Origin of the sequence: Rhodococcus sp. KRD197 (assembly GCF_017168235.1) — a bacterium.
Taxonomy (GTDB): domain Bacteria; phylum Actinomycetota; class Actinomycetes; order Mycobacteriales; family Mycobacteriaceae; genus Rhodococcoides.
The window spans coordinates 155,623-208,652 of record NZ_JABFAO010000010.1 but is presented as its reverse complement, the minus strand read 5'-3'; the positions used below and the strand labels follow the sequence as shown (position 1 = coordinate 208,652).

Genomic DNA, 53,030 nt, shown 5'->3' with positions numbered 1-53,030 from the left:
TCGAGGGCCCCGACGTATCGGTCCTGCTCGAGGACGGACTCCCCAACGGGGAGTACACCGTCGGCTACCGGGTCACCTCCGCGGACGGGCACCCGATCACCGGATCGTACGGTTTCTCCGTCGACGTTGCGGCGACCGCCACCCCTCAGGACGCCGCTGCACAGCAGTCGCAGAGCGGTGCGACCTCGACCTCGCCGACTCCTGCTACCACGGCAACGCAGCCCTACGATCCCAACAATCCGTCCGCCAGCGAAGACCGGCCACCGAAACAGAACACCATGATGCTGCTCTCGATCGTGGGCCTGGCTGTGCTCGGTCTCGGTGCCATCGCCCTGACCCTGGTGATCCGAGGCAAGAACAAGCAATGACAGGGTGCCGATGATCATCGCTGCCGTTGCTCCCCCGGAAGGGCCGCCGACGCTGGCAGCGTTGTTGAGCTGGGATCTTCCTCCCCTACCGATCCTGCCGATCGCCGGTGTCGTCATGGCCGGGCTGTACTGCTGGGGGCTCTACCGGGTCCGCGGTCGAGGTATCGCATGGTCGCGGTGGCGGAGTGCGAGTTTTCTGCTCGGTTGCGCGGCGCTGGTCCTGGTGACCGGACTGCAGATCGAACGCTACGGCTACAGCCTGTTCAGCGTCTTCATGTTCCAGCATCTGACGTTGTCGATGACCATCCCACCGTTGTTGGTGGTGGGTTCGCCCGGACGACTTCTCCTGCGAGCCACCGCGCATCACGGAGCCGGTAGGTGGGTACTGATCGCGGCGCTGACGGGGTTGCGTAGCCGCGCCGGACGCATCGCTCTCCATCCCGGGCTGACGATCCCGTTGTTCCTTTTCAGCTATTACGGGCTGTATCTGTCGTCGATCTTCGATGTTCTCGCCATCACAGTCATCGGGCACGTATCGATGGAGATCTTCTTCTTCGCCAGCGGGCTGCTGTTCATCATCCCTGTGCTCGCCGTCGGCCCCCTCCCCGTTCGGCAGAGCAATCTGGGCCGGTTGTTCGACCTGTTCGTCGAGATGCCGCTGCACGTGTTCTTCGGTGTCATCTTGATGATGTCGAGCACCCCAATGCTGGCGACCTTCGCCTTCCCACCCCCGGAATGGGGCATCGATCCGGTATCCGATCAGAAGCTCGCCGGAGCGTTGGCGTGGTCCTACGGCGAACCGGTCGCCCTACTGGTCGTGCTCATCTTCTGCATTCAATGGAACCGGGACGAAAAAGAGGAATCGGCCGTCGCGGATCGCCAAGCCGAAGAGGACGGATACAGCGAACTGAACGCTTACAACGACTTCCTCAAACAGATCGGCACCGAAACCCGGTCCCGCACCGGACGATGACGCCAGACACTCTTACCGGCCTGAATGGAAAGCACGATGAGCCACGACGCACGACAGGACAGCAGATGCCACTGATCCGCACACCCTCAACTGCTCGAGGACGGCTTGCCCTACATGTGCTGGCTTACAACGTCGTGCGCCTGCTCCTCGTGTGCGTGGCCGCAGGAGTGCTTTTGGCCGTCGACGCGCTGACCAGTCTCGACATCCCCTTCGTGTTGGTTCTTCTCATCGCACTCGCAGCAAGCCTGCCGCTGTCGGCACTGACCCTCAGGAAACTTCGCCGAACCATCAACGAAGACATCGATGCAGTGGATCGGAAGCGCACCACGAGACGAGGACCAGCGACACGACCACCCCGTACCAAGAGACCGTGAAGCCGCGTGCGAACTTTCGACACAAACCCGGTCGTCGTTCGGTGCGATGTTCGCTGACTCATTCACAATGGGAAGTCGCTTCTGCGGGGTGACCCTCTTGGGATCGTCGCGCGCTGAAAACTATTGGTCGCACTCCGGCATTTCTGCATCTACGAACTCGAGAAGTTCTTCGCTTTCGATCTGTACCAGTCGACCTATACCGTGAATTAGACCAGCAGGTCATACGCCCACTCGTACACCCAGCGAGGTAACGCAGGTGCGTCGAACGGTGCGGCGGCGAAATTCGATTCGACGCGAACTACGCAGTCGGGGATCGCGTCGACGGTGCGGGAGCCGAAGGATCGAGCAGCGACGATCCACTGTCCGCGGTGATGCACTCGGATCGCGGTCGACACGGTGCACCGCCCATCAGAGTATCCGGCGGTGAGCTGGTGGAATTCCCACTCGACGTGCTGGTTCTGTCCGAAGAAGTGTGTCAGCGTCTCGGCGAAGGATGGCCCGTAGAGGGTCCCTCGGTCGGTGTCGATGCGGATGAAATTCATGGCTTCGGCCTCTTCGAGTCATAGCGGCAATGCGAGGTGTGCGTGGAAAGTTGCTCAGAACAGGGGAATTTGGCTGCGCGCCGCGAGACTGTCGCGGAACTCTTGGAACTTGCTTAGAAGGTCTGAGGCGACTGCCTCGGTGTAACAGATGGACCGCGCAACTTCGTTCAGTGTGTTGCCGGCGGCCAGGGCTTCATCTATCTCATGCCCGGCAGCGAGGTTTTCAACTTCGTCCGTATCTCGATGTGCGACGTCTGCGGCGGCCAACCGGACAGAAGCGAGGGCAGCTCGACGCCGCTCACGGCCCGGCTCTGTCTCTTCCCGCGCCGTCACAGTGTGCTACCGCTGCGGAAGGCGTTCAGGCGGTTTGTCGCTTCACGTTGCGCCCTTCCGATTTCGACGAGCTGGTCGAAGAGGAATTCTTATCCTCACCCCACCTCCAGGCGTCTTCGACGTCATGTGAGCGTCGGCGTGTCGGCTTTGTTTGCACGTGAGCTGATGGTTGCCTACACCCGTACGGGAGGTGGGTGTCATGGCTCGGACGCAGAAGGTGGTACTGCCGGACGGCGGGGTGACCTGGTCTGTCCTCGACCGCGACCACGCAGTAGTAGGCCCTGTCGAGGAATGGCTGGAGTGGCTTCGGGTCGCGTGCGCGTTCAGCCCCAACACAGTGAAAGCGTACTCACGTGGGCTCGCGTTGTGGTGGCACTACCTCGAGCAGAACGGGGTCGAGTGGCGCGATCCTGGCCTGACCGCGTTGAGCGGATTCATCGGCTGGCTCACCGGCGGGGATCTGCCCACCGCACGCCAACACCGGGTCAAGCCCACGACGTGCGGGCCGCGAACGGTGTCGCTGCGGTTGGCGGCGCTGGCCTCGTTCTACGAATGGTCAGAACGCCAATGCGGCGCAGTCGCACCGCGATTGGGGCGTGCGCGGCGCGAGCCGGAGTTCCAATCGTTCTTGACGCACCTGCAGAGCCGGCGGCGCGATCGACCCGCCGCGCTCGTCCCGCGCCGCCGCTGGCACACCGGTCCGACACCGGTGTTCCTGCCGGTACATGTGCAGCGAATCCTGGACAGCGCAGCAACATTCGATCCAATCAGCCGATCGTGGGCGGGAAATCTGCGCGACCGCCTACTGTTCGAGATACTTGCCGAAACAGGCCTTCGTCTGGGGGAGGCGTTGGGTGTGCGGCACGAGGACTGGATCGTCGGACGCGGCGGCACACCGTATATCGAGGTTGTTCCCCGCGGCGACAATCCCAACGGTGCCAGAGTGAAGAACATGAAGGGCCGGCGCGTGTTCGTCTCCGACCGCCTCGAGCGGATCTACGGTGACTTCCTCTACGAGGTCGGCGATGTAGCCGACCGTCATGGTTTGCCGCTTCGCGACACCGACCCCGTGTTGGTCAATACCGGTGGCGGACAGTTGCTGGCGGCGATGACACCGAGCGGGGTCTACCGGGTCGTCGAGCGGCTGCAGCGCCGCGTAGGCGGCGCCGTCCCCAGCGGTTGGACTCCGCACTGGTTCCGGCATACCCACGCCACGGCGCTACTTCTGAGCGGGGTCCCCGCGCATGTCGTCATGCGGCGACTCGGTCACGCCCAGGTCCAGACCACTCTGGACCTGTACGGATGGGTGACCGAAGAGGCGGAGCTACGCAGCGTGGCCGAGTGGCGGACATTTGCGCAGGGATGGCACCTACCAACCGAGCAGGGATATACGACAAACCTGGAGAATCGATGAAGTCTGCTGCATTGCCGCTGCCCGAACACAAACAGGCCGGGGTCACCGACCACGATCTCTGGGAACTCGTTCCCGAACATGTCCGGCCCGGAACGACTCTCGACATGCTGGCTTGGCCGTGGAACGAGGTGATCTACCACTACCCGAGCCGGACCCACCAACATGTCGCACTCGATGTTCCCGATCCGATCCGCCACGAATTCATCTGGTGGCTGTGGTCACTGCATATCACCGGTGAACGGGTCTCGCCGTCCGCGGTCTCGACGTGGATGCATTCGATCGCCCACATCAGCACCTCGCGGGTCCAGCGAGGCCACCCACCGATCACATCATTCCTCGACCTGGACCTCGACACGTGGATCACCGAGGCCCGGTCGGCCTTCACCGCCCGCCACCAACGCCTTCCGGGCGCACGGTTCAGCCAAAACCATCTGCAAATCATGCGCCGCCTCCGGCGCGCGGTCGGCATCGCCTATCACGAACAGGCGTGGTGGCAGGCCGAGCTGTGGGATCCCCTCCACGACCCCCGAATACCAGCACGCCGACACGAACCGCGCGGTCACGCCACCGTCGACTGGTCGACCGTGGAACCGGACTGGCTTCGTGCCGCAGGCCAATGGTGGCTCGGAACCCTTCTCAACGCCGACCGGATTCGGTGGGGCAGCGTCGGTCGATACCGAACCTCGTTGTGCGCTCATCTCGGACCCTTCCTGATCGAACGCGGAATAGACAGTCCGGTACTGGTCACCGACCCGGCGACGATGCTGCGTCCGTTCGCAAACGACTTCCTCGGCTGGCTACGCACCCGCCGCGCGGCCAACGGGCCCAACAAAGGCCAGCCCTTGTCCAACAAGACCATCTCCCTCACCCAGACCGCAGTGAACTCGATGTACGCGTTCTTCGTCGAACACCGCGACGAAGCGGCATTCGTCCTGGGCGACCCGCGATGGCGTGAGCTCACCGAACGCCACCTCGTGATGTGGCCGCGAGGGGAAACGATCTCGGTTGTGCGCTCCGACGACGCACCCGAATACCTCGACGGCGAAGATCTCAGTAGCGTTGCCGCGCATCTGGATCTGATCGGCCTGTCGGTATCGGAGAGTCGCACCATCGTCGTCGATGGGCAGGACAAGACAGTGTTCGGGCTCGGCGACCCGCAGGTCATGCGCGCCTATCTGCTGCTGATCCTCACCGGCCGCCGAGTCAATGAAATCCTGATGCTCGATCCGGACCCTCTGGGCCCTCTACTGACGACACCCGATCGGCAATCTGATGTGCAGGACTCTGCTCCCGAAACCCGGATGGCGGAGTTCTTCGTGGCGCGGCTGCGCTACCAGCAGACCAAGATCGATGGAGCCCCGAACACGATCCCCGTCGAGCAGGCCGTGGTGAACATCATTCGCGAGCAACAGGACTGGGTTCGCGACACTATCCTGCCGACGTTGACCGATGGCGCGGAACCGAAGTATCTCTTTCTTGCCCGAAAGGGCAACCAACGGGGCCAGCGTCCACTCGGCGGCATCCGTCAACGACTCACTGACCTTGCTGCGTTGATCGAGCTTCGCGACAAACACGGCCGCCCTGTCGATTTCCAGCGCACCCATCGGTTGCGGCATACCAAGGCCACTCAGATGCTCAACGCGGGCACACCACTGCACGTCGTGCAACGCTATCTGGGGCACGTCTCACCGGAGATGACACTGCGGTACGCAAAGACGTTGGCCCGCACCCATGAGGAAGAATTCTTGCGGCTGACGTTGATCGGCACCGACGGGCGTGACCACAACATCGATCAACACGCGCTCCTCGACGTTCTGCAACTCGATCAACGCACCGACCGGATCCTGCCCAACGGCTACTGCCTGCTGCCGCGTCCGAAAACCTGCGAACGGGGCAACGCATGCCTGACCTGCGGCGAATTCGCAACCAACGCCACCTACCTCAGCGAACTCGAAGACCAGCGGGACTCGACACTGGATCTGGTCGAAACCCGACGCGCACAACATTTTCAGCGAACCGGCAAACAGATGACCGACGACAACATGTGGCTCACCGCCCGGCGCAGCGAGGTGTCCGCACTGAACCTCATCATCGCCAACCTCACCTCCCCGGGCGGTGACGAATCGACCACGGTGCAGGGAGCCGGCGTCGGTGGCCGGGACGCGGTCCGCCGAGCATCGCAGCCACGGACACCGGTGGACCTACCACTGGGACCCAGCAGGAAAGGACATCGACCATGACCCTCGACGCCGAACAACGCAGCCAATTGCTCCGCCGCTCTGCCGAGGCCCGCACGACCGCCGCAGTCGAAAGAGCAACGAAAGCTATTGCCGCACTGAGTAAACGTGGTGAAGCGGTGAACTTCCGGAAAGTGTCACGCGAGGGCAACGTCAGCCTCGACTTCCTTTACCGCAACACCGAACTACGCGAGAAGATCATTCGCTTACGGACCCGGGACCAACCGGCACCGAACACCCCGATCGAACCGGATACGCAGAGCACGATCGTCCTCAGCCTCACCCGCCAACTGCGCGAAGCCAAAGCCGAAATCACCCGACTACACACAGCGCTCGCCGCGGCACACGGCGAGAACCTCACGCTGCGCCGAAATGCGCCCACACCTCGATACGAGCCGGCAACGTAGGGGCACGAAACGCCCCCGAAAATCACCTCATACTGGGGGCGGCACAAAACCGATGGTGGTTCAAAGTCGTACGACTGACCTTCAGTCGACGGTTTGCCAGGCCACTATCTGCAGACTGAGCCGAGTCAGGGGTCGCGAGGTCGCACCACTTCAACGACACGTAAGGGCTTCAGAAAGAGCCGGCGGCCACCAGTAGTAGTAGTACCGATGGTCGTCCCCTCCTTTTTGCCTGACGTCAGTGGGTTCTCATTCGGTGTGACGCAGCTTGCGGGATTTGACCTGCGATCCGCCACATGCACAGCATGCAACGACGGATGATTCTTCTCACCGAGTGTGGCGATTTTCGGCCTGGGGGCCGCATCCGGACCTGATGGGCGAGTCCCGTCACAGCAGCAGGAGGACCGCCCCGACGAGCAGTAGGCCCGGACCCCGGAGCAACTGCCGGATCATGTCCACCGGCACCATGCCGAACATCGTCACCACGGCCAGGCCGTCGTAGACACGAGGCGGGGCAGTGCGGGAACGGACGGCAGCCATCAGAGTCGTCAACCCGACGACCAGGCCCGACCACCACGACACCGTTACCCCCACCGCGACCGCCACGGTCAGCGCCGCGAGCGAAGGCACCACGAGGAACGCGCCGGTCACCATCCGGTCCGGCAGAGCGAGAGCGAACCGTATCGCCCTGTCCGACATGACGTCTCGAAGACCGATACTGGCCGCCGACGTCGCCACGTAGCCCACGACAAGACCCAGGACACCAGCCCAGTACGGCGTCAGCACCGCAGAGCCGACGACAACGAGACCTGATCCGACAGCCAGGACCGACGGCATCATTACGTTCCGGCGGTGTCGCACCACATCGGACCACACCAGGGCACCCGCCGGGCGGGTCGACACCCAGCCGCGGCTGCGCGAGCGCACCGCCCCACGACGTCGAAGAGCTCTGGACTCGAGCGCTGACACGAGGAACCCGACGTCGAAAAAGGACACTCCCACCCACCCGGCTGCCAACAGATCCGACCCCGACGTCAGCGATACCCGGCGGATCCTCCCGAGGCGCGACACCGCTGTCGCCCATGCGGCGACGGCCGCGACGGAGAGGACGGCCGCGGACACTACGACGGGAGCAGGCGGTGTGACCGCCGCAGCAGCCGCGAGAAACACGGTTCCGAACTCGACCACAGGCAGCGCGGAGGACCACCTGCGGGACTGCTGACCCAACAGCGCCAGGGCGACCACCAGCGCACCAGCGGCGGCCCCGACGACGGCGAGCGGCCACCAGAGGGTGCCACCTGCGACCAACGCCAGCACGCGGGCGACCACGACCCCAAGTACGACGAATGCGCCACTCCACGCCAGAGCCCGGCCGCGCAGCAGCGCTCCACGATCGAGCGGCGCGGAGATCAGCCAGTGCGTCGTGGCAGCGTCGGTGCCGACCGGGCCGACGATGCGCACACCATGAAGTGCGGCCGCCGCGACGACCAACCCGACGCCGGTCGCCGACGACGCCGACAGCACCGGAGGAGCCACGGTCAATCCCGTCGCGCGTCCGGACAGCACCCACAGCGCGATCGCCGTCATCGAAGCCACGCCCCCACCCCAGATCGACATCCGCTCGACCGTGCTTTCGGTATCGACACGGCGTCGGCGGAGTTCTCGGTGCAGTTCGGCTGAGCTCATCTCGTCGGTGGTCATCGCCACGCGTCCGCATCGACGACGACGTCGGCCACCGTGTCGACGAGCACCGCGTCGTGGGAAACGAACAGCACCGCCACACCTGCGTCCTTCTCGGCGACCAGCGTGCGTATCAACCACTCGCGACCGGCGGCGTCGAGGTGCTGCTCCGGCTCGTCCAAGACGAGAACGCGGCGGGGCCGCACGAAGGCCGACGCCAGCATCAACCGCCGGCGCTGCCCGCTGGAGAGCGTGACCGGCAGCTGATCGGCCGCGGGAGTCAGGGAGAGGCCCTCGAGTGCCGACGTCACGACAGCCTCCGCGTCGCCGACAGCGTGTGCAGTGGCGATCAGCAACAGATGCTCGCGCACCGACAGATGAGGGAACACTCCGCCGTCGTCGATGACGGCTGAGATCGCCGTGCGGGCGGCGGGGTCACTCTCGTCGAGGTCGATGCCGTCGAAGAGCACGCGCCCCTCGTCGACGTAGTCGGCGCCGACGGCGCAGCGGAGCAACGTCGATTTTCCGGAGCCATTGACTCCGACCACGGCACATGCAGAGCCAGGGCGAGCGGTGAGGTCGACGCGCCGAAAGACGGTGAACTCCCCGTGGGCACGGGTGATGCCGGACAGGTGCAACATGAGGTCTCTCTCCTACGATCCGAGAATTCAACGGTGTCGTCGGTGCGGAGACGCACGATGGCCGAATCAGGTCGGCTGCGCCTCCGCGAGAGGGCCGGGTGCTCGGGGCATGGGACGACCGGCAGTGGCGGGATGAGTCTGACGGCGGAACGATCCGCGCAGGCGACGCTCATCGGCAGGAGGCCCACTGCCCGCGACAAGTGGCAACGCGAGCAGGTCTGGGCGAAGGAATGCGGCAGCGAGCAAGGCAACCGAGAGGGCGACCGCCACAGCCACGGCCACCTCGACCGGTTGCGGTATCGCAACGACCAAAACCAGGCCAAGGGACAGCAAGACGAACACCACAGTCATCCGGCTGAGGATCGCGCTCCCTGATCGCATGACCGCATGGTACCGATCCTTCACCGCGTCCCTGCTCGGGTTGCACATATGCATCTCCGTGAGGAGGCCGCCACCTGGAGTGAACGCCGACGGAGCCGCCCACCACAGGGGCCTTCGACATGGCCTCGAACACCGTCATCAACACAACTACCTGCTCGCTCTGACCGAGACCCGACACATCATCGTCGCGACAAAAGCAAGCAAGCCCGGCCACGACACCGCCGGACTAACAACGACAGGCGCACCTGCTGGGTGTCCCCTGAAATGACGGACATCCGGTCGGAGCGCGGAGCGAAATATCAAGTGGCTAGGAACGTATCTGCCATAAGACTGGCCTGTGTCGTGGACTGAACCAAATCCCCTTACTGACGACCCTGTGACTGAGATGCCTTTTACGCTTTGAGCTGGATATTCATGACTCAGAACAGCACGGGATCCAGATTAGTATTCTTCCGGCGCTTCCTCGGCGATCTGCTGAATTCTGATCCCTGCCTCGAAGAAGCTGCGTCGGTAACTTTCCGACAGGACCATGCCGGCGTAGTCGGTTGCCGATGCTCCGCATGCGTTCGCTGCGGTGACGTCGGTCAGTGTTCGACGCAGCCGTGCACCGCGGTGTCCACTGGCACCTGACCGGACAAGAACGCCCAGAACACTCGCGGGGTCGTGTGGGAGGTTGTCGATGATCAGCCCCTGCACGATGCCATACAGCTCGCGATAAACGGGATCGTGGAAATCGTTGGCCTGCAATGACGCTGCAATGCGGGCGGCCTCGTCGGTGTCCTGCAACCACATCAGTGCGCAGATGACCAGTGCTTCCGATGCCGTCTCCGGATGGTCCGTCAGATCAGCGTGATCGTCGTCGGTGGGTTCGACTGCTCTCAACGGGGTCATCTGTTCGCCTCGTTTCTCTTTGCGGGTCTGTTGCGGGAGAACTGGATTCGGTACTCCGGTGGCGCTGTGCTTGGTTATGCCGCGTTGGTCGTCATTGCGGAGGTGTGGGTCAGATGTAGAGAAGGTTCGGTGGTGCGGTGCCGTCGAACTGCTCGAGGCTGTCGAGGACGGCGTTGTAGTTCTCGGGCCTGCAGCTTCCGAGTCCGATGATGAGGGCACAGGTTCCGTCGAGTGTGACGAGGTAGGACGGCGGCGTTCCGTTGTCGGACGATGCGTGCTCGCGTGCGTCGAGGAGGGCGACACGGACGGCATCGGCGGCGGCGCGTTTCGCACCTTGGAGATTGGGTTCTGCTCCGGTTGCGGTAAGAATTTCGGGGTTGTCCTCGGGGTGTGTGGTGACGGTCCAGGTGATCATCGTTTGGTTCCTCGTCGCTCGTGCCGGCCAGCTGCTTCTAATCGAGCGTCACACGAGGTCCGTAACAAAGCGTTCGCTGCGGAGGCGGTCAGGCGAGGGTGTGGATAACTGTGGTGTCGAGTCAGCCTGTGGATAAACGACGTTCGGCCCCGGGGTTGGGGCCGAACGTGTGGTACTAGACGTCGTCGAAGACATCGAGGAGTTTGGCGGGGTCGCGACGGTAGCGGCTGCCGTCGAGAAATACTCCGACGGCAGCACGGTGAACGCGTCGGAGTTCGGCCATCAGGGTGTCGTACCCGATGCGGTCGGTGATGCGCCACGTGACAGGTCCCATGTGCAGGTCTACCCAGTGGATGGTGCGACGTTGTTCGGAGCTGTAGCGGTGGTGCGGCACTGCTGTGTGTTCGGGGCTGTCGAGCCACAAGACGGAGATCGCAGCGGCCCCGAATTCTGCGCCTGGTTGGGCGGGGTGGGGGGCTTGTCCATCGGCTCCGGCAAGTGCGGCCCGGACGGTGGCAAATCCGGTGATGACTGCGGATACTGTTTCGGCGCTGCGGAAGGTCATCATGACGTGACCTAGTGCGACGATCATCTGCGCTTCGTCGGTTGCTGCGGAGGTGGCGGTGATAGTGGCCTGTTGGGGTCCTGTGACCAGGACGGTTGTGTGGGTGACAATTCCGGTGGTTCGGGCGTTGTGTGCGGCGGTGGTCCGTCGTCCTGTGCTGGAAGTACTCTGCGGCATGTCGGGCTCTCTTTCTGTTGCGGGACCGGCTCCCCCGGCCCTTTCGCTCTGCCAATTTCTTTTGCCGTCATCTGGCTCGAAGAAGAGAAGGCGGCGCACTGGACCGGCGTCCTGGCCCTGATCCGGAAAGTTTTCAGCCGCAGGCGCTTTGAAAAGTTTTCGGAGCCCATCGGGCCGGAGCAAGGCGGAGTCAGGATTAGGTAAGACGGGTCAGGGTGTTGCATGCTCGACCGGAGCCAGATGTGCGAAGGAAATTGTTCTTTCGCAGTGCGAAGCGCAGCGGAGCTCTATCCGGAGACCGCCGGAGGTGGTCCCGGGGCAGCACACGTTTCGACGCAGACTGAGCCACCCGAGGCGACCACCTCCCAGCCATCGACAGCCTGGGGCGATTGCGCGGGAGCGACGGAGAGCAACAAAGCTCGATATCGCGGCAGCCCTTCTATTCTGCGGACATGCGGTCACGCTCGCTGGCTGGCGTGTCATCGAATTCGGCTTGCCCATCCGGGTGGCCCTCGCGGATCCCCGCGGTGACTTCTTCCCACTTCCGATATCGGCGCATCGCGGTCGATGCAACGGAGCCGTCCGTTTCTTTACCGATTCGTGCCCACGACCATTCGCGGTGTGCGTGTCGGAGCCGCGCTGTTTCCGCAACTTCCGGTGTGAGGTCGTCTACTTGCAGTCGAGGCGAGTCCGCCGTGTCGACGTGTTCTCCCCACGTGCCGTCTTCGCCCTCTGAGTGATCCCGGCTTGGGCTGGGGCCTTCGTGGCTGAAGTCGGTGTCTGTCCAGTCCCGCTCCGCTGTGGCAGCACTTGGAGCGAATTCCACTCTGACGGCTCCGCGAGGCGCACGAAGTATGACGGCCAGCACTTCGGTCATCGCAAGGAGCGCAATAGGTGCGATGGTGGCAATACCCGCCGAGACGACGGCCGGAAGCAAGGTCGCACTCAACACTGCGTGGTACGGGTTACCCGCAATCGACGCCGATGCGGCAACACGCAAGATCGTGACGACGAAGCGACGGCCCTTGATCGTGCGGTTGTCCGTGTGGTTGGACAGCGCTATGGCTGTCACGGTTGTCGAGACGATCGCCCCGTCCAACACGACTGGAATCACCCACGCTTCGCCGGGACCTATCCCAGCCCTCACCGCGAGATCCCGCAACACAGCGAAACTGAGCCAGAAGGACGCCCCGGCGATGCCAACTGTCAACGCAATGGCTGTTGCCAGGGCCCACTGCAAAATCGCTGGATGCAGCGCAACGACATCCGACGGCTTCGTTGTCAACGGGATTGCCGCTGAATGTGATCGGCTCATCGGATTCTCGGTCCTCGTGCGAGAGGGCCGGTTCGTTGCGGGAAGGGCGCACCGTCGTTGAATCTGTGGCGCAACAACTCCAAATACTCTTCGATCGCCGCATTGACGAGATCCGACGGGCCCCGCGGCGCGCCGGGTGTTGCGGACAGTGCTTCGGCTGCGTTGAGAAGATCGTCGACGGTGGACTGGTAGAGGTAGTACGAACGCTTCTGTTTTGCGTTGTCCGGTGACGGTTGCGCACCGGTCTCGGCCGCCGAAACGGTGTCGGGTGCGTGCTGCGTGTGCTCCGGCGGGTCGACCGGGCTCGACCCGGCGAGTGCGCTCTTCATACGTTCGGGGCGGCCCATCACAGGTGTCCCCTCGTGAGCAGCGAAAGTGTGTCGCGGTAGATCGTCGACAGGCTGCGAGATTGTGTTGTCCCCCAGTCGATCAGGCTGGTTTGGGCCTCCATCGAGTCCTTGATGACAACACGTTTGGGTACGGCATCGCCGAGAACGTTGATGCTCGCGGCGATCTCGATCAGTTGTTCTCGACCGCTGATTGTCGCGATCTCGTGAAGGTTGACGATCGCCCCGAGCATGTCGAGGTCCGGGTTGTAGCTGCGCTTGACTGCGTCGATGGTGCGCAGTAGCCGCGCGAGTCCATTCGCTGAGAACAGCGCGGACTGAGTCACGACGACGGCGGCGCGCGCTGCCACAAGGGCGTTGATGGTCAGCAGATCGAGGCTAGGTGGGCAGTCGATCAGGACCACGTCGTAGACGCCTCGCACGACGTCGATTGCGTCGCGAAGCCGCCGCTCTCGGCCGGCACCGGCGACGACCAATTGATCGCGGACATAGGCCAGGGACTCGTTTCCCGGCGACGTGGGTACCAGGTCTACGCCAGGCCAGATGGTGGGGACAACAGCATCGGCGATGGTCGCGTTCGACGACTCGGCGAGTACGTCGGCAACACCGACATCGTCGCTCTCGAGCTCGGTCCTGGTCAGGACTGTGCTGGCGTTGCCTTGCGGATCCACGTCGATAACGAGTGCTCGCTTCCCCGCTTGGGCAACGGCGTAGGCGAGGTGAAAGACGGTGGTGGTCTTACCCACGCCGCCCTTCTGGTTGCAGAACGCAAAGATGTCAGCGGGCATGGTGGGTCTCACTTTCCATGGATGAATGGGACGAACTGGCGGTATTGCGGGTATGGGACGTCATGCACGCCTTGGAACCGAGGGATGAGTCGCACCCTGTAAAAGGGTCGGGTGAATTACAGGTGAGGGGCGCGATGCGTGAGTCGCGTGCCATAGGCGAAAGACGCGCCATAGTGGCATGAGAAGCATTTACCAACAACACATCCCGAGCTTGACTCTCTACCTTTGCAGGCATTGGAGGTATGGCCACTGCGGGATGTATGACGCCCGTCGCCAGCGAGTCATCTGAGGCACTCTTTGCGGGTAATTCAGGTACGTCAGTTTTGCGGAACGCCGCCGCACCGCTAGCGGGAGCGGCCTGCACCGGCGAACTGCCGCGCTCGAGCTGAAGCAGCCAAATATGTTGCTCTGCTTGGATCTTCACGGAATCGACGTTCACAACGGATATGAGTAAGCGAGCGGCGTGGACTGAAAGATCGAGGCCTGCATGACGGTTCGTCATGCAGGATAACTTGGTCATGTCAGCATTGCAGATGGGTCGAGAACTCAATTGGTACCTCCATAGTGGTGACGTATGAAAGACAAGGGACTTCGTTCGTTCCCTCCGGACCCCCCATGGCCCCTGAGCCAATTTCCGCACCCACGTTGTCCGCTCCACGCCCGATAGCCCCGCGCCTCAGTGGGCGCGCGGCTAATCGGTATCGCCACCGGTTCGATGATCAGTCGAGCTGGTGGTGCCTCGGGGCCGGTCTCCGAGGATTTACAAAGGGTGCACAGGCCGGCGGCAGGCTGGTGTTACGTCGGGCTCTGCCAGAAAACGACGCTGCTGCGGCACATCAGGCCTTGCTAGGAAGTCCCGTAGCCAAGGCTTGTGCGGCACGAGCAGAAGAACTCGACCGCGCTGTCGCGGGTCAAAACATGCGTCATCGCCCGCTCGGCCCCTGACCTAAATCGAGGGCGGAGAACGGTGACTCGGCGAAATGTCTTGAATGACTTATCAAGACGCTCTATGATCGGTGGCGAAGCTCCTTCCTCACGGGTTGTGGTTTCGACGCCCTCGGCCTCGGTGCTGGTAACACTGAGATTTTCCGGGGGCGTTTCAGTTTCCTGAGGGACAGTTGGCTCTCGGCCTCACGCGACGCCTGAGCTGGCGTCGGATTGCGCCTCGAGACCTTCGATGTACTCATCGATGGCCGTATCCGGGATCAGCCGGCGCTTGCCGACCTTCACGCTCCGGATTTCTCCGGACGCGATCTTGTTGAAGAAGTTGGAACGTCCAAGTCCCGTGCAAGCCATAGCCTCCGGGACAGACAACAACCGTCTGGGCATCTTCAGCACCTCCACTGAATTGTGTAGTAGAGCCACATTCTGCAGGACATTTCTGGTCAGTCCACGTGGTTCCACCACAGAGTACCAAGTACGTAGCCATCCCACAACGGGGAGACATTCTCCGCTAGACTGCGTAACCATGACGCAGTCGTGGGCGGAATCGATCGTTGCCCGGGTCGCCTCGGAAGTGCGCCGACTTCGAGGTAAAGACCACTCCGCTCTGTCCGCAGCAAAGCTTGCCGACAGGACGGTTGACTTCGGGTGGGGGATCTCGCGATCTGTAGTCGCGGACTTGGAGACCGGACGAAAGAAGAGCTTGGACGTCTCGGAACTCTTGATTTTGGCTGCGGCACTGGGAGTCTCACCAGCACAACTGGTCTATCCGGACCTCCCCAAGGGAAGAGTCGAAGTACTCCCAGGGCTCCAGCAGGAGTCTCACGATGCCCTCCGCTGGTTCAGCGGGGAGGCTGGGCTGATGCGGCCGAGCTCCGAGTGGACCGAGGAGGAATCCGACGCTCCTTTCGAAATGTGGGTACGTGACACCTTCGACCCGAAGAACGATCGCGTTGGGATCACTCGTGAATGGCTTGATGCGTTGAAGGCGATGCGGCGTGCTCGGGTGCAGCTCCGAAGCGGCCTTTCCAAGAATGAATCAGCTGAGCACATCGAGTCGATGCAATATCTGTACGAGGATGCTCGACGGCGTTCGGAAGAGCTCTTTAGACGGATGACCGAACTGGGCATGAACACGCAGGACGAAGAGGATGGCTAGGCAGCAACTGCCGCCACAGATCAAGAAGATCTACGTCACCAATCGGTCTACAGGCAGTACCGAGTTGCGGTATCAAATGACCGTCGACGCTGGTGGTGCCGACGCCACCGGCACCCGGGCGTCGAAGCGAACGCAGTTGCGTCGTCGATTTCTTACGGAGAAGGACGCTCGCGCAGCCCTATCCAAGGTGCTCGAGGAAGTCTCGAAGGGGACATTCGTTCCCTCCTCGACCACCACGGTCGAGGAGGCTTGCGCTGAGTGGCTTGCCGGACGACGCGTACGAGAGTCCACTAAAGCCGCGTACACCCATGCCATTCAACCGCTGCGCGATACTTACGGCGCGCTAGCGGTGCAGAAGTTGACCAAAGGTCACTTGGACGCTCTGGTGAACGATCTGTTGGCCGGCCGCTCGGTCAAGCCCGATGGCCAACTGCGACGTCCGTGGAAGGCCACTTCGATCAATCCGATGCTCAACCTTGTAAGCGCAGTCCTCACCGGGCTGATGCGAGAAGGGCGATTGGTACGAGACGTTGCCGCGCTCGTCGACCGCGCGCCCCGTGTGCACGTCGAGATGCAGACATTCACGGAGGACGAAGTGCAACGCCTCCTGGAAGCATCGACGTGCGATCGGAACGGCCACGCTTGGCTGCTTGCTCTGAGCGGCCTCCGACGCGGTGAGCTGTGCGGGCTTCGATGGAACGATGTCGATCTTCACGCCGGCAGCCTGACAATCAACAACACGCGAGTCTCGGTCAATGGACGTGTCGTAGAGGGCCCTCCGAAGACAGAAAAGTCCAAGCGCACGCTTCCCCTCACACCAGCCCTAAAATCCGCACTCGAAACTGCACACCGCTTGCAGGGTGTGGAACGAAAGAGCTCGACCTACGTCGGCCCTGGCACCTACGTCGTGTCCGACGCTGTTGGGCGACCTTTCCATCCCGATACGGTCAGCGACTATTGGCGCAGGCTATGCACCAACAGCAAGGTGTCCGACATCCGCCTCCACGACGCCCGCCACACGTGTGGGACTCTGCTGCACCTTCAGGGTGTGCCGATTGCCGTCATCTCGGCATGGCTTGGGCACTCGGACAACGCATTCACAATGCGCACCTACGTCCATTCCCAGAACCATGCGCTACTGGGCGCAGCCGACACTTTGCAGTCACTCGTCCAGCGTCGCGACGAGCCATCCGACGATGCGCGTTGACCGGCGTTTGTCCGCAACCGTCCACATAGGAGCAGGCGGTCTCACCAGGCGCTGTTCCGGCGAGTTCTGCGGCACTTGTGACATTCTGTGACACTGAGCTCGCCTAATCGGCAATGAATCTCATTACTAGTAGCTCAAAAAGCCAGTTCAGAACCCTTTTTCAGTGGAGCCTCCTAACGGGATTGAACCGTTGACCGCTCGCTTACAAGGCGAGTGCTCTACCGCTGAGCTAAGGAGGCGTAGTTGCTCGGCCAGCATATCCGCTCACGATCCGCACAGCGAAAACAGGTACCTTGTCCGAGGATCACCCCTGCTGAAGAAGACGGACATGACTTTCCTGCAAGACTTGACGGCCTCCCTCGGCCGTCTTACCGGCGAACGTCGCGCCACCATCGACACGCCCACGGCGGCACCGTCACCGCTGCGTCCCATCGACCTCACCGACGACGCCGTCGTGGCCGAAGTTCTGGATCTCGCGGTTCGTGCCGGCGAGGTTCTGCTCGCGTCGGGGACGTCGGCGATCGACACCGCCGCACAGATCGAGTACATCGCCGCCACCTACGGCCTCGCGCGCTGTGACGTCGACGTCACTTACAACTCGATCACCATCAGCGCGCACCGCGGTCCGACGCGACCGCCGTCCACGACGATGCGCATCGTGCGTTACCGCTCGATGGACTACGCGCGCCTCGCCGCAGTCGACCGGTTGATCCGCGGCGTCCGTCGGCACATGATCCCGCCGTCGAAAGCTCTCGAGGCTCTCGAAAGCATCACCACCGCCCCGCACCCGTACAACCGCTGGACCGCGACGTTGGCGTGGTCCGGCATGGCCGCGTCCGTCGGCGTCCTGGTCGGCGGCGGTCTGCTGGTGGCTGTCGTGAGCTTCTTGACGACGATGGTCATCGACCGTCTCGGCCGCGTCCTCAATCGCGCCGGCCTGCCGTTCTTCTTTCAGCAGTTCGTCGGTGGATTCGTGGCGGCGACACCCGCCATCACCCTGTTCAACTTCCAGGAACAACTGAACATCAGCATCTCGCCGTCACTGGTTATCGCTGCGGGGGTGACGGTGTTGCTGTCGGGGCTTTCGCTCGTCGGCTCCGTCCAGGACGCGATCACCGGCGCCCCGATCACGGCGTCGGCCAGGTTTTTCGAAGTCCTGATGATGACGGGTGGCATCATCGGCGGTGTCGCAACCTCGCTCAAGATGGCGGCGATCATCGGTTACGACCTGCCGTTGATCAGCACGAACCCGCCGCCAGACATCGCAGAGGTGCCCACGAAGGTATTAGCAGGCGCGATGGCCTCGCTGTTCTACGGGCTCGCTTGCTACGCCGAACGCCGCGCATTGACTGCTGCGTTCTTCGGCGGCTTCGCCGGCGCCCTGGTCTACCTGCTCGTGCAGACACTCTCCACCGGGCCGGTCATCGCGTCCGCGTTCGCGGCGACTGTCGTCGGTTTCGCCGGTGGTCTCATGGCGCGTCGCGCCCTCATCCCGCCGCTCATCGTCGCCGTCGCCGGCATCACGCCGCTGCTCCCTGGTTATTCGCTGTACCGCGGTTTGTACGCAATGATCAACGACCAACTGTTGATCGGCATCAGCGCACTATTCGCCGCGTTCGGCATCGGCGTGGCTCTCGCGGCAGGCGTCACGCTCGGTGAGTGGGGCGCCCGCACGCTGCGACGGCCCCGGATTCTGGCGCGCACCGAGGAACTACTGCGCCCGACACTTCGACGCAGAGAAGAACCGCGCCGACCGACTGTTCGTCGGCGGCGCGGTCCTGTGGAGCTGAAGAAGAAGGTCGAGCTCAGGAAGAGGAACTAAGCCTCGGTGCTTCCCTCAGCCGACTGACGTGCGGCTGCGTCTGCTTCCATGGCTTCGCGGAGGCTGCGTGGCCGCATGTCGGTCCAGTTCTTCTCGACGTACTCCAAGCATGCTGCGCGGGTGTCTTCACCGAAGACAACACGCCAACCCTGCGGGACGTCGGAGAACGTCGGCCAGAGCGAGTGCTGGTCTTCGTCGTTGACCAGCACGAAGAAGCGTCCGTCTTCGTCATCGAATGGATTGGTACTCATCTCGCCTCACTCGTCGCATACGTTTGTAGTGGATCGGCAGACTTCACTTCCGAAGCGCTTCCCGACCCTAGCAACGCACAGTATCTCACCGGTGCGTGCCGTTGGGTCACTCCGCCGACGCGGTCAACTGCCGATGAACTCGAGGAGCGCGGCGTTGACCGCGTCGGGACGCTCGAGGTAGCCGTAGTGGCCGACGTCGGAAATTTCCACGTACTGGGCGTCGGGGATCGATTTCGCCAGTTCGGCGCTGAGGTACGCCGGGATCATGCGGTCGTGTTCGAAGCCCACCGACAGGCACGGCACAGCGATCTTGCCGTAGGCAGCAGCACGGTCGAAGGTCTCGTCCATGCCCAGCTGAGCGCGCACACCCGGCGCAGTCGGCGCCACGGAGAATTCGAAGAGATCGAGCCAATCGCGGGCAGCCCGGGAGTCGGCGAGGGTCGTCGGCGACAGATTCATCACCGCAGTGACGGCGGCCGCATATTTGGGTGGCAACGCCGTCTTCGCATCGGCGAGGGCCCGCTCGCCCTCGCCGAGGGTCTTCTGAAACTCGTCGAGCCGGGCGTGACCTGCCAGGAACACGGCCTTCCGGACCAGTTCGGGGCGCCGGAGAGTCAGTTCCTGGGCTACCCGCGACCCCATCGATGTACCGACCACGACGGCCTTCTCGTCGCCCTCACGAACCAGCTCGATCAGGGCGGCGGTGTCAGCGACGAGATCGTCGATGGTGATACCGCCGATGCTCTCGGACGACGGGGCGATACCGCGGTTGTCGAAATAGCAGACGCGGTAGCCGGCTTGCAGCAGGGCAGGAACCTGATGCAGCTCCCACACCCTGCCCGGACTGCCGGTACCCATGATGAGAACGACAAGATCGCCGGCACCCTTGACCTGGTAGTTCAGCGAAATCCCGTTGACTGACGCAATGGGCATGTAACTCCTCTTCTCGTGCCGGTACTCGCTGAGAGCTTACGACCGACCTCCGACGCGGGTCGACCTGCGGGTTTCCCGATGTCGTTACCGGGTAGTTACCAGTGAGCACATCGCCGTTCGGCGGACCCGAGAAATGAATGCGCTAGGAGTAACCCAGATGAGTGACGACAACGCATCGGAACAGGCCCGCAAGGGACTGCTCGACGCCGCCAAAGGCAAGGCGAAAGAGGTGGTCGGCGCCGTGACGGGCAATGATTCGCTCACCAGCGAGGGCCAGTTGCAGAGCGCGCAGGCCCGCGAACGCAAAGAGGCGAAGGCGACGGAAATGGCCGCCGAGTCCCAGGCCGCTGAAGCCGGCGAAGACCTGGCTGCCGTGAAGAACAGTGCGGATCAGCAGCGGGACGCAGCCGAGGAGAGCGCCCGCGCGTCCGCTGACGAAGCGCGCCGGGAGCAGCAGGCTCAGCGCATCGCGGCGGAGAAGGACAAGGACCGCCGGGTCGCTGCCGAAACCGCCGAAGCCGAGGTCGACGCCCGCGCCGAGCAGATCGAAGCCGTCGCCGAGGCCCAGTCGGATGCTGCCGAGGCGACCGCCGAAAAGATCGACGCAGCACGCGAGTACCGCGAGGACATCAGCGAGGCCGAGGCCGCGAGAGCGGAAGCCGAACGCGCCCGCCGTAACGCCTGACACTCGCACGAATCACCGAACAGGAGCACCTACATGAACGTTCTCGACATACCGTTGACCATTCTCAGATTCCAGTACAAGCTCGTCCGGATTCCGTTGGGATTGTTCGAGGCCAACGTCGTCAACTCCCTGAGCACCGAGGCACCGGCGCGGCTGGTCTACGAGCGGACTGTCGGCACGCTCGACAAGAAGGTCGGATGCATGCTCGGCGACGACGAAGCCGTTCAACAGGGTGATGCGCAGATTCATCACGTCAACGAGATCGCGCGGGCCAAGAAGCTCGAGGCCGAGGCGGACGCCAAGGAAGCCGAGGCCAAGCAGAAGCTCGAGGCCAAGCGCGAGGCAGCGGAGAACGAACGCAAGGCCGCCGTCGACGCCGCCAAGGAATCGACCCAGCAGGCCCGCGAGGACGCCGAGCAGCGCAAGCAGAAGGCCGCGAAAGAGGCTGACCAGAAGGCCGAAGCCGAGAAGAAGCAGGCCGACGCGGTCGCTGCCTCACGCACAGCGAACGCCCGGAACGCGGAAAAAGTACAGAAGAAGCAGATCGACAAGTCGGCAAAGGTTGCCGCAGCGCCCGCCGAGGCCGAACTGGCCGAAGCCGCCGACCACCAGGAAGACGCCGAGGACAAGAAAGCCGAGGCCGACCGTATCGAGAAGCTCTTCAAGGCAGAGAAAGAGTCCTGACCGGTTCCGATTGCGCCGCCTGTGTATTCATGGGCGGCGCTTTCGTGTCCGCGGCGAAGGTCGCCCGGTATGCGCTCGGTGAGACGCCGATCTCGACCATCAGGTGTTGACGCATCGAGGTCGCCGTCCCGAAGCCTGCTTCGGCGGCGACCTTGTCGATGGTGTGATCGGTGTTCTCGAGCAGTTCACGAGCACGATGTAGCCGCTGCTGCACAATCCATTTCGCGGGTGACATCCCCACCTCGGCGGTGAATTTGCGTGCGAAGGTCCGCACACTCATCGCCTGCTTCGAGGCAAGAACCTGCAGCGACAGCGGCTGGTCCAGGTTCTCGATCGCCCAGGCCTGCGCCGCCGATGTCGAACCCGTCGTCGACCGGGGTACCGGCGTGTCGATGTACTGAGCCTGACCACCGCTTCGATGCGGCGGCACCACCGTTCCCCGGGCCACCCGGTTGGCGACGGCCGAGCCGAAGTCACTGCGAATCATGTGCAGGCACAGATCGATTCCCGACGCCTCCCCCGCGGCAGTCAGGATGTTGCCGTCGTGTGTATAGAGCACGTTCGGTTGGAGTTGCACCCGCGGATAGAGCGCACGGAAAGCGTCTGCCGACTTCCAGTGTGTGGTCGCTCGGCGACCGTCGAGTAGTCCTGCTGCCGCGAGAACGAACGACCCCGTGCAGATCGAAGCGATACGAACCCCCGGCGGAATGAGTCCCAATACGCCATCGGCGCCGTCCGGCTCCGATCGATAGTCCAGATCGGAAGCCGGCACGATCACGGTGTCGGCATCTCCGAGTGCGTCGAGCCCACGTGAGACATCGATACGTACATCGGTATCGGTCCGAACTGGGCCGGGCACCGTGGTGGCTGTGGTGACCTCGTACAACGGCGTTCCGTCCTCGGACGTCGCCTGCCCGAACAACCGATGCACGGAGCCGAACTCCATCGCCAGCAGTCCGTCGCGAACGAAGACGACCACCCGGTGCGCACCCATGGCCGAATCTTTTCACATATTGTCTTTTCAGCCACTATCTTGGCATCTCCCCTGCTGACAGGCTTGCATCCATGAACATTCTGTGGGTATTCGCTCATCCAGACCATCGCTCACTCAACGGATCACTACGCGATGCCACCCTGAAACACCTCGCAGACCTGGGCCACCTGGTCGAGGAATCCGATCTCTATCGGATGGGCTGGAACCCCGTCGTCGACGCCGCCGACTACGACCACGACCCATCCGACCGACTTCACGTGGCAACGGCGTCGTCGACGGCACTGCGCGCGGGCACGTTGAGCCCGGAGGTCGTAGCCGAGCAGGACAAGCTGCGACGAGCAGATGCCGTCGTACTGCAGTTTCCGCTGTGGTGGTTCTCGATGCCCGCCATCCTCAAAGGCTGGGTGGATCGGGTGTTCGTCGAGGGCTTCGGCTACGGCATCAGGTGCACGACCGGCGGCACCCGACGCTACGGAGACGGCCTGATGGCAGGCAAGCGCGCGATGATCGTCACGAGCATGGGCGGCAGTGAGCACACCGTGTCACCTCGCGGCATCAACGGCGCACTCGGAGAACTGCTGTTTCCCATTCAACATGGGTTCCTCTGGTACACAGGCATGTCCGTCCTCGACCCGGTCTTGATCCCCAGCGCCGACAGGATGACCGAATCCGACTACGACGCAATCGAGTCCAGCCTGCGGACTCGACTGGACGGGCTGTTCACCGAACCGCCGATCCCCTACCGGCACCAGCACGGCGGCGAGTACGACGCGCAGTTCGTGTTGCGTCCCGAACTCGCCACCGGGGAAGTCGGTGTGAGGGTGCACATTCGGTGACCCCTCAGCTCACTTCGATCACGGCCTTGCCGGAGATGGCGCCGTTTGCCAGGTCTTCGAGAGCGGTCGCGGTCTCGCTCAGCGGGTAGGTGCGGGTGACGATGTTCTCGAAGGTCCCGGCCGTGGCCATCCGGCCGAGTTCTTCGATATCGCCGCGGGCTTCTTTCGCGAACTGCATGATCAGGCGTTGCTTCACGAAGGGAGACAGCATAGTTGCACGAAGTTGACGGTCGATCCCGCCGAATATCGGTCCGCCGGTCTCGGCCCCCACGATCACGAGGACGCCCGAGCGGGTGAGCATGCGCCGCAACACCGACAGGGCGTTACCTCCGCCGATGTCGAGGATGGCGTCGAATCCGGATATACCTGTCCAGGATTTGCGGTAGTCGAGAACTTCCTTGGCTCCGAGCGCTTCGACGTAGGCGGCCTTGGCTTCGCTGCACACAGCGGTCACGACTGCGCCTGCGTCCACTGCGATCCGAACAGCGATGGAGCCGACCCCGCCGGACGCACCGATGATGAGAACCTTTTGTCCCGCTGTGATTTTGGCATGATCGCGAATAGCCTGCAGCGCGGTGACCCCGGAGATGGGGAGCGCCGCGGCATCGACGAAGGACAGCGCCGACGGCATGGGAACGTATTTCTTCGGCGAGGCGCACAGGTACTCGGCGAAGGCTCCGCCTGCGATCCCGTAGACCCGATCACCCACGTTTGCAGTCGATTCCGGGCCGACTTGCTCCACGACACCGGCGAACTCTCGTCCTCGAACCGGCGTCCGGGGCTTGCGTAGGCCGAACCCCAATTTCAGCAGGCGTGGCTCACCGGTCATCAGATGCAGGGCACCGCGGTCGACACCGGCCGCATGCACCTTCACCAAAACCTGGTCTCCGTCGGGCGTCGGGCGATCCATGTCACCGAGGTGCATGACGTCGCGGGCGCGTCCGTATCGATCCTGAATGATTGCTTTCATGACAGACCTCCGATGACTCACCGCGTAGGCTTACACCGTAAGAGTGAGCCTTACAGTGTAAGAATGTCAAGAGGAAGGCGACTGACATGGCGAAACCGCGTCTGAATCGAGAGACCATCCTCGACGCCGCATTCGAATTGGCCGAGGCCGAGGGCGTCGCCGCATTGACGATGCGCAAGCTGGGCCAGGCCCTCGACGTGCAGGCAATGTCGCTGTACCACCACCTCGCCAACAAGGACGAGCTGATCGACGAGATGGTCGACCGCGTGTTCGCCGAGATCGACCTCCCGTCGATGAACGCAGCGGAGTGGAAGCCCGCAATCAGAGCGAGATCGGTATCGGTGCGTCAGGCGTTGCTACGCCACCGCTGGGCCGGCGATCTCATGCACTCGAGGTTGCGGCCGGGCCCGGCATCGTTGCGACACCACGATGCCGTCATCGGGACCTTCCGCTCGGCCGGATTCAGCGTCGAACTGACGGCGCACGCATTCTCCGTCGTCGACAGCTACGTTTACGGTTTCGCCGCCCAGGAGTCGAGTCTGCCGTTCACAGTGGATGACTCGGCCGTCGTCGCGCAGTCGATCCTCGACCAGGCCGCCGAGCAATACCCGAACCTGACCGAATTGACCGTCGAACACGTCCTGAAACCGGGGTACGACTACGCGGCGGAGTTCGAGTTCGGCCTCGATCTGATCCTCGACGCACTCGATTCCTTGCGATGACCACCCACCTGCCCGTGTGTGCATAGTTACCGCCCGCGGTAACTATGCACACACGGGCGGCGAAGCCGCACTACCGCCCCTCCCACGCCGCCCAGAGCTGGGCGTACCTGCCGCCTGCGGAGACGAGTTCGTTGTGCGGGCCCTGTTCGAGGATTCTGCCGTGTTCGAGAACCACGACGCGGTCGGCGGCGGCCGCCTGCGTCAACCGATGCGCGACGACGAGGGTGCTGCGGCCCTTCGTGGCGGCCCGGGCGGCGAGTTCGAGGTCGCGGGCGCCGGAGCTACCGGCCTCGGCGGTCGCTTCGTCGAGCACGGCCACGGACGGATCCGCAAGCACCAGCCTGGCCAGGGCGAGCTGCTGCGACTGCGCCGATGTGAGCTCGTGCCCACCCTCACCGACGACGGTGTCGAGACCGTTGGGCAGCGCGTCCACCCACTCATGCGCCCCGACGGTTGCCAAAGCGGCCCGCACGTCCTCGCGGCCGGCCTCGGGGGCGGCGAGCCGAAGGTCCTCGATGAGCGGCCCGGCGAACACGTGCACTTCTTGGCTGACGATCGCAATGTGGCGACGCAGACCATCGGCACCCAGCTCTGCCAGCGTCGCGCCGCCGATCCGCACCTGCCCCGATGTGGGCTCGATCGAGCCGGCGGCAATGGCAGCAATCGTCGACTTGCCTGCGCCCGTGGACCCGACGAGAGCCACGGTCTCACCGGCAGCCACCGTCAAGTCGATCCCGTGCAGCACCTCGTGCCCGGTGTCGTACCAGTGCCGCAGATCGGCGACCTCGAGAGTCGTATCTGCCGGCCTCGCTCCGGTTCCCGGCGATCGCTCGTCAGGGATGTCGATGACGCCGACCAGACGCGCGAGGCTCGCTCCAGCCGATTGCACGTCGTCGAAGGAGAACATCAGCATGCCAATGGGATTGAACAGCCGGTGAAACAGCAGAGCTGCCGCGGTGGTCTCGCCGACGGTGACGTGTCCCTGCTGCACGAACACGAATCCCGCCGCCAGAATGACCGACAGCCCAACGCATTCGGCTCGATTGCTGCGCGATCCGAAGCGGGTGAAGAGCCGGAAGACGTCGATGCCGATGTCTCGTGCCTTGCCCGACGCCGTGTCGATCTCTAACAGGTGCGCATCCTCGAGTCCGTAGGCGCGAACGGTGCGTGCGCCCTGCATGCTGCTGATGAGCGCCTGCGACCGCGCACCCATCGCGACGCGTTCCGCGGCGTACAGCGGCGCCGACCTCGGCAGATACCAACGCAGCGCTGCCACGTACATGGGAATCGCGACCATCCCGGCGAGGCCGAGTCGCCAGTCGAGACTGAGCATCGCGACCACACTGAGCGAGACGAGCAGCAGTGCCGAGACGATGTTGGGGATGACCTCGCCGATCGATTTGGCCATCACTGCCACGTCGTCGCCGACGCGAGAGAGCAGGTCCCCCTTGCCTACCCGCTCGAGTGTGCTGATGGGTAAGTGCAGGGCACGGCCGAGTACGCGCTCGCGCAGCGAGGCCAGCAGTCCCTCGCCGACCTTGCTGATCAGGTAGGTACTGATCGCGGTGAAGACACCGCCGATGACCGCCGCGACCGTGATGACCGCGACGACGACCACGATGGTCGAGGTAGGTGCACCGTCGATGACGCGGTCGACGAGCACACCGAACACATAGACGGGGATCAGCGACATCGCAGCGGCGACGGCGCTGACCGCGAGAGTGATTGCGGTCATCCGCCGTCGGGAACGCAGTTCGTTCGACAGGAAGGACCAGCACCGGGATCCGGTTGCGATGGGAAGGATCTCGCTCACCGCAGCACTGCTTCCTCGTAGCGGTCGTCACCGGTGGCGAGCTCGTGGTGGGTACCTTCCGCGACGACCCGGCCGTAGTCGACGAGTAGAACGCGATCGGTCACCGACAGCAGCGCGGGGCTGGTGGTGATCAGGACAGTCGTCTGCCCGCCCTCGCCGGAGTGCCGCAGCTCGGTGATCCCTGCGGCGATGGCATGTTCGGTGACGGCGTCGACCGCGGTGGTCGGGTCGTGCAACACCAGAACCGGGGCAGAGACCGCGAGAGCCCGTGCGAGAGCGACTCGTTGGCGTTGGCCACCGGAGAGCGACGCCCCGCGGTCGGTGACTGCGTGGTCGAGTCCGCTCTCGTGCATTTCGACCACATCAGTGGCGGCCGAAGCGGCGAGCACCGGAGCGAGTTCGTCGTCCCCGCGATCGCGTCCGGCAGTGATGTTGGTGCGCACAGTACCGGCGAAAAGGTCGGTGTTGTGCGGTTCGACAAGCACCGTCCGGCGCAGCTCGGTCAACCCGAGCTCGTCCACGCCGAGGCCGCCGACGGTGACGGTGCCGAGATAGTCGTCGGGAGAAATTTGACCGGACAGCAGGGCGGCGAGCGCTTCGCCGTCCTGTGCGCGCAACGCGACGACGCCGAGCATCTCGCCGGGAGCCGCCGACATGAAAAAACCGTCGAGCGAGCGGTACCTGACGCCGTCGACGACGACGCGAGTGCTGGGAGGCGCGGCCGACCCACCCTCGGGCAACACGTGATCCGCGCCGAGCACGAGTGCGAGACGATCGGCCGAACCGCGGACCACGGCCGCCATACCCGGTAGCCGCGACATCGTCGTCAACGGTTCGATGACGAACTGGGACAGTCCGATGACGGTGATGAGTTCACCCACCGAGATGCGGCCCTGCAGCGCGAACAGACCTGCAGCGCCGGCGATCCCCACAGAGAGCAGCGCGCTGACAGTCGTCGAGAAGCCTCGGTAGATGCTGTTGGCGCGGGCCATCTTTATGGTTGCGTTCAGTGCGGCTGCGCTCGAGGCGGCGAATCGGGCCGAGGCCGCGTTCTCGGCACCGATGCCGCGAAGCGGTCGCACACCACTGACGAGGTCGGTGGCCATACCGGACACCCGTGCGACCTCGGCTTGCTGCGCCGTCGCAGTCCGGGTCAGCAGCGGCGCGGCTCGCTGGAGGACGAACATGATGAGGGGCGTGCCGACGAGCACGGCGATGCCCAGCGGAATGTCGATGACGAGCAATGCGACCGCGCAGACGACCGTCGCGGTGATCGCGGCCGCGGTACGGGCGATGACGTCGAGAATCCATGACGTCTTCTCGGCGTCGGAGGTGGAGACGGACAATAATTCGCCGGAGACGAGCTCGGTGCGCACTCCCCTCGGATGCAGCGCGCGAGCGGCGACCTCCACGCGCATCATGTGCGCCTCCCGCTCGATGGCGACGATGATGATGCGGGCGCCGAACCGGTACGCGTAGGTGAGCACGACGAACAGCGCAGCCAGACCGAAGAGGGAGACGATCATCGCGGAGCCGTCGCCGGTGTCGATCGCGCGGGCGACGATGAGGCCGATCGCGACGGGAACCATCGTTTCGCAGAACTGATGCGTGCAGAAGAACAGCGACGAGAAGATCATCCGCGCTCGTTGGCGCCGGACGGTTCTGCGAAGAATGGCGCTGCCGGTCATCGGAGATTGCGTGGGCACCACGATCACGCCACCGAGGAAGAAAAGAGCATCAGGCGACCCTAATCCATGACGCCCGCGATGTGGCTGCGCCCGGAAGTGGCGAGAAGGCGCCGAATTTACATAGAGTCGTGCACGACCAGCCCCTGTCGACGAACATGGAGAAGAACATGCCCGCCAAGACGTCCACCGACAACGACATCGCCGACGAGGACATCGTCCCTTTGGCCGACGAGACCGCAAGCCAGGCGCAGCGCGTCGTCGCCGCATATGCCATCGATGCCGACGAATGCCGCATGCTTCTGTCGATGTTGGGTATCGAACCCACTGCAAAGGTCGAATGACTCGCTCCATCGGGTCACGACAAAGCTGATCGACAACGCAAAGGACAGTAGTGGCTGACGCCTCGCAGGGCTCCGATTTTGTCGTCGTAGCGAACCGGCTTCCCGTCGACCTGGAGACACTTCCCGACGGCGCCACCCGGTGGAAACGCAGCCCAGGCGGGCTGGTTACGGCGCTCGAACCGATCCTTCGCGCCAACAACGGCGCCTGGGTCGGATGGCCGGGGGTTCCCGACGTCGACGTCGAGCCATTCGTCGAGGACGGGCTCGAGCTGTGCCCGGTCAAGCTTTCCGAGCAAGAGGTCGCCGACTACTACGAGGGCTTCTCCAACGCGACCCTCTGGCCGCTGTACCACGACGTCATCGTCAAACCGGTGTACGACCGCGCCTGGTGGAACGTGTACGTCGAGATCAACCGACGCTTCGCCGAAACCACCTCCGCAGCGGCAGCCGAGGGCGCGACGGTCTGGATTCAGGACTACCAGCTTCAGCTCGTCCCCAAGATGCTGCGCATGCTGCGTCCCGATCTCACCATCGGATTCTTCCTGCACATCCCGTTTCCGCCGGTCGAGCTGTTCATGCAGATGCCGTGGCGTACCGAGATCGTCGAAGGGCTCCTCGGCGCCGACCTCATCGGCTTCCACCTCGCCGGGGGCGCGCAGAACTTTCTCTTCCTGGCCCGACGGCTGGCTGGCCAGGTCACCTCACGCGGCGCCGTCGGAGTTCGGTCGAAGCTCGGTTCGGTGCAGGTCGGTTTCCGCACCGTCCGCGTCGGCGCCTTCCCCATCTCCATCGACTCCGGTGACCTCGACGAGAAATCGCGCAGCAAGGCCGTCCGCGACCGCGCCAAGCAGCTGCGCAAGGAACTCGGCAATCCCAAGCGCATCATGCTCGGGGTCGATCGCCTCGACTACACCAAGGGCATCGACGTTCGGCTCAACGCCTTCCGTGAACTGCTGGAGGAGGATCGCGTCGATCCGGCGGAGAACGTCATCGTTCAGCTCGCCACCCCGAGCCGTGAACGCGTCGAGAGCTACAAGGCGATGCGCGGCGAGATCGAGCAGCAGGTCGGCCGCATCAACGGCGAGTACGGGCAGGTCGGCCATCCGGTGGTGCACTACATCCACCGACCGATCCCCCGCGACGACCTCATCGCGTACTTCATGGCCGCCGACGTGATGCTCGTGACGCCGCTGCGCGACGGGATGAACCTCGTCGCCAAGGAGTACGTGGCCTCGCGGAGCGATCTCGGTGGCGCCCTCGTGCTCAGCGAGTTCACCGGTGCTGCAGCCGAGCTTCGGCAGGCGTACCTGTGCAACCCGCACGACCTCGACAGTGTCAAGGACGCGATCATCTCGGCGCTCGAGCAGGACCCCGAAGCGGGTCGACGGCACATGCGCGCGATGCGCCGACAGGTGTTGGCTCACGACGTCGACCGGTGGGCGCGGGCGTTCCTGAGTGCGCTGTCCGATCCGCCGGACCAGGGCCAGAACGGCGCAGCCCTCAGGTGAGTGGAAATACATAGCCTGCTGTGTATTTCCACTCACCTGTGCCGAAGGCGCCTAGATCGGTTCGAGGTTGTTGGTCAACCAGCGACCGTCCGCCTTCTCCATGCTCATGCGTACGCGGCTGCCGCTGCTGGCGGCTTCCGGGGCGTCCGAGCTGGTGGTGATCTGGTTGAGGAACAGCAGCACCGTCGCAGTGTCGGGTTCGGCAGAGACGATCGCTGCGCCCTGCACCGTCACCTGTACCGTCAGCGACTTCTCTTTCGCGGCCGGCGCGATGACGTCCCCGACGAGTGCGGTGTATTCGTCCTTGAAGTCGCCGGTCAAGCCGTCGGCTGCGGCCGCGAGTTGCTCGTCGACACCGGTGTAGTCGTACGCGAGCATCGCCAGGGCCTGCTCGCTCGCCGCATCGACGGCCTCGGTGCGTGCCTGCGCGATTTCCGCGTTCTGTCGGTGCTGATGAAAGAGCACACCGACTCCGGCTGCAAGTACGAGCACAATCAGCGCTGCGAGGATCATTCGAATTCTCGTCATGGGACGAACTCCACTCGTGAGGCGGTCATGACGCCACCGTCGTCGGCGACGCGCACCCGCAGCCGAAAGTCTCTCGGCTCGGGCTCGGCCGCATCGGAGTTCTGCACCATGGCCCGAGCGGCAACCAGGACATCACCGTAATCGTCCCCACTGCTCTCGAGCCCGGCCTCGATGATCTCCCCGACTGAGTCCACCCGGGCCTGCTGCACGACCTCGACGAACGGGCCCTCGCGGCCCTCGAACTCGGCCTTGAAATCACCACTCGCGCCCGCGAGGAGCCGATCGACGTCCTCCTGCGCGGTGTCCGGACTGATGGTCGTCAAGTTCAGGACCGTCTGGCGTGCGGTTTGCACGTACCGTTCCGCTCTCGCGTTGTCGGCATCGACCGATCTGTTCTCGACGAACAGGTACACACCGGTGGCGACGAGGGCCAGGACCACCAAGACGAAGGCGCCGGTCAGCAGAACACCGCGTCGACGTGGAGCCGGGTCGGCCTCAGCAGCGTCGTCCTCCAGGGTCACGGATTCGGATATCACTGCCTCGGGTGTCACAGCCTCGGGAGGCGCTGCCTCGGGCGCGGTCTTCTCGAGCGATAGTGCCTCTGTCTCGGGCTCCGCGGCGGCTGCACCCGCGACCGGGCCAGCAGGACGGACCGCGCGACGGCGTTGGCGCTTGCGCGCCGTGCCCTCGTCGTCTTCCATAAGTTCCTTCCTCAGGTTGGTCGTCATGGGTGACTAGAACCAGTTTCGCGGACAGACGATTGACGATAGACCATGAAAACCGCTACAACAGCTACCCCAACTGCAACTCGTTCCTCCGACTGCTAGCATCGATCGGTCGGGGTAGTACTGCGAGAGGATCTGCCGAACATGACATTCACGCTCACGTGGCACGACGACGTAAGCCGTCAGGCCAGGGTTCTGGCATACGCGTTCCGGTTCACCCTGAAGCCGACGCTCAGCGTGTGGCCGCTCACCGACGGCGGCATCAGAGTCATCGCCAAGCTGGACCGTGCCGTGGACATGCTGCCCAAACCGAAGCGGGTGAGCATCGAACAGGTCGCGCTGGGAGGCGTGCCGTGTGAGATGACGACGCATCCTCGCGTCGCGACCGGCTCGCTCGAGGGCGCGACGGTTCTGTACTTCCATGGCGGCGGATTCGTGTTCTGTGGTTTGGCGACGCACCGAAGTGCCTGCGCGACGATGGCAGCCCGCGCCGGCATACCGGTCTACTCCGTCGAGTACCGCCAAATCCCGAACGGCGGCATCGGCACCTCCATCGCCGACGCCATGGCGTCCTACCGGGCCGCGCTCGAGACCGTCGCCGATCCGAAGAAGATCATCGTCGCGGGAGATTCGGCGGGCGGTTACCTCGCGATGAAGGTCGCCGAGATCGCGGTTCTCGAGGGATTGACGCCGCCGGCCGCTGTGCTGGGTTTCTCGCCGCTGCTCAGTCTCGATCTCAAGCGTCATCCGCGGCACTTCATGCAAAAGGACGCGTACCTGCCGATGAAGCAGGTTCTCGCGCTGGAGGATCGCTGGTTGAACGGTCCGGACGCCATCCCCGGTGCGGCCTCGCCGATCGAGGCGGACCCGTCGGTGTTTCCGCCGGTGTTTCTCTCCACTGCGGAGTACGAGTTGATGCGTCCGGATGTAGAGGCAATGACCCGCAGGCTCGCTGCCGCCGGCTCCTCTGTCGAGACGCACGTGTGGAAGGGCCAGGTGCACGCGTTCCCGGTGATGGCGGGTGCACTGCCCGAAGGCAGGACCGTCCTCGATCTCGCGCTCGCGTTCGCTGCCCGCAACCTCTGAACCGTCACCGCTGCGGCCCGTCGATCGTCTGCTGGACGGTCATGAGGGACTGCAGGTTACCGGCGGATGCCTCACGCGAGCCGGTGAGCACGGGCTGGCCGTATGCGGTTCCGTCGGGTGCGACGTACATCCCGGTCTGCGGATCGTACGGCCGAGCGGAAACAGCAGGCGTCACACTGGATTCGCCGCTGGGGATTTCGGTGTAGGACGGCACGCCCTGTTCGACCGGACCCCAGGGCGGGTTGTTGCCGAGAGGGACGTATCCCTCTGCGCTCTTGCAGATTTCGGGCGTCGGCGCGCGACGTCCGGGCACCTCCATGCAGGGTAGGTTGCGAGAGCCGCGGACGGCGGTGCTCTCGTTCTGGTCGACCTTGCAGAAGAGGTCTGCGGGGGTGTCGGGGATGGACATTTCGTTGGCGTCGCGGCGTTCCTCGGGTAGGAGAAATCCGGTGGTGCAGGCGGGCGGGTCATTGACTTCGAGTTGAAAGTCGACGATGGCGCCCTCGTCCGCGGGCCCGCTTCCGGCGGCGGTGACGAGCGCTGCGGTGACCGGCGGGTACAGCACGAGTATCTGCTCGATGCCGGCGTTGTAGATCACGCCGACTTCGCCGACGCTGACGAGGTTGGCGACCAGCAGGGGCAGCGTCGGGCGGAGATCTTGGAACAGCTGGTTCGCCTCCTGTGCAGCGGAGGGACCTTTCGCGATCACCGCGCGTAGGTCCGGGTCGCTCGCTCGAAGCTGATCGGTGAACGTCGCGAGATTGCTCGTCCACGATCGGATCGCGTCGCTGCTGACCACCTGGCCGTCGAGCAGTGGGCCGAGCTGGTCGATCAGCAACGTGGTCTGCTCGGAATTCGCGTCGGCCTCCTGAACGAACAGACGCGTCGAGTCGATGAGCTGCTGCAGTTCCGGGCCGGTACCGTTGAAGGCCTTGAACGATTCGTCGACGACGGTCTCGAGTCGGGTGTCGGAGATGCTTTCGAGCAGTCGGTCCGCTTGATCGAGCATGGGGCCGACGTCCTGCGGTACCGATGTACGGGAGACCGGAATCACCTCTCCCCCTGCCAGTTTGCTGCCTGCAAGATCAGCGCCCGCCGGGCTGCGCGGGATCAGGTCGACGTACTGTTCACCGATTGCCGAGACGCTCTTGACCTGTGCGTCGAGGTCGGCTGGGATGTCGTGGGCGCTATCGATGGACAGCTCGGCGTTCACCCCGTCCGGGGTGAGTGTCACCGACTTCACTTCCCCCACGGTGGTGCCACGGTAGGTGACGTTGGCGTACGGGTACAGCCCGCCGGTGGTCGGCAGTTGCACGGTTACGGCGTAGCGACCTATTCCGAGAAGCGCAGGCGCGCCGACGTATTGCGTCGCCATCACCACCAAACCGATGACGGTGAGGAAGGCGAAAATGATCAGTTGTACGCGAACGAATCTGGTGAGCATCATGGCGCAGGCACCCCCAGACCCGGGATCGGTGGCAATTCAGGCAAGGTCGGCAGCTCGATCGGCGGTAGGCCCGGTATCTGCAGGGTCGGCGGGTCGAGCGGGGCGCGCAGCGGATCGTTGGCGGTTGCGGCCGTGGGTGCGGCCTGCGTGCCGAGTGCACCTTCGAGCCCGCCGAGGCGACCGGCGAGCGGTGTGCCGGTGAGGAAGTTGGCATCGAGCCGGGGAAGTGACATGTCGATCGTCATTGCGAGATTGGCGTAGTCCCCGCGCATCACATTGTTTATGCCCTCCTGCGGGAACGGGTAGGTCAACAGCACCGACAGCACATCGGTGAGTGCGTTGCCGGAGTCGGCGAGCGCACGCAGCACCGGCGTCAGGCTGGCGATGTTGGTTTGCAGATCCTGACCCGAGCTCTCGACGAGGCGGGAGACCACGTCGCTGAGCCTGCCCAGCGAGGTGAAGGCGCCGGTGATGTTCGGGCGCTGCGCGGTGAGCACGTCGAGTGCGGGCGGGACCTCGTTCAGGGCCCTGGTCAACGTCGCGTTCTGATTCTGCACGTTCACCGCGAGGCGGTCCATTCCGCTCATCGCGTCGATGATGTCCTGGCGCTGCGCATCGAGACCGGTGACCAGTTCGTCCAGGCGCGGCAACAGATCTCGGATGGAGTCCTCCCGTCCGCCGATCGCGCTGTTGAGCTCTGTGGTGATGTCCTGGATCTGCGCGAGCCCGCCGCCGTTGAGTACCACCGACAGCGAGGAGAGGGTCTGTTCGGTGGTCGGGTACGCCCCGGCGCGCTCGAGCGGGATCACGTCACCGCCGCTCAGTCGCCCCTCGGCGTGCACAGGCGCGACAAGGGCGAGGTGCTGCGAGCCGAGCAACGATGTCTGACCGATCTTCGCGGTCACGTTCTCGGGCAGCTCGACGTCCCCGTTCAGCGACACCGTCACCAGCGCATGCCAGTTCTGCACGGTGATGGAATCGACCGTCCCGACGGTGACGTCATCGACCATGACCGGTGAATTCTGCGACAGAGTGGTGACATTGGGCATCTGGATCTGCACTCGGTAGGCGTCTTCGCCACGACCCTCGGTGCCGGGAAGCGGCAACGATTCGAGCCCGTCCCACTGGCATCCGGCTAGTGTCAGCGTCACACAGACTGCGATCGCAGCTGTGCACACGCGCCTCGGGATCACCTTCATCGTCCGCCTCCGAACAGGTCCTCGAGGCTGGGCACCGCGACGGTGGGCATCTCCTGCGCAGGAACGGAAGCAGGGGCCGGAGCCGGAGCCGGGGCGGCCTGCTCCAGTCCGGGTTCGGTGTAGACGATCTGATCCTCGTAGGCGTCGACGCCCGTGATCGGATTCGCCAGAAACGCCGGATAATTGAACACCAGAGTGCTCAGCACCGGCCCGAGGTACTGCCTGCACAGATCGGCACTGCGCTCGGAGGTGGCGTTCTCGATACCCGCGACGGCACCGCAGACGAAGTTGATGGGATTGCTGAAGTTGTTGGCGGCGATCGCGCCGGTCAGTGAGCCCTGCGCAGGCTGATAGATGTTGTTGAAGTTGGCGAGCGCGTTCGGTGCGGCATGCAGGACCCGTTCGATCTCGGGGCGCTTGGTGGTGAGCACCTCGGTGGCGTCGGCGAGCCGGGCGACACCTTCGACCAGGCCTTCCTGGTTGTCGGCGACGAAACGCTGCACCTCGCCGACCGCGATGTTGAGATCGGTCATCGCCGTGCCGAAGTTCTCGGAGCTCTGAGCGAGCATCTGCGACACCGAGGCCAACCTGCCGCCGAACTGCACGATCTGTTCGTTGCTGTTCGACAGTGCGCCGACGAAGACCTGAAGATTGCGGATGGTGGCGAACAGGTCGGTGCGACCGTCGGAGAGCACGCGCATCGTCTCCGACAGCTCGGTCAGGCTCGCACGCAGGGTCTCCCCGTTCCCGTCGAGGTTGTCCGCTGCAGTGTCGATGAACCGCCCGGCGGGGCCCTGATCGTCGACACCCTCGGGTCCGAGCGCCGTCGAGAGCTTGGTCAGCTCGCTTTTGATCTCGTCCCATTCGACGGGGACGGCGGTGCGGGTGAGGGGGATGATCTCCCCGTCGGCGAGTGTGGGGCCACCGGAGAACACCGGCGTCAGCTGCACGAACCGCGCCGATACCAGGCTCTGGGCGATGATCACGGCTTTCGCATCCGCCGGTATCTCGACATCGGAGTCGATGTGCATCGTGACCGTCGCGAAGTCACCCTCCGGATCTATCGAGGCAACTTTCCCGACTTCGACGCCGAGGACACGGACATCGTCGCCCGCGTACAGCCCCGTCGTCGACGGGAACTCCGCGACCACAGTGGTGCGGGTGGCGGCGGTGAACATGAAATAGCCGGCGGCGAGGACAGCGACCGCCACGACGACGGCGCCCAGCTGGAGAATACGTCTCTTCATCTCACTCCCCCGGTGGTTTCAGGATCGGTGGGGCGTTCTTCGGCAACAGATCTTGAAGGGTTCCCGGCAGTTGCTCCGGCGCGACGACGGTGTCGACGACTGTCTTCCACCACGAGCTGGGCAGAATGTTCTGGATGTAGGCCATGAAGAAGGGACCGCTCGAGACCGACTCGCCGAGAGCACTGATGTAGGGGCCGAGTCCGTCGAGTGCCGCGGCGATGTTCTCGTTGTTCTCTTGCAGTACCGCCACCACCGAGTTGAGCTTGTCGAGCGTCGGACCCATCTGCGCCTGGTTCTCCTGAACCAGCGCTGTCAACTGCCGCGACACCGCGGAGACGTTCGAGATCAGCTGACTGATGGCGGTGCGTCGTCGATCGAGTTCGCCGAACAGGTCGTTGCCGTCGCGGATCAGCTGATCGATCTGACCGCTGCGCTGAGCCAGGATGCCGGTAACGCTTTCGGCCCGCTCCAGCAGCTGCTGGAGGGTTTCGTCGCGCGAGTTGATGCTGGCCGACAGGCGCGAGACACCGTCGAGTGCGGCGCGCAGTTCCGGCGGGGTGTCGGTGAGGGTGTCCGAGACGACGTTCATCGCCTCCCCCAGCTGATCGGTGTCGAGTTCGGAGACCGTGGTACCGAGATCCCCGAGCGCGTCGGTCAACGAGTAGGGCGAGTTGGTCCGGCTCGACGGGATGGTGTCCACCGCACCGGTTCCCGCAGGCACGACCTTCAGGGATTTGCGGCCGAGGATGGTGTTGGTCTTGATGTCGACCGTCGTCGCGTCGCCGAGTACGAGGTTCTCGCGGATGGTGAAGTCCACGCGCACTTCCTGATCGGCAAGCGAGATTTTCTCGACCCTGCCCACCGCGACCCCGGCGACGGTGACCTCGTCACCCATCATGAGTCCGCCGGCGTCGAGGAAGTACGCGGAGTGTCCGGTGCCGCTCGCCAGGAACGGCAGGCGGTCGTATTGCAGTGTGGCGAGCACGATGGACACGGCGAGCACGATGCCGATGATGCCGACGTTGACGAGGTTCCTAGTTCTCTCCATTGATACTTGCACACCTCCCCGTGTCCTGTTTTGCGGTGGGGACGAGCAGGGTGCGTCCGTCTGGGCCGGAGATCTTGAAGGTGTTGGAGCACAGGTAGAACTGGAAGAAGCTGCCGTAGGAACCGACGCGGATGAGCTTCTTGTAGTCGCCCGGCAGTCGGGTCAGGACTGTGTCGATGTTGTCCTTGCCCAGATCGAGTTGCGTTGCCGTGCGACCTGCTTCGGCGATCATCGACTGGATGTCCGGGCGCGTCGCCTGCAGCAGTCCCGCGAGGTCGCCGGTGGCCGCGTCGAGCCGCGGAATTGCGTCACCGATCGGGTCGCGATCCTCGGCGAGACCACTGATCAGCTGCTGCAGGGAATCGATGGTGGTCTCGAACTCTCGACCTTGGTCGTCGATGGTGCCGAGCATCGTGTTGAGGTTTCCGATGACGTCACCGATCAGTTGGTCGCGGTCGGCGAGGGTATTGGTGAAAGAGCCGGTGCTGCCGAGCAGCGACACCAACGTCCCGCCCTGGCCCTGCAGCACATGCAGCAGGGCTGCGGAAAGGTCGTTGACCTGCTTCGGGTCCAGGCCCCGCAGCAACGGCTTGAATCCGCCGAGCAGCAGATCGAGATCCAGCGCGGGTGTGGTCTGTTCGACGGGAATGGTTCCGCCACCGGGGAGTTCGTCGACGCCGCCCGGGCCTTCGAGGAGTTCGAGGTATCGGTCGCCGACGAGGTTCTCGTAGCGGACCGTCGCTGCTGTACTGCTCAGCAGCCGGAACTGCGAGTCCACATCGAACGCGACCTCGGCATCGAGGCCGTCACCGACGTCGACTCCGGTGACCGAGCCGACCGGCACTCCCGCGATCCGCACCTTGTCCCCGGACTTCAATCCCGAGGCATCGGTGAAGACGGCGTGGTAGCCGTCGGTGCTGCCGAATCTGTACTGGCTGAACACCAATGCCAGTGCCGCGAAGATCATCACCATCACCAGGGCGAAGATCGACAATTTGACGGTGGTGCCCCGCACGCCCTGCTTGCTCATGGCCACGCCCCGGCGAAGAGGAACTGGAAGATTGTCGGTACGTTGACCGACGGTTGCGTCTGCGGCACGTACGGCTGTGTGCCGGTGTCGGCGACGACGAATGGAGCCGGGCCCGCTTTGGGATCGAAGTCCGGCAGGCCGTAGCAGTTGGGTCCACCGCTGGCGGCGATCTTCGGCAGGTCTTTCTCGACGGTGTAGGCGGGGGCGCCGAGCACGAAGCTCGAGCTCAGCTGAATGGAGGCGTTATCGCCTGCGCCCGCCAGCGGCCCGAAAGCCATCCGCCCCTTGTTGAGTCCGACGAGGAAGCACGTCAGTGCCGGTGAATACTCGTCGAGCAGCGTTGTGGTGTGGGTGAGGGTAGCGAGAGCGGTCTCGAGCGGTTGCTCGTTCTCGGTGAGGACACCGTTGGCCGTGTCTGCGAGCCCGATGACGTTCATCAACAGTAGGTCCAGATCGGCCTGCTCGGACACGATCGTGGCGGAGGTGGTGGTCGCGTTGTCCAGCACCCGCATCAGATCCGGCGTCGCGTCGGCGTAGACGTTGGTGACGATCGCGGCGGCCGCCAGGTCTCGCTGCAGCGCAGGCAGACTCGGGTTCATCTTCTCCAGGTAGGAATCGGTGTCGGCGAGCAGCTCACCGAGCTGATCTCCGCGGCCGCGCAGAGCCGAGGACACCGCGCCCAGGGTCGCGTTGAGCTTGTCCGGCTCGAGCTTCTGCAATACCTCGGACAGGTGCTCGAAGAGGGTGTTGAACTCGACGGTGACGTTGTCGGCCGAGATGACCGCACCCGCCTCCAGACTCCGGTTCGACGGGTTGGCCGGGACCAGGAAGTTGACGTTCTTCGCACCGAACACGGTGGTGGACTTGATCTCCACGGCGGCGTTCGCCGGAATCATCCACAGCATGTCCGGGTCGAGATCGAGGTTGATGCGGGCGGTGTCACCATCGTGCGACATCGACGCCACCCGGCCGACCTCGACACCGCGGAGCCGCACTTTGGCCTGCGGGTCCATCACCAGTCCGGCACGTTCGGAGGTGACGGTGACCGGCACGGTCGTGTCGAATCCTCCGGCAAAGGTGGTCAGGGCAGCCACGACGATGGCGACGAGACTCAGGACGAGTGCGACGGCGGCAATCTTCTTCATCACGTCCCTAGCCCGAGAGGTTGAAGTTGCCGGAGCTGCCGTAGATGGCGAGCGAGATGAGCAGGGTCACCGATACCACGGCGATCAGCGAGGCACGCACCGCATTGCCCACTGCGACGCCGACTCCCACGGGTCCGCCGCTCGCGGTATAGCCGTAGTAGGTGTGGATGAGCATCACGGCCAACGCCATGACGATGGCTTGGGCGAAGGACCAGAGGATGTCCGTGGGTATCAGGAAGGTGTTGAAGTAGTGGTCGTACAGGCCCGGTGACTGGCCGTAGATCACGACCGTGGCGAAGCGGCTGGCGACGAACGAGGCGATGACCGCCAGGGAGTAGAGCGGCACGATGGCGACCATGCCGGCCAGTACGCGGGTGCTGACCAGATACGGGATCGACGGTATGGCCATGGACTCGAGCGCATCGATCTCCTCGGATACGCGCATCGCCCCGAGCTGGGCGGTCGAGCCGGCACCGATGGTGGCAGCCAGACCGATCCCGGCGATGACCGGCGCTGCGATCCTGACGTTGATGAATGCCGCGAAGAAGCCGGTGAGCGCCTCGACACCGATGTTGCCGAGCGAGGAGTAGCCCTGCACGGCAATGGTTCCACCAGCGAACAACGTCAGGAAGCCGACGATGACGACGGTGCCGCCGATCACCGCGAGCGCGCCGGAGCCCATGCTGATCTCGGCGACGAGACGGATGGTTTCCTTCTTGTACCGCACCGCGGCACGGGGAACCGAACCGAGTGCTTGGCCGAAGAAGATGGCCTGCTCGCCCAGGCGATCGACCGAGCGGGACGCGCGGGCGGCACGCCTGCGCGTCAACGGAAAGCGACCGGTCGCGGCGAGGGCCATTCAGTGCCGCCTCATCAGGCGGTCAACTTGATGCCGACGGCGGTGACGACGACGTTGACCACGAACAGGGCCATGAACGCGAACACGACGGTCTGGTTGACGGCGTCGCCGACGCTCTTGGCCCCGCCGCGCACGTTGAGGCCCAGGTAGCACGCCACCAGTCCGGCGATCATGCCGAACAGTCCGGCCTTGACCTGGGAGACGATGAGTTCACCGAAGCCGGTGAGCAGCGTGATGCCGCCGACGAACGCGCCCGGGTTGACGCCTTGGAGGAACACCGAGAACAGGAACCCGCCGAGGATGCCGATGGTGCACACCAGACCGTTGAGCAGTAGAGCGATCACGGTGGAGGCCAGGACTCGGGGTACGACGAGCCGGTGGATCGGGTTGATGCCGAGAACACGCATCGCGTCGATCTCTTCTCGGATAGTGCGGGCGGCGAGGTCTGCACAGATGGCCGTGGCGCCGGCGCCGGCAACGATCAGCACGGTGACGATGGGTCCGACCTGGGTGACTGCGCCGAGGGCCGCTCCGGCGCCGCTGAGGTCGGCGGCGCCGATCTCGCGGAGCAGGATGTTGATGGTGAAGCTGACGAGCACCGTGAACGGCACTGCGACGAGAATCGTCGGCACCATCGAGACCCGGGCGATGAACCAGGCCTGATCCACGAACTCCTCGCGCTGGAACGGCCGGGAAAAGACGGCACGGAGGGTGAACCACGACATGTCGAAGAATGCTCCGACGGCGCGTAGCGGAACGATGAGAAGGTCGTTCATGAACCCTCCCAATCTCTCGCTGTGTGATCCAGGTCATGTTAACTAGAACGTGTTCAGTAGTCAAAGAAGCGCGCCCAACGGACGATAGAGCAATTGCTTCTAGGTCAAACTTGTTTAACAGGAACTACATTGACTCGTCCATCGCGCATCCGGGAGCGCGTGTTACATCGTGAACCCGGACTCTAACTAGAACGTGATCTACTTTGCTTTCGGGCTCACCGGGTGACCCGACCTGACCAGTTTCCTACTCGACCGTCGCTGATGTGACCGAAATCGGCAAAAGCTAGGCATGCCCCGTGACCTGCGGTTCGCTGAGATCGAGCGCAGCCGCGGCCGAGAACGTCCTCGCCGGGTCACGTCCCTCGAAGTAGCCGCCGAGCTCAGCGGCGAGCGCGTCCGGCGACCAGGCCGCGTCCGAGGCGTCGAAACGCGCTTCGACGACGGGGGCCGCCATCAGCGCGACCATCGGGCCGTAGACGACGAAGACCTGCCCGTTGACGGCGTCCGCAGCGGGCGAGGCCAGGTAGTGCACAAGGGTGGCGACATGCTCCGGCGACAGCGGATCGACGGCAGCGGAGGGCGCGGCGCCGAACACGCCCTCGGTCATCGAGGTTCGCGCGCGGGGGCAGATTGCGTTGGCGCGCACGCCATACCGCGACAGCGCACGTGAGGCCGACAGGGTCAGCGCGGTGATTCCGGCCTTGGCTGCGCCGTAGTTCGCTTGCCCCTCGGGCCCGAGCAGGCCCGCCTCCGAGGAGGTGTTGACGATGCGCCCGTACACGGGCTCGCCCGCTGCCTTGGATCGCTCACGCCAGTACGCACCAGCGTTGCGCGTCATCAGGAAGTGCCCCCGCAGGTGGACCCGGATCACGGCGTCCCAGTCCTCGTCGGTCATGTTGAACAGCATGCGATCTCGCACGATGCCGGCATTGTTGACGACGATGTCGACACGGCCGAACTTCTCGGTCGCGGCGGCGAACATCGCGTCGGCCGTCGAACGCTCCGCGATGTCGCCCGGCACGAACACCGCCTCCGCACCTGCTTCGGTGACCAGATCGATCGCCTCGTCGGCCAGGGGGCCGGCCGTGATGTCGCCGAGGACGATGTTCGCCCCGGACCTGGCCAGGCCGATAGCCTCCGCCCTGCCGAGACCCGATGCCGCGCCGGTGACGAGCGCTACTCGTCCGTCCAGTCGTACCTGTTCATCGTTCACGATTCAAAATGTAGAACGTGTTCTCATTATTGGCAAGGATGCGGCCTCAGTTCACCCACTTCAACGCTGCACGAGGACACCCCGCGATCGCCGCCTCGATGCCATCCCTGTTCTCCGGCAGCTCGGCTGCGGCGGAGGAGACGATCAGCTCGTCCTTGTCGTTCAAATCGAACACGTCGGGCGCGTGGCCGACGCATACGCCGTTGGCTTCGCACCGGTCGAAGTCCACCTCGATCATCGTTCGACTCCTCGCTCTCATGTGGGCCAGGCCGCCCAGATTGCAGCCAAGCCTAGAACCTGTTCCATCCAAGTATGCAATGATTCGACAGAACGAGAACGTGTTGCAGAAATGAGGCGTCGAATGCACATCACGTACACCCCGGAGCAGGCCGCATTGCAGGACGAACTGCGCGCCTACTTCGCCACCCTCATCACCCCGGAGCGTCGCGAGGCACTGAGCTCTACCTCGGGCGAGTACGGCGAGGGATCGGTCTACCGCGACGTCGTGCAGCAGATGGGCAAAGACGGATGGCTCGCCCTCGGCTGGCCCGAGGAGTTCGGTGGCCAGAACCGCTCGGCGATGGAGCAACTCATCTTCACCGACGAGGCCGCCACAGCTGGTGCACCGGTACCGTTCCTGACCATCAACAGCGTGGCCCCGACGATCATGGCCTTCGGAACGCAGGAACAGAAGTCGTTCTTCCTGCCCCGCATCGCGGCCGGCGAACTCCACTTCTCCATCGGCTACTCCGAGCCCGAGGCAGGCACCGACCTCGCCGCCCTGCGCACCACGGCACGCCGCGACGGGGACGAGTTCGTCATCAACGGCCAGAAGATGTGGACTTCCCTGATCCAGTACGCCGACTACGTCTGGCTGGCCTGCCGCACCGACTCCTCGACTCTCCAACCCGGCGGGAAGAAGCACCGCGGGATCAGCATGCTGATCGTCCCCACCGACGCCGACGGCTTCTCCTGGACCCCGGTCCACACGATGGCCGGCCCCGATACCAGCGCGACCTACTACCAAGACGTGCGGGTGCCCACGAGTGCACTTGTCGGCGAGGAGAACCGCGGCTGGTCGCTGATCACCAACCAGCTCAACCACGAACGCGTCGCGCTCACCACCGCCGGGCCGCTGGTGGCGTCCCTGCACGAGACCAAGCGATGGGCGCACAACACCACGCTGCCGGACGGCACCCGCGTCATCGACCAGGAATGGGTCCAGATGGCTCTGGCCCGCGTGCACGCCAAGGTCTCCTACCTCCAACTACTCAACTGGGAGATCGCCTCGGCGGAGACCCACGCACCCGGCCCAGCCGACGCGTCCGCCAACAAGGTCTACGGCACCGAACTCGCCACCGAGGCGTACCGCGCGCTGATGGAAATCCTGGGCGACGCGGCAACACTGCGTCAGGGCTCCCCCGGGGCTCAGCTACACGGACGGCTCGAACGCCTGCACCGATCGTCGTTGATCCTCACCTTTGGCGGCGGCACCAACGAGGTGCAGCGCGACATCATCGCCATGACCGCACTCGGACTGCCCGCCTCGGCGCGCTGACCAAACACCACGCTGACACACACCAGGCCAACAAATACAAGGAACGGCAATGGATTTCACGACGACGGAAGCCCAACGCGATCTGGCCGGCCTCACCGGCGACATCGTCGCCAAGCACAGTACCGGTGAGGCGCAACGGCGGCTCGATTCGAACCCGTCCGATATCGACCGGCCGCTGTGGGACGCGCTGGCGCAGGCCGGGTTGCTCGCCGCGGCTGCGCCGGAGTCCATCGGCGGCGACGGTTACGGCATTCTCGAAGCGACGTCCATCACCATCGAGTTGGGCCGTGGCCTCGCCGCGGTCCCGTTCGTCGCGAGCACCACCGCTGCTGGCGCAATCGCCGAGTTCGGTTCGCCCGAACAACAACTGCAGTGGGCGAGAGCGGCAACCACCGGCGCGTCGATCCTCACAGTGGCGCTCGACGACTCTCCCCTGCGCCCCGCTACGGCACTCACCTCCGTCGACAGCGCACCGGTCGCCGACGGGATTCTCCTCGCCCGCGAGAGCGGTGCGGTTCTGCTGAAATCCACGGACCCGGGCGTCACGGTTACCACGCAGCAGGCCGTCGACAACCGCAGCATCGGCATGGTCGAATTCGATTCGACTGCGTTCGACTCCAGCCGAACCATCGAGAGCGCCGATCTCGCCCGATGGGTACGCATGCGAGTCACCCTCGGAACCTGCGCCTACCAGGTCGGTGTCCTCGAGGAAGCGCTTCGTGTCACAGCCGAGTACGCGCGCGAGCGGGTGCAGTTCGGCAAACCCATCGGCAGCTTTCAGGCTGTCGCCCAACGTCTGGCCGATGCGTACATCGACGTCAAGGGCGCCCGGCTGACGATGTGGCAGGCGGCGTGGGCACTGTCGGCAGGTTTGGACGGCGACGAGGAAGTCGCTGTCGCGAAGTTCTGGGCAGCCGAGGCCGGCCACCGCGTCGCGCACACGCTCGTGCACGTGCACGGGGGCGTCGGCCTGGACCGCGACCACCCTGTTCACCGGTACTTCCTCGCTGCCAAGCGCGCGGAGTTCGCGTACGGGGGAGCCACCGCTGCGCTGCGACGCCTGGGCTCCGCACTCGCCAGCGCGTAATCGTGACACGCGCCGAAGCGGCGGAAACCGTCGCGGATCTGCTGCTGGCCAGGGAGCACGACACCGCGACGTCGCTGCTGTTCGAGGATCGCCGGGTGAGCTGGGCCGAGCACGTGCGAATCTCGCGCCACTGGGCCGCCTGTATTGACGAGATGTTGGACGGCGCGTTGCCGCGACACGTCGGGGTGTTGTTGGCCAATGTGCCGGAGTACTCGTACCTGCTGGGCGCCGCGGCGCTCGGCGGGTTCGTCGTGGTGGGGCTCAACTCGACGCGCTCGGCCCCGGACCTCGCAGCCGACGCCGCACGCACTCACTGCCAGCTCGTCTTCACCGACTCCGAGCACGTCCACGTCGTCACCGGAGCCATCGACGTCACCGCCGTTTCCTGGCAAGAGGACTCGGGCCGCAGCGAAAGCCTGCCGGTTCGGCCGTCTGCGAGCGAGCTGTTCATGCTCGTGTTCACCTCCGGAACGAGCGGAGATCCGAAGGCTGTGCGCTGCACCCACACCAAGGTCGTGACTCCGGGGAAGATGCTCGCCGATCGATTCGGTCTCGGTAAGAACGACACGGTCTACGTCTCGATGCCGCTGTTCCATTCCAACGCCATCATGGCCGGATGGGCCGTCGCACTCGCGGCCGGTGCGAATCTCGCACTGCGGCGCACCTTCTCCGCATCCGGCTTCCTGCCCGACGTGCGCGCGTTCGGCGCGACGTACGCCAATTACGTCGGGACGCCGCTCTCCTACATCCTGGCGACACCCGCCCGAGACGACGATGACGACAACCCGCTGCGTGTGGTCTACGGCAACGAGGCGACCCCGGGCGCGGCGAACCGCTTCGCATCGAGGTTCGCGGTGACCGTCGTCGACGGTTTCGGATCCTCGGAGGGCGGCGTCTCCATTGCCCGCACCCCTGATACTCCGCCGAACGCCCTCGGCCCGCTCCCGGACGCGGTGCAGATCCTCGATGCCGAGGGAAACGTCTGTCCCGCTGCTCGATTCGATGATCGCGGCGGCGTGATCAACGAGCAGGATGCCGTCGGCGAGCTTGTCAACACCTCCGGCCCAGGCATGTTCTGCGGATACTACGAGGACGAACGAGCCGATACCGAACGCATGCGAGGCGGCATGTATTTCAGCGGCGACCTGGCCTACCGCGACGAAAACGGGTTCGCCTACTTCGCGGGGCGGACCTCCGGGTGGCTGCGCGTGGGAGGGGAGAATCTCGGTGCGGCTCCCATCGAACGAATACTACTGCGCCATCACGCGATCGAAGCGGTGAGCGTATTCGGTGTACCGGCGCCCGGCCCCGGCGACCGCGTCATGGCCGCGATTCTCGCTCCGGAATCCGTCATGGACGGTCTTGCCGAGTTCCTCGCCGCGCAACCGGACCTGGCGCCGCGTGCCTACCCGCAGTTGGTACGTGTGTGCACCGATCTTCCCCGAACGGCCAGCCACAAAGTTCTGGCGCGGGAGTTGCAGCGTCAACGCTGGAACACCAGCGATCCCGTCTACTTCTCCCCTGGGCCGGATGCCGCGTTCGTGATTCTCACGTGCCAGGCGAGAGCGGATCTCGACTTGTCACTCGCCTAGGCCGCGCACCTGCGGCCGCTACTGGGCGGGAGCCGATGCCGTGTCGTCCTCGTCGGATGCGCGAGCTCCGGTGGAGCGGATCGATTCGCGTGCGTTGCGCTCGACCAGCAGTGGTACGAAGTCGCGGACCCTGCGACCTTCGAATCGGGCGAGCTCGGCGGCGATCGCGTCCTCGATCACGCGGCGCGGAACGTCCGGGAACGCTGCGTCCAGTCGGTCCCGCACAGCATCGATGTGATGTTCCTCGGTGGTCGTCATCACCCCAGGGTCCGCTTCGACCCCCCAGGTGGTCAAGCTTTCAACGCATCTTCGTCATCATCTGCGGTCACAGCATCGCGTTTGCGCACGAGGCGGAAGACCAGCACAGAGATGACCGCCATGGTTCCGACGAGCAGGACCACGACATTGGACACCGAATCAGCGATGTCACTGACCCACAACTGCAGCGAATACTGACTGTCGACGCCCATCACCCCGCCGAGGTTCGCGGTTCCCTCGGTGAGCAGGAACATCACGCCGATGGCGATGAAGAACAAACCAGAGATCAGCGATGTAGTGTGCGTGCGAAGCGGTCCGATGCTGATCTCCCTGCCGCGCAACCACGTTCGAGATCCGAGCGAGAATCTGTCCCACACCAGCGCAAGCACGAACAGCGGGACCACCATCCCCGCGGCATAGAGCGCCATCAGGATGCCGCCGTAGAGTGCCTGTCCGCCTGCCACCGCCACCGTCAGCACGGCGCCGAGGAGCGGCCCGGAGCAGAAGCCCGCGAGTCCGTACACGGCTCCGAGCGCGAACACCGATCCGACGGAGGAGATGTCGATGCGCGCGGCCGCGCGCTGTGCGGAGCGGAGGGCGAAGCCGTGGCCGAGGATGACCATCGCCCCGAGCGCGATGATGACCACTCCGCCGATCATGGTGGTGACCTCGCGGTACTGGGTCAGGGCCGAACCTATCGCTCCGACGCCGGCTCCGAGGGGAACCAACACGGCAGCAAGACCGAGGTAGAACACGCCCGTGCGGCCGGCGAGCTTACCGGCCCCACCGAAGGCGTATGCGAAGAACGAGGGCAATAGCAATGCGGAACAGGGGCTGACCAACGCCAGTAGCCCGCCGAAGAACGCTCCGAGTAGTCCGATCTGCGACATCAGCGTTCAAACCCCGGCGGCGGTATCGATCAGGTCGACGAATTCCGACAACGGTTGCGCTCCGAGCACCGGATCTCCGTTGACCGAAAACGCAGGCGTTGCAGGAATACCCAGCGATTGCGCCTCGGTGGAGTCAGCGGTGATCGCGGCATCGAACTCGGTTCCGGTCGCATCGGCAGTAAAGCGTGCGATGTCCTCGATTCCGGCCTGTGCGGCATAGGTTTCGAGCACCTCGATGGTGAGGTCGGCATGCCCGGTCGCGGGGGCGTCGGCGTAGACGGCGTGGGTGAACTCCCAGAATCTGTCTTGGGCAGCTGCAGCACGACCGGCGCGAGCCGCGTCGAACGATTGTTGCCCGAAGATCGGAAGGTCGCGCCACTCTATCCGGAGCGTGCCGTCGTCGACATATCGGTCGATCAGTTCTGGTTCCGTTTCTCGACTGAACTTGGCGCAGAACGGGCATCGAAAGTCCGAGAATGCAATCATCACCACGGGTGCGTCGGCCGCACCGAGCGCCATCGGATCATCGGCGGTGCGACGCGCCATATCTCCCAGGGGTCCGATCTCGGGGGCTGCGGTGGAGCCCTCGCCTGAAACCGCTTGCGATCGATCGCCGTCTCGCATACCCGTCAGCAGAACACCGACGAGCACCGCGGCGACCAGCACTGCGGTACCCAGAAGCCATAGGTCTCTACGGCGATGTGATCGAGAAGTCGATGTCATGCAATGCCTTTCGTTGCTCGACGCCAGTGGCATCCATACCCATGCGGGTATACCCTCGCAGAGTCGACCGCCCCAACACAACTACGACTCGTAGGAGAACCCTGCACATGCCTTCGCCCACCACGCCCGGCCATGTCGGAACCGATACCGAGGATCGCAGCGAGATTGCCACCGCCGGCCTCAGTGGACCGAACCGCTTCAGTGGACAGAACCAATGGGTGGCGCGGATATCCCGCGGGGCACTTGCAGCGGTGATCACCGTGCTCGTGGTGGGTGTTCCCACGGACATCATCGACACTCCACTGTTCGGCCGCGAGGTTCCCGTGCGGGCGTGGGAACTTCCGGTGCTACTGGCCACCGCACTGCTGACTGCGGTGTGGTTCGGCATCGACAAACCTGCACAGTCCGAGCGCACCGGAACCCCGGCCGCGCTCGGAGTGGTGCTCACCTTCTTCGCAGTCGGATGCCCGGTCTGCAACAAACTCGTACTTCTCGCAGTGGGGACATCGGGCGCGCTGGGACTGTGGGCGCCGATTCAACCCATCCTCGCCGGCGTGTCACTGACCATGCTGGCCGGGGCCGTGGCCTATCGGTGGCGCAAACGCGACTGCACCGACACAACCTGCGGCGTGCAGGGCTAGCCGGCGTCGACCACTGTTTTTCAGATACCCCATGGGGTATAGTCGGGGATCGAACCATTCGACACCGTTGGGAGCAGTATGTGTAGGGCAGTGAATTGCAGGAAGTGCGGAAAGACCACCTGGGCGGGCTGCGGTAACCACGTCGACCAGGTCATGCGCGGTGTCCCCAAGAGCAATCGATGCCAGGGACACCAGAACGAACCCAAATCCGGCGGATTCTTCTCGAGGATGTTCTCCGCCCGCTGACAATCCCGTCCACACCACAACGAAGTGAGAATCCACAGATGACATCCACCGCGCACACCAGCGGTCCCACTATCGAACGGACCGTTCCCGCAATGGCAGGTACCGTCGTCCTCGCCAGCCTGGCCCTCGGGATGCTCCACGATCCTCGATGGCAGGTCCTGACGGCGTTCGTCGGCGGCAACCTCCTGCTGTACGCAGCGGTCGGATGGTGTCCCGCCAGCCTGATGATGCGTAAGTTGGGAATGCGTTCCAGCGCAACCTGCGCTCGACCATGAAAGGCGAGGAAATGTCAGCCGAGTCCCACCAACACCTGGACCGGTGGCACCGCTACTGGAACAAGCAGGCAGCCAGCTACGACAAGCACATGACCTTGCTCGATCGGGTGCTCTTCCGAGACACTCGATCGTGGGTGTGCTCCCGCGCCAGTGGCCAAGTTCTCGAAGTTGCCATCGGCACCGGACTCAATCTGGATCACTATCCGCCGCAGGTAGAACTGACAGGCATCGAGCTCAGCGAGGAGATGCTGTCGCGGGCCACCGCGAAAGCCCAGATCGTCAGGCCTGATGCCGACCTGCGGCTCGGCAACGCACACGAGCTGGAATTCGCCGACGCCTCCTTCGACACCGTCGTCTGCACCTTCTCCCTCTGCGCCATTCCTGAGCCCGACATCGCACTCGCCGAAATGGTGCGCGTGCTACGTCCGGGCGGAATGCTTCTCCTCGCGGACCACGTCCCCTCGTCCTACCGACCCGTTCGGTGGCTGCAGAAGCTGGCGGAAATGGTCAGCATCCCCGTCGGCGGCGAGCACCTACTACGCCGTCCGTCTCTGACCGTCGGCGGCAACAGCAGCCTCGCCGTCCGCGAGATCGAACGATTCGGCCTCGGCCTGGTGGAACGCTCGAGGAACGAAAAGATCTGAGCCAAGTCGTCAGTCGAAAAGCGTGGGCGACTCGGGCTCGGCGGCCACCGGCTCGACGGCCTGCGCGGGCGAGCCCTTGCGCACCACGGACAGGGTGGTGGTGCGCACCGACAGGCGGTGCCCTGCGTGGTGCTCGAGCAGCGCTAGGCCCTGCCGAATCTCGAGCACCTTCCATGGCCCGGCGTGACCGGTCGCCTGCACCAGGTCGCCCACTGCGATCACGGAAGCCACTGCTCGTCTCCATTCGGTAGGTGCACTCGATCGAGAGCCAGCTTAGTGGGCACCGGTGCTGGAAATCCGCCAATCGGGGCGTCGGCCACGTCGGGCCGAGGTAAACCGACTCTCTCATTTCTTCTTCGCTGTAAACGGGGCCCAAACCTTGCGAACCGCCGAAGAACCGGTGAATCATTCAAAACAATTGATACACAATACATTTCGATTCGACGCAGTGTGCCACATGCGATAGCGTCGGCGAACGTGCCTGCTTTCGTGACCCGCGCCGAGACACTGTCCGTCGTCATCCCGTGCCACAACGAAGAGGCGTTCATCGGCCCGTGCCTCGACGCGCTGGCCGCGCAGACCGACGACCTGCACGAGATCATCGTCGTGGACAACAACTCCACCGACCGCACGGCAGCCGTCGTCCGGGGATACATGAAGTCGAACCCCAAGATCACCCTGCTCCTCGAACGCACCCCAGGCGTCGCGCACGCGCGCAACGCCGGGTTCCGTGCCGCGAGCGGAGACGTCCTCGGACGTATCGACGCCGACACCCGCGTCCGACCTGGCTGGGCTCGGGCCGTGCTGGACTTCCTATCCACCGACGGCGCCCACGTCGGCGGCGTAACCGGGTTGAATCTGCCGTACGACTCCCCGGTCCGCAGCCTCAAGGCTTGGTGGTTCGGTCGACAACTGAGGAAGGGCACCGTGGGCGGCGGGCGGCCGGTGACCAACTTGCACGGCGCGAACATGGCCATCCGACGGGCCGCGTGGCGAGAGATCGAACACCGAGTGAGCACCGACGCCCGGATTCATGAGGACCTCGACCTCGCACTGTGCCTGGGCGAGGCGAACATCGCTCTCGCACAGCTGACGGAGATGAATGTCGACGTATCACCGCGTCGCGCGTTGACACCGCCGTCGCAGTTCTCGGAGTACATCCAGTGCGGTATCGAGACATTCGAGCTACACGATGCGATGACCGAGCAGAGGCGCAAAGCCCTTCGGCTGCACTGGTGGTGGCACATTCTCGTCTTCGCCGTCTACCGCCCCTACGATCCCGCCCGGCAGCGTTACTCGCTGCGCTACCTGTTCTCGCCCGTCCGCTCGCGGATGCTGCCGGTCAACAACGGCGCAAGCTCCGCGGACGCGGCCGAGGCCGCGACCCGCGTCAGCTGAGCCTCAGCGCTGCTCGACGAGCCTGCTGACGGCCTCGTCGTATCCGGAAACAAGTTCCGCGACGATGTCCGCGACGGGCCGGATCTCGTTCATTCGACCCACGATCTGGCCCACCGGCATGGCCACCACGTCCGGGTTCTCTGCGTTGTTGATGCGTTGATGCGCCTCGCTGACCAGGATGTTCTGCAGTGGCATCGGGAGCGGATCGGGAGCTTCCGGTCGATCCCACGCATCGGTCCACTTGGTCTTCAACAGCCTCGCCGGCTTCCCCGAATAGATACGGGTGCGAACAGTGTCACTCGACGTAGCCGTCAACAGCGCTTCCTGCATCGCCGACGGCTTGCCCTCGTGCCTGGCTCCCAGCCGGTATTCGGCTGCGGTCAGCCACGTCGAACCCATCCACACCCCGTGCGCGCCGAGCGCCAACGCAGCTGCGACCTGACGGCCGCTGCCGATTCCGCCGGCCGCCAGCACACCTGCCTCGTCGCCGACGGCGTCGACGATCTCCGGGAGAAGCACCATCGACGCGATCTCACCGGTGTGACCACCGGCCTCGTATCCCTGTGCGATGACGATGTCGACACCGTTGCGCACGTGCCGACGCGCATGCTCCGCGGTGCCGGCCAACGCCGCAACCGGCACTCCGTGTTCGTGCGCCTGCTCGACCACATCGTTCGGCGGCGAACCGAGGGCGTTCGCGATGAGCTTGATCGGGTGACGCAGAGCGACGTCGACGTGCGATCTCGCCACCGAATGCAGCCAACCCAGCACCCCCTCGTTGCGCGCCTGATCGGCGCCGAGCGGGGCGACGCCCAACTCGTCGAGGGTGCGGTCGATGAATGCTCGATGCTCGGCCGGAATGAGCTCGTTCAGGTCGACCGAGGCGCCCTCGGTGGGGATCTTCGCCGGCATGACGATGTCCACGCCGTACGGTTTGCCGTCGGTGTTGGCGTCCATCCAGGTCAGGACGGCGTCGAGCTCCTCGGGGTCTGTCTCTTATACACATCTAAAAAAA

General features: G+C 64.3%; 56 protein-coding genes and 1 tRNA gene. 23 read left to right on the top strand and 34 right to left on the bottom strand.

From position 1 onward, the window contains the following. The 3 genes from J1M86_RS15805 to J1M86_RS15795 all read left to right on the top strand — a co-directional run. A partial coding sequence (locus J1M86_RS15805; RefSeq protein WP_206510591.1) for a copper resistance protein CopC occupies window positions 1–368 on the top strand: 368 nt, incomplete at its 5' end. A gap of 10 nt (window positions 369–378) precedes the next feature. Next, complete coding sequence (locus J1M86_RS15800) at window positions 379–1,341, top strand: cytochrome c oxidase assembly protein (protein ID WP_094650931.1); 963 nt, start codon at window positions 379–381, stop codon at window positions 1,339–1,341. 65 nt (window positions 1,342–1,406) lie between these two features. Beyond that, on the top strand, window positions 1,407–1,715 hold the full coding sequence (locus J1M86_RS15795; protein WP_170945175.1) for a DUF4229 domain-containing protein: 309 nt from the start codon (window positions 1,407–1,409) through the stop codon (window positions 1,713–1,715). Between the two features lie 206 nt (window positions 1,716–1,921). Here the strand turns inward: J1M86_RS15795 and J1M86_RS15790 are convergent, their stop codons facing one another. Continuing rightward, complete coding sequence (locus J1M86_RS15790) at window positions 1,922–2,257, bottom strand: hypothetical protein (RefSeq protein WP_094650933.1); 336 nt, start codon at window positions 2,255–2,257, stop codon at window positions 1,922–1,924. Between the two features lie 532 nt (window positions 2,258–2,789). On the opposite strand from J1M86_RS15790, the gene J1M86_RS15785 reads away from it, so the two are divergent. Genes J1M86_RS15785 through J1M86_RS15775 form a run of 3 tightly spaced genes read left to right on the top strand, consistent with a single transcriptional unit; the run spans window position 2,790 to window position 6,648 of the window. Beyond that, on the top strand, window positions 2,790–4,004 hold the full coding sequence (locus J1M86_RS15785) for a tyrosine-type recombinase/integrase (protein ID WP_206510590.1): 1,215 nt from the start codon (window positions 2,790–2,792) through the stop codon (window positions 4,002–4,004). Continuing rightward, entirely contained in the window at window positions 4,001–6,244 is a 2,244-nt protein-coding gene (locus J1M86_RS15780; RefSeq protein WP_206510589.1) for a tyrosine-type recombinase/integrase, read from the top strand. Before J1M86_RS15785 ends, J1M86_RS15780 begins: the two co-directional genes overlap by 4 nt. Beyond that, a complete protein-coding gene (locus tag J1M86_RS15775) occupies window positions 6,241–6,648 on the top strand; it encodes a DUF6262 family protein (RefSeq protein ID WP_075840860.1) in 408 nt (135 codons plus the stop codon). Before J1M86_RS15780 ends, J1M86_RS15775 begins: the two co-directional genes overlap by 4 nt. Before the next feature lie 384 nt (window positions 6,649–7,032). On the opposite strand, the gene J1M86_RS15770 is transcribed toward J1M86_RS15775, so the two are convergent. The 10 genes from J1M86_RS15770 to J1M86_RS15725 all read right to left on the bottom strand — a co-directional run bounded on the left by J1M86_RS15770 (window position 7,033) and on the right by J1M86_RS15725 (window position 15,189). Further along, a complete protein-coding gene (locus J1M86_RS15770) occupies window positions 7,033–8,346 on the bottom strand; it encodes a DUF6297 family protein (RefSeq protein ID WP_206510588.1) in 1,314 nt (437 codons plus the stop codon). Next, complete coding sequence (locus J1M86_RS15765; protein WP_206510587.1) at window positions 8,343–8,966, bottom strand: ABC transporter ATP-binding protein; 624 nt, start codon at window positions 8,964–8,966, stop codon at window positions 8,343–8,345. The genes J1M86_RS15770 and J1M86_RS15765 overlap by 4 nt, the downstream gene beginning before the upstream one ends. A gap of 66 nt (window positions 8,967–9,032) precedes the next feature. Continuing rightward, window positions 9,033–9,347 (bottom strand): DUF6412 domain-containing protein, encoded by a 315-nt coding sequence (locus J1M86_RS15760; protein WP_182263467.1) that lies wholly within the window; start codon window positions 9,345–9,347, stop codon window positions 9,033–9,035. A gap of 441 nt (window positions 9,348–9,788) precedes the next feature. Then, the gene (locus J1M86_RS15755) at window positions 9,789–10,238 is read right to left on the bottom strand and encodes a DnaB-like helicase N-terminal domain-containing protein (RefSeq protein WP_241260137.1); all 450 of its coding nucleotides are present in this window, start codon (window positions 10,236–10,238) and stop codon (window positions 9,789–9,791) included. Window positions 10,239–10,347: 109 nt separating this feature from the next. Next, complete coding sequence (locus J1M86_RS15750; RefSeq protein ID WP_094650935.1) at window positions 10,348–10,653, bottom strand: hypothetical protein; 306 nt, start codon at window positions 10,651–10,653, stop codon at window positions 10,348–10,350. Window positions 10,654–10,828: 175 nt separating this feature from the next. Next, a complete protein-coding gene (locus J1M86_RS15745) occupies window positions 10,829–11,395 on the bottom strand; it encodes a hypothetical protein (RefSeq protein WP_094650936.1) in 567 nt (188 codons plus the stop codon). Between the two features lie 439 nt (window positions 11,396–11,834). Continuing rightward, window positions 11,835–12,710 (bottom strand): DUF2637 domain-containing protein, encoded by an 876-nt coding sequence (locus J1M86_RS15740; protein WP_094650937.1) that lies wholly within the window; start codon window positions 12,708–12,710, stop codon window positions 11,835–11,837. After that, the gene (locus J1M86_RS15735; protein WP_094650938.1) at window positions 12,707–13,057 is read right to left on the bottom strand and encodes a hypothetical protein; all 351 of its coding nucleotides are present in this window, start codon (window positions 13,055–13,057) and stop codon (window positions 12,707–12,709) included. Before J1M86_RS15735 ends, J1M86_RS15740 begins: the two co-directional genes overlap by 4 nt. Then, a complete protein-coding gene (locus J1M86_RS15730; protein WP_094650939.1) occupies window positions 13,057–13,845 on the bottom strand; it encodes a ParA family protein in 789 nt (262 codons plus the stop codon). Before J1M86_RS15730 ends, J1M86_RS15735 begins: the two co-directional genes overlap by 1 nt. Window positions 13,846–14,976: 1,131 nt before the next feature. Then, on the bottom strand, window positions 14,977–15,189 hold the full coding sequence (locus J1M86_RS15725; RefSeq protein ID WP_230074464.1) for an AlpA family transcriptional regulator: 213 nt from the start codon (window positions 15,187–15,189) through the stop codon (window positions 14,977–14,979). Between the two features lie 124 nt (window positions 15,190–15,313). On the opposite strand from J1M86_RS15725, the gene J1M86_RS15720 reads away from it, so the two are divergent. Together J1M86_RS15720 and J1M86_RS15715 are read left to right on the top strand one after the other, a co-directional pair. Continuing rightward, the gene (locus J1M86_RS15720; RefSeq protein ID WP_094650940.1) at window positions 15,314–15,946 is read left to right on the top strand and encodes a helix-turn-helix transcriptional regulator; all 633 of its coding nucleotides are present in this window, start codon (window positions 15,314–15,316) and stop codon (window positions 15,944–15,946) included. Continuing rightward, entirely contained in the window at window positions 15,939–17,153 is a 1,215-nt protein-coding gene (locus J1M86_RS15715) for a tyrosine-type recombinase/integrase (protein WP_094650941.1), read from the top strand. The genes J1M86_RS15720 and J1M86_RS15715 overlap by 8 nt, the downstream gene beginning before the upstream one ends. 164 nt (window positions 17,154–17,317) lie before the next feature. On the opposite strand, the gene J1M86_RS15710 is transcribed toward J1M86_RS15715, so the two are convergent. Further along, a tRNA-Thr gene (locus J1M86_RS15710) sits at window positions 17,318–17,392 on the bottom strand. Between the two features lie 89 nt (window positions 17,393–17,481). Here J1M86_RS15710 and J1M86_RS15705 point away from each other — a divergent pair. Then, on the top strand, window positions 17,482–18,975 hold the full coding sequence (locus J1M86_RS15705) for a threonine/serine exporter ThrE family protein (protein WP_075840964.1): 1,494 nt from the start codon (window positions 17,482–17,484) through the stop codon (window positions 18,973–18,975). On the opposite strand, the gene J1M86_RS15700 is transcribed toward J1M86_RS15705, so the two are convergent. Further along, complete coding sequence (locus J1M86_RS15700) at window positions 18,972–19,226, bottom strand: MbtH family protein (protein ID WP_206510586.1); 255 nt, start codon at window positions 19,224–19,226, stop codon at window positions 18,972–18,974. The genes J1M86_RS15705 and J1M86_RS15700 overlap by 4 nt on opposite strands. A gap of 123 nt (window positions 19,227–19,349) precedes the next feature. Then, on the bottom strand, window positions 19,350–20,159 hold the full coding sequence (locus tag J1M86_RS15695) for an alpha/beta fold hydrolase (protein WP_206510585.1): 810 nt from the start codon (window positions 20,157–20,159) through the stop codon (window positions 19,350–19,352). Between the two features lie 157 nt (window positions 20,160–20,316). Here J1M86_RS15695 and J1M86_RS15690 point away from each other — a divergent pair, with 157 nt between their 5' ends. Next, on the top strand, window positions 20,317–20,844 hold the full coding sequence (locus tag J1M86_RS15690; protein ID WP_206510584.1) for a general stress protein CsbD: 528 nt from the start codon (window positions 20,317–20,319) through the stop codon (window positions 20,842–20,844). A 33-nt stretch (window positions 20,845–20,877) separates the two neighbouring features. After that, window positions 20,878–21,528 carry a hypothetical protein gene (locus tag J1M86_RS15685; RefSeq protein WP_206510583.1) on the top strand — a complete coding sequence of 217 codons (651 nt, stop codon included), beginning with the start codon at window positions 20,878–20,880 and terminating at the stop codon, window positions 21,526–21,528. Here J1M86_RS15685 and J1M86_RS15680 read toward each other — a convergent pair. Beyond that, window positions 21,506–22,522, bottom strand: coding sequence for a GlxA family transcriptional regulator (locus J1M86_RS15680; protein WP_206510582.1), 1,017 nt, complete (start codon window positions 22,520–22,522; stop codon window positions 21,506–21,508). The two genes, J1M86_RS15685 and J1M86_RS15680, sit on opposite strands and share 23 nt — an antisense overlap. A 71-nt stretch (window positions 22,523–22,593) precedes the next feature. Here J1M86_RS15680 and J1M86_RS15675 point away from each other — a divergent pair, with 71 nt between their 5' ends. Further along, entirely contained in the window at window positions 22,594–23,358 is a 765-nt protein-coding gene (locus J1M86_RS15675) for an NAD(P)H-dependent oxidoreductase (protein WP_206510581.1), read from the top strand. A gap of 4 nt (window positions 23,359–23,362) precedes the next feature. On the opposite strand, the gene J1M86_RS15670 is transcribed toward J1M86_RS15675, so the two are convergent. Further along, window positions 23,363–24,328: an NAD(P)-dependent alcohol dehydrogenase gene (locus tag J1M86_RS15670; protein WP_075840962.1), complete on the bottom strand. Its 966-nt coding sequence runs from the start codon at window positions 24,326–24,328 to the stop codon at window positions 23,363–23,365. A gap of 86 nt (window positions 24,329–24,414) precedes the next feature. On the opposite strand from J1M86_RS15670, the gene J1M86_RS15665 reads away from it, so the two are divergent. Then, on the top strand, window positions 24,415–25,050 hold the full coding sequence (locus J1M86_RS15665; RefSeq protein ID WP_075840961.1) for a TetR/AcrR family transcriptional regulator: 636 nt from the start codon (window positions 24,415–24,417) through the stop codon (window positions 25,048–25,050). Window positions 25,051–25,120: 70 nt separating this feature from the next. On the opposite strand, the gene J1M86_RS15660 is transcribed toward J1M86_RS15665, so the two are convergent. Together J1M86_RS15660 and J1M86_RS15655 are read right to left on the bottom strand one after the other, a co-directional pair. Next, a complete protein-coding gene (locus tag J1M86_RS15660; RefSeq protein ID WP_206510580.1) occupies window positions 25,121–26,863 on the bottom strand; it encodes an ABC transporter ATP-binding protein in 1,743 nt (580 codons plus the stop codon). Beyond that, on the bottom strand, window positions 26,860–28,551 hold the full coding sequence (locus J1M86_RS15655; protein ID WP_368857266.1) for an ABC transporter ATP-binding protein: 1,692 nt from the start codon (window positions 28,549–28,551) through the stop codon (window positions 26,860–26,862). Before J1M86_RS15655 ends, J1M86_RS15660 begins: the two co-directional genes overlap by 4 nt. A 128-nt stretch (window positions 28,552–28,679) precedes the next feature. Between J1M86_RS15655 and J1M86_RS15650 the strand changes: the two genes are divergently transcribed. Beyond that, a complete protein-coding gene (locus J1M86_RS15650; protein WP_187346839.1) occupies window positions 28,680–28,892 on the top strand; it encodes a hypothetical protein in 213 nt (70 codons plus the stop codon). A gap of 50 nt (window positions 28,893–28,942) precedes the next feature. Beyond that, window positions 28,943–30,400 (top strand): trehalose-6-phosphate synthase, encoded by a 1,458-nt coding sequence (locus J1M86_RS15645; protein ID WP_206510579.1) that lies wholly within the window; start codon window positions 28,943–28,945, stop codon window positions 30,398–30,400. 51 nt (window positions 30,401–30,451) lie between these two features. Here the strand turns inward: J1M86_RS15645 and J1M86_RS15640 are convergent, their stop codons facing one another. After that, the gene (locus J1M86_RS15640; RefSeq protein WP_206510578.1) at window positions 30,452–30,928 is read right to left on the bottom strand and encodes a h domain protein; all 477 of its coding nucleotides are present in this window, start codon (window positions 30,926–30,928) and stop codon (window positions 30,452–30,454) included. Then, on the bottom strand, window positions 30,925–31,629 hold the full coding sequence (locus J1M86_RS15635) for a hypothetical protein (protein ID WP_241260135.1): 705 nt from the start codon (window positions 31,627–31,629) through the stop codon (window positions 30,925–30,927). Before J1M86_RS15635 ends, J1M86_RS15640 begins: the two co-directional genes overlap by 4 nt. Window positions 31,630–31,797: 168 nt before the next feature. Between J1M86_RS15635 and J1M86_RS15630 the strand changes: the two genes are divergently transcribed. Further along, complete coding sequence (locus J1M86_RS15630) at window positions 31,798–32,739, top strand: alpha/beta hydrolase (RefSeq protein ID WP_206510577.1); 942 nt, start codon at window positions 31,798–31,800, stop codon at window positions 32,737–32,739. A gap of 4 nt (window positions 32,740–32,743) precedes the next feature. Here J1M86_RS15630 and J1M86_RS15625 read toward each other — a convergent pair whose 3' ends face one another. The 10 genes from J1M86_RS15625 to J1M86_RS15580 form a co-directional block, all read right to left on the bottom strand. Further along, window positions 32,744–34,186 carry an MCE family protein gene (locus tag J1M86_RS15625; RefSeq protein WP_206510576.1) on the bottom strand — a complete coding sequence of 481 codons (1,443 nt, stop codon included), beginning with the start codon at window positions 34,184–34,186 and terminating at the stop codon, window positions 32,744–32,746. Then, the gene (locus J1M86_RS15620; protein WP_206510575.1) at window positions 34,183–35,385 is read right to left on the bottom strand and encodes an MCE family protein; all 1,203 of its coding nucleotides are present in this window, start codon (window positions 35,383–35,385) and stop codon (window positions 34,183–34,185) included. Before J1M86_RS15620 ends, J1M86_RS15625 begins: the two co-directional genes overlap by 4 nt. Further along, complete coding sequence (locus J1M86_RS15615; protein WP_206510574.1) at window positions 35,382–36,632, bottom strand: MCE family protein; 1,251 nt, start codon at window positions 36,630–36,632, stop codon at window positions 35,382–35,384. Before J1M86_RS15615 ends, J1M86_RS15620 begins: the two co-directional genes overlap by 4 nt. Before the next feature lies 1 nt (window position 36,633). Further along, on the bottom strand, window positions 36,634–37,680 hold the full coding sequence (locus tag J1M86_RS15610) for an MCE family protein (RefSeq protein WP_206510573.1): 1,047 nt from the start codon (window positions 37,678–37,680) through the stop codon (window positions 36,634–36,636). Next, on the bottom strand, window positions 37,667–38,695 hold the full coding sequence (locus tag J1M86_RS15605) for an MCE family protein (RefSeq protein WP_075841082.1): 1,029 nt from the start codon (window positions 38,693–38,695) through the stop codon (window positions 37,667–37,669). Before J1M86_RS15605 ends, J1M86_RS15610 begins: the two co-directional genes overlap by 14 nt. An 11-nt stretch (window positions 38,696–38,706) precedes the next feature. Then, the gene (locus J1M86_RS15600) at window positions 38,707–39,855 is read right to left on the bottom strand and encodes an MCE family protein (RefSeq protein WP_206510607.1); all 1,149 of its coding nucleotides are present in this window, start codon (window positions 39,853–39,855) and stop codon (window positions 38,707–38,709) included. A gap of 7 nt (window positions 39,856–39,862) precedes the next feature. Continuing rightward, window positions 39,863–40,714, bottom strand: coding sequence for an ABC transporter permease (locus J1M86_RS15595; RefSeq protein ID WP_075840958.1), 852 nt, complete (start codon window positions 40,712–40,714; stop codon window positions 39,863–39,865). 14 nt (window positions 40,715–40,728) lie between these two features. Continuing rightward, window positions 40,729–41,490 (bottom strand): ABC transporter permease, encoded by a 762-nt coding sequence (locus J1M86_RS15590; protein ID WP_075840957.1) that lies wholly within the window; start codon window positions 41,488–41,490, stop codon window positions 40,729–40,731. 283 nt (window positions 41,491–41,773) lie between these two features. Further along, a complete protein-coding gene (locus tag J1M86_RS15585) occupies window positions 41,774–42,703 on the bottom strand; it encodes a 3-oxoacyl-ACP reductase (RefSeq protein ID WP_206510572.1) in 930 nt (309 codons plus the stop codon). 46 nt (window positions 42,704–42,749) lie between these two features. Continuing rightward, on the bottom strand, window positions 42,750–42,941 hold the full coding sequence (locus tag J1M86_RS15580) for a ferredoxin (protein ID WP_075840956.1): 192 nt from the start codon (window positions 42,939–42,941) through the stop codon (window positions 42,750–42,752). 123 nt (window positions 42,942–43,064) lie between these two features. Here J1M86_RS15580 and J1M86_RS15575 point away from each other — a divergent pair, with 123 nt between their 5' ends. From J1M86_RS15575 to J1M86_RS15565, 3 genes are read left to right on the top strand one after another with little or no spacing between them, the layout of a single operon-like run. Continuing rightward, window positions 43,065–44,261 (top strand): acyl-CoA dehydrogenase family protein, encoded by a 1,197-nt coding sequence (locus tag J1M86_RS15575; protein ID WP_206510571.1) that lies wholly within the window; start codon window positions 43,065–43,067, stop codon window positions 44,259–44,261. 49 nt (window positions 44,262–44,310) lie between these two features. Then, entirely contained in the window at window positions 44,311–45,348 is a 1,038-nt protein-coding gene (locus J1M86_RS15570; RefSeq protein WP_206510570.1) for an acyl-CoA dehydrogenase family protein, read from the top strand. Window positions 45,349–45,350: 2 nt separating this feature from the next. Beyond that, window positions 45,351–46,940, top strand: coding sequence for an AMP-binding protein (locus J1M86_RS15565; RefSeq protein WP_206510569.1), 1,590 nt, complete (start codon window positions 45,351–45,353; stop codon window positions 46,938–46,940). Between the two features lie 18 nt (window positions 46,941–46,958). On the opposite strand, the gene J1M86_RS15560 is transcribed toward J1M86_RS15565, so the two are convergent. The 3 genes from J1M86_RS15560 to J1M86_RS15550 are packed head-to-tail and all read right to left on the bottom strand — an operon-like array spanning window position 46,959 to window position 48,811. After that, on the bottom strand, window positions 46,959–47,198 hold the full coding sequence (locus J1M86_RS15560; RefSeq protein WP_075840954.1) for a three-helix bundle dimerization domain-containing protein: 240 nt from the start codon (window positions 47,196–47,198) through the stop codon (window positions 46,959–46,961). Between the two features lie 32 nt (window positions 47,199–47,230). After that, window positions 47,231–48,088, bottom strand: coding sequence for a cytochrome c biogenesis CcdA family protein (locus tag J1M86_RS15555; RefSeq protein WP_206510568.1), 858 nt, complete (start codon window positions 48,086–48,088; stop codon window positions 47,231–47,233). 6 nt (window positions 48,089–48,094) lie between these two features. Continuing rightward, entirely contained in the window at window positions 48,095–48,811 is a 717-nt protein-coding gene (locus J1M86_RS15550) for a thioredoxin domain-containing protein (RefSeq protein ID WP_206510567.1), read from the bottom strand. 107 nt (window positions 48,812–48,918) lie between these two features. Here J1M86_RS15550 and J1M86_RS15545 point away from each other — a divergent pair, with 107 nt between their 5' ends. From J1M86_RS15545 to J1M86_RS15535, 3 genes are all read left to right on the top strand, one after another. Then, window positions 48,919–49,452 carry a hypothetical protein gene (locus J1M86_RS15545; RefSeq protein ID WP_206510566.1) on the top strand — a complete coding sequence of 178 codons (534 nt, stop codon included), beginning with the start codon at window positions 48,919–48,921 and terminating at the stop codon, window positions 49,450–49,452. 284 nt (window positions 49,453–49,736) lie between these two features. Further along, window positions 49,737–49,973 (top strand): DUF2892 domain-containing protein, encoded by a 237-nt coding sequence (locus J1M86_RS15540; protein WP_075840951.1) that lies wholly within the window; start codon window positions 49,737–49,739, stop codon window positions 49,971–49,973. Window positions 49,974–49,984: 11 nt separating this feature from the next. After that, entirely contained in the window at window positions 49,985–50,617 is a 633-nt protein-coding gene (locus tag J1M86_RS15535; protein ID WP_075841080.1) for a class I SAM-dependent methyltransferase, read from the top strand. Window positions 50,618–50,626: 9 nt separating this feature from the next. Here J1M86_RS15535 and J1M86_RS15530 read toward each other — a convergent pair whose 3' ends face one another. Further along, window positions 50,627–50,848: a hypothetical protein gene (locus tag J1M86_RS15530; RefSeq protein ID WP_075840950.1), complete on the bottom strand. Its 222-nt coding sequence runs from the start codon at window positions 50,846–50,848 to the stop codon at window positions 50,627–50,629. 246 nt (window positions 50,849–51,094) lie between these two features. Here J1M86_RS15530 and J1M86_RS15525 point away from each other — a divergent pair, with 246 nt between their 5' ends. Then, window positions 51,095–52,015, top strand: a complete 921-nt coding sequence (locus tag J1M86_RS15525; RefSeq protein WP_307786656.1) for a glycosyltransferase family 2 protein — start codon at window positions 51,095–51,097, stop codon at window positions 52,013–52,015. Window positions 52,016–53,030: the final 1,015 nt, after the last annotated feature.

Excerpts from the sequence above, each read along its gene's own strand:
- J1M86_RS15800 (WP_094650931.1), top strand. The coding sequence starts at position 379 with ATGATCATCGCTGCCGTTGCTCCCCCGGAAGGGCCGCCGACGCTGGCA.
- J1M86_RS15795 (WP_170945175.1), top strand. The coding sequence starts at position 1,407 with ATGCCACTGATCCGCACACCCTCAACTGCTCGAGGACGGCTTGCCCTA.
- J1M86_RS15790 (WP_094650933.1), bottom strand. The coding sequence starts at position 2,257 with ATGAATTTCATCCGCATCGACACCGACCGAGGGACCCTCTACGGGCCA.
- J1M86_RS15785 (WP_206510590.1), top strand. The coding sequence starts at position 2,790 with ATGGCTCGGACGCAGAAGGTGGTACTGCCGGACGGCGGGGTGACCTGG.
- J1M86_RS15780 (WP_206510589.1), top strand. The coding sequence starts at position 4,001 with ATGAAGTCTGCTGCATTGCCGCTGCCCGAACACAAACAGGCCGGGGTC.
- J1M86_RS15775 (WP_075840860.1), top strand. The coding sequence starts at position 6,241 with ATGACCCTCGACGCCGAACAACGCAGCCAATTGCTCCGCCGCTCTGCC.
- J1M86_RS15770 (WP_206510588.1), bottom strand. The coding sequence starts at position 8,346 with ATGACCACCGACGAGATGAGCTCAGCCGAACTGCACCGAGAACTCCGC.
- J1M86_RS15765 (WP_206510587.1), bottom strand. The coding sequence starts at position 8,966 with ATGTTGCACCTGTCCGGCATCACCCGTGCCCACGGGGAGTTCACCGTC.
- J1M86_RS15760 (WP_182263467.1), bottom strand. The coding sequence starts at position 9,347 with ATGCGATCAGGGAGCGCGATCCTCAGCCGGATGACTGTGGTGTTCGTC.
- J1M86_RS15755 (WP_241260137.1), bottom strand. The coding sequence starts at position 10,238 with ATGACCCCGTTGAGAGCAGTCGAACCCACCGACGACGATCACGCTGAT.
- J1M86_RS15750 (WP_094650935.1), bottom strand. The coding sequence starts at position 10,653 with ATGATCACCTGGACCGTCACCACACACCCCGAGGACAACCCCGAAATT.
- J1M86_RS15745 (WP_094650936.1), bottom strand. The coding sequence starts at position 11,395 with ATGCCGCAGAGTACTTCCAGCACAGGACGACGGACCACCGCCGCACAC.
- J1M86_RS15740 (WP_094650937.1), bottom strand. The coding sequence starts at position 12,710 with ATGAGCCGATCACATTCAGCGGCAATCCCGTTGACAACGAAGCCGTCG.
- J1M86_RS15735 (WP_094650938.1), bottom strand. The coding sequence starts at position 13,057 with ATGGGCCGCCCCGAACGTATGAAGAGCGCACTCGCCGGGTCGAGCCCG.
- J1M86_RS15730 (WP_094650939.1), bottom strand. The coding sequence starts at position 13,845 with ATGCCCGCTGACATCTTTGCGTTCTGCAACCAGAAGGGCGGCGTGGGT.
- J1M86_RS15720 (WP_094650940.1), top strand. The coding sequence starts at position 15,314 with ATGACGCAGTCGTGGGCGGAATCGATCGTTGCCCGGGTCGCCTCGGAA.
- J1M86_RS15715 (WP_094650941.1), top strand. The coding sequence starts at position 15,939 with ATGGCTAGGCAGCAACTGCCGCCACAGATCAAGAAGATCTACGTCACC.
- J1M86_RS15705 (WP_075840964.1), top strand. The coding sequence starts at position 17,482 with ATGACTTTCCTGCAAGACTTGACGGCCTCCCTCGGCCGTCTTACCGGC.
- J1M86_RS15700 (WP_206510586.1), bottom strand. The coding sequence starts at position 19,226 with ATGAGTACCAATCCATTCGATGACGAAGACGGACGCTTCTTCGTGCTG.
- J1M86_RS15695 (WP_206510585.1), bottom strand. The coding sequence starts at position 20,159 with ATGCCCATTGCGTCAGTCAACGGGATTTCGCTGAACTACCAGGTCAAG.
- J1M86_RS15690 (WP_206510584.1), top strand. The coding sequence starts at position 20,317 with ATGAGTGACGACAACGCATCGGAACAGGCCCGCAAGGGACTGCTCGAC.
- J1M86_RS15685 (WP_206510583.1), top strand. The coding sequence starts at position 20,878 with ATGAACGTTCTCGACATACCGTTGACCATTCTCAGATTCCAGTACAAG.
- J1M86_RS15680 (WP_206510582.1), bottom strand. The coding sequence starts at position 22,522 with ATGGGTGCGCACCGGGTGGTCGTCTTCGTTCGCGACGGACTGCTGGCG.
- J1M86_RS15675 (WP_206510581.1), top strand. The coding sequence starts at position 22,594 with ATGAACATTCTGTGGGTATTCGCTCATCCAGACCATCGCTCACTCAAC.
- J1M86_RS15670 (WP_075840962.1), bottom strand. The coding sequence starts at position 24,328 with ATGAAAGCAATCATTCAGGATCGATACGGACGCGCCCGCGACGTCATG.
- J1M86_RS15665 (WP_075840961.1), top strand. The coding sequence starts at position 24,415 with ATGGCGAAACCGCGTCTGAATCGAGAGACCATCCTCGACGCCGCATTC.
- J1M86_RS15655 (WP_368857266.1), bottom strand. The coding sequence starts at position 28,551 with ATGACCGGCAGCGCCATTCTTCGCAGAACCGTCCGGCGCCAACGAGCG.
- J1M86_RS15640 (WP_206510578.1), bottom strand. The coding sequence starts at position 30,928 with ATGACGAGAATTCGAATGATCCTCGCAGCGCTGATTGTGCTCGTACTT.
- J1M86_RS15635 (WP_241260135.1), bottom strand. The coding sequence starts at position 31,629 with ATGGAAGACGACGAGGGCACGGCGCGCAAGCGCCAACGCCGTCGCGCG.
- J1M86_RS15630 (WP_206510577.1), top strand. The coding sequence starts at position 31,798 with ATGACATTCACGCTCACGTGGCACGACGACGTAAGCCGTCAGGCCAGG.
- J1M86_RS15625 (WP_206510576.1), bottom strand. The coding sequence starts at position 34,186 with ATGATGCTCACCAGATTCGTTCGCGTACAACTGATCATTTTCGCCTTC.
- J1M86_RS15620 (WP_206510575.1), bottom strand. The coding sequence starts at position 35,385 with ATGAAGGTGATCCCGAGGCGCGTGTGCACAGCTGCGATCGCAGTCTGT.
- J1M86_RS15615 (WP_206510574.1), bottom strand. The coding sequence starts at position 36,632 with ATGAAGAGACGTATTCTCCAGCTGGGCGCCGTCGTCGTGGCGGTCGCT.
- J1M86_RS15610 (WP_206510573.1), bottom strand. The coding sequence starts at position 37,680 with ATGGAGAGAACTAGGAACCTCGTCAACGTCGGCATCATCGGCATCGTG.
- J1M86_RS15600 (WP_206510607.1), bottom strand. The coding sequence starts at position 39,855 with ATGAAGAAGATTGCCGCCGTCGCACTCGTCCTGAGTCTCGTCGCCATC.
- J1M86_RS15595 (WP_075840958.1), bottom strand. The coding sequence starts at position 40,714 with ATGGCCCTCGCCGCGACCGGTCGCTTTCCGTTGACGCGCAGGCGTGCC.
- J1M86_RS15590 (WP_075840957.1), bottom strand. The coding sequence starts at position 41,490 with ATGAACGACCTTCTCATCGTTCCGCTACGCGCCGTCGGAGCATTCTTC.
- J1M86_RS15580 (WP_075840956.1), bottom strand. The coding sequence starts at position 42,941 with ATGATCGAGGTGGACTTCGACCGGTGCGAAGCCAACGGCGTATGCGTC.
- J1M86_RS15575 (WP_206510571.1), top strand. The coding sequence starts at position 43,065 with ATGCACATCACGTACACCCCGGAGCAGGCCGCATTGCAGGACGAACTG.
- J1M86_RS15570 (WP_206510570.1), top strand. The coding sequence starts at position 44,311 with ATGGATTTCACGACGACGGAAGCCCAACGCGATCTGGCCGGCCTCACC.
- J1M86_RS15560 (WP_075840954.1), bottom strand. The coding sequence starts at position 47,198 with ATGACGACCACCGAGGAACATCACATCGATGCTGTGCGGGACCGACTG.
- J1M86_RS15555 (WP_206510568.1), bottom strand. The coding sequence starts at position 48,088 with ATGTCGCAGATCGGACTACTCGGAGCGTTCTTCGGCGGGCTACTGGCG.
- J1M86_RS15550 (WP_206510567.1), bottom strand. The coding sequence starts at position 48,811 with ATGACATCGACTTCTCGATCACATCGCCGTAGAGACCTATGGCTTCTG.
- J1M86_RS15545 (WP_206510566.1), top strand. The coding sequence starts at position 48,919 with ATGCCTTCGCCCACCACGCCCGGCCATGTCGGAACCGATACCGAGGAT.
- J1M86_RS15540 (WP_075840951.1), top strand. The coding sequence starts at position 49,737 with ATGACATCCACCGCGCACACCAGCGGTCCCACTATCGAACGGACCGTT.
- J1M86_RS15535 (WP_075841080.1), top strand. The coding sequence starts at position 49,985 with ATGTCAGCCGAGTCCCACCAACACCTGGACCGGTGGCACCGCTACTGG.